The 57671-nt window shown below is 68.9% G+C and carries 47 protein-coding genes, 3 tRNA genes, 1 pseudogene and 1 riboswitch (1 of these 52 cut by a window edge); of the genes and pseudogenes, 36 read left to right on the forward strand and 15 right to left on the reverse strand.

Annotation, left to right across the window (positions count from 1 at the left end; all coding sequences use genetic code 11):
- The first annotated feature begins 168 nt into the window (after positions 1-168).
- Positions 169-654 carry a hypothetical protein gene (locus K5L49_RS15035; RefSeq protein WP_223693959.1) on the forward strand — a complete coding sequence of 162 codons (486 nt, stop codon included), beginning with the start codon at positions 169-171 and terminating at the stop codon, positions 652-654.
- Positions 655-718: 64 nt separating this feature from the next.
- Positions 719-1843 carry a S1C family serine protease gene (locus tag K5L49_RS15040; RefSeq protein ID WP_223693961.1) on the forward strand — a complete coding sequence of 375 codons (1125 nt, stop codon included), beginning with the start codon at positions 719-721 and terminating at the stop codon, positions 1841-1843.
- Between the two features lie 163 nt (positions 1844-2006).
- Here the strand turns inward: K5L49_RS15040 and K5L49_RS15045 are convergent, their stop codons facing one another.
- The gene (locus K5L49_RS15045) at positions 2007-2150 is read right to left on the reverse strand and encodes a hypothetical protein (RefSeq protein WP_223693963.1); all 144 of its coding nucleotides are present in this window, start codon (positions 2148-2150) and stop codon (positions 2007-2009) included.
- A gap of 145 nt (positions 2151-2295) precedes the next feature.
- On the opposite strand from K5L49_RS15045, the gene K5L49_RS15050 reads away from it, so the two are divergent.
- From K5L49_RS15050 to K5L49_RS15075, 6 genes are all read left to right on the forward strand, one after another.
- Entirely contained in the window at positions 2296-2526 is a 231-nt protein-coding gene (locus K5L49_RS15050; protein WP_223693965.1) for a DUF2283 domain-containing protein, read from the forward strand.
- A gap of 132 nt (positions 2527-2658) precedes the next feature.
- Positions 2659-3291, forward strand: a complete 633-nt coding sequence (locus K5L49_RS15055) for a DedA family protein (RefSeq protein WP_223693967.1) — start codon at positions 2659-2661, stop codon at positions 3289-3291.
- The gene (locus tag K5L49_RS15060; RefSeq protein ID WP_223693969.1) at positions 3288-4544 is read left to right on the forward strand and encodes a sensor histidine kinase; all 1257 of its coding nucleotides are present in this window, start codon (positions 3288-3290) and stop codon (positions 4542-4544) included. The genes K5L49_RS15055 and K5L49_RS15060 overlap by 4 nt, the downstream gene beginning before the upstream one ends.
- Positions 4541-5212: a response regulator gene (locus K5L49_RS15065; RefSeq protein ID WP_223693971.1), complete on the forward strand. Its 672-nt coding sequence runs from the start codon at positions 4541-4543 to the stop codon at positions 5210-5212. Before K5L49_RS15060 ends, K5L49_RS15065 begins: the two co-directional genes overlap by 4 nt.
- 111 nt (positions 5213-5323) lie before the next feature.
- Positions 5324-6667: an acyltransferase family protein gene (locus K5L49_RS15070; protein ID WP_223693973.1), complete on the forward strand. Its 1344-nt coding sequence runs from the start codon at positions 5324-5326 to the stop codon at positions 6665-6667.
- Between the two features lie 64 nt (positions 6668-6731).
- Positions 6732-7217 carry a helix-turn-helix domain-containing protein gene (locus K5L49_RS15075; RefSeq protein WP_223693975.1) on the forward strand — a complete coding sequence of 162 codons (486 nt, stop codon included), beginning with the start codon at positions 6732-6734 and terminating at the stop codon, positions 7215-7217.
- Between the two features lie 48 nt (positions 7218-7265).
- Here K5L49_RS15075 and K5L49_RS15080 read toward each other — a convergent pair whose 3' ends face one another.
- Entirely contained in the window at positions 7266-7841 is a 576-nt protein-coding gene (locus K5L49_RS15080; protein WP_223693976.1) for an ATP-dependent Clp protease proteolytic subunit, read from the reverse strand.
- 229 nt (positions 7842-8070) lie between these two features.
- Between K5L49_RS15080 and K5L49_RS15085 the strand changes: the two genes are divergently transcribed.
- From K5L49_RS15085 to K5L49_RS15095, 3 genes are all read left to right on the forward strand, one after another.
- Positions 8071-8155, forward strand: a tRNA-Tyr gene (locus K5L49_RS15085).
- A 189-nt stretch (positions 8156-8344) separates the two neighbouring features.
- Positions 8345-9157: an inositol monophosphatase family protein gene (locus tag K5L49_RS15090; protein WP_223693978.1), complete on the forward strand. Its 813-nt coding sequence runs from the start codon at positions 8345-8347 to the stop codon at positions 9155-9157.
- A gap of 152 nt (positions 9158-9309) precedes the next feature.
- Entirely contained in the window at positions 9310-10284 is a 975-nt protein-coding gene (locus K5L49_RS15095; protein WP_223693979.1) for a M23 family metallopeptidase, read from the forward strand.
- A gap of 70 nt (positions 10285-10354) precedes the next feature.
- On the opposite strand, the gene K5L49_RS15100 is transcribed toward K5L49_RS15095, so the two are convergent.
- On the reverse strand, positions 10355-12061 hold the full coding sequence (locus K5L49_RS15100) for a glycoside hydrolase family 13 protein (RefSeq protein ID WP_223693981.1): 1707 nt from the start codon (positions 12059-12061) through the stop codon (positions 10355-10357).
- Positions 12062-12189: 128 nt separating this feature from the next.
- Here K5L49_RS15100 and K5L49_RS15105 point away from each other — a divergent pair, with 128 nt between their 5' ends.
- Positions 12190-14043 (forward strand): glycoside hydrolase family 13 protein, encoded by a 1854-nt coding sequence (locus K5L49_RS15105; protein WP_223693983.1) that lies wholly within the window; start codon positions 12190-12192, stop codon positions 14041-14043.
- A gap of 66 nt (positions 14044-14109) precedes the next feature.
- On the opposite strand, the gene K5L49_RS15110 is transcribed toward K5L49_RS15105, so the two are convergent.
- Entirely contained in the window at positions 14110-14985 is an 876-nt protein-coding gene (locus K5L49_RS15110; RefSeq protein WP_223693985.1) for a pentapeptide repeat-containing protein, read from the reverse strand.
- Positions 14986-15094: 109 nt separating this feature from the next.
- Between K5L49_RS15110 and K5L49_RS15115 the strand changes: the two genes are divergently transcribed.
- From K5L49_RS15115 to K5L49_RS15125, 3 genes are all read left to right on the forward strand, one after another.
- A complete protein-coding gene (locus K5L49_RS15115) occupies positions 15095-16051 on the forward strand; it encodes an aldo/keto reductase (RefSeq protein WP_223693986.1) in 957 nt (318 codons plus the stop codon).
- A gap of 116 nt (positions 16052-16167) precedes the next feature.
- Positions 16168-16239, forward strand: a tRNA-Thr gene (locus K5L49_RS15120).
- A 35-nt stretch (positions 16240-16274) separates the two neighbouring features.
- Positions 16275-16348 (forward strand) — tRNA-Met (locus K5L49_RS15125).
- Between the two features lie 268 nt (positions 16349-16616).
- Here K5L49_RS15125 and K5L49_RS15130 read toward each other — a convergent pair.
- Positions 16617-17708 (reverse strand): GNAT family N-acetyltransferase, encoded by a 1092-nt coding sequence (locus tag K5L49_RS15130; protein WP_223693988.1) that lies wholly within the window; start codon positions 17706-17708, stop codon positions 16617-16619.
- A 220-nt stretch (positions 17709-17928) separates the two neighbouring features.
- Positions 17929-18906, reverse strand: coding sequence for an aldo/keto reductase (locus K5L49_RS15135; protein WP_223693990.1), 978 nt, complete (start codon positions 18904-18906; stop codon positions 17929-17931).
- Positions 18907-19594: 688 nt separating this feature from the next.
- On the opposite strand from K5L49_RS15135, the gene K5L49_RS15140 reads away from it, so the two are divergent.
- Positions 19595-19744, forward strand: coding sequence for a hypothetical protein (locus K5L49_RS15140; RefSeq protein ID WP_223693992.1), 150 nt, complete (start codon positions 19595-19597; stop codon positions 19742-19744).
- Between the two features lie 25 nt (positions 19745-19769).
- Here K5L49_RS15140 and K5L49_RS15145 read toward each other — a convergent pair whose 3' ends face one another.
- Entirely contained in the window at positions 19770-21041 is a 1272-nt protein-coding gene (locus K5L49_RS15145; protein WP_223693994.1) for an LGFP repeat-containing protein, read from the reverse strand.
- A 76-nt stretch (positions 21042-21117) separates the two neighbouring features.
- Positions 21118-23724 (reverse strand): helix-turn-helix transcriptional regulator, encoded by a 2607-nt coding sequence (locus K5L49_RS15150; RefSeq protein ID WP_223693996.1) that lies wholly within the window; start codon positions 23722-23724, stop codon positions 21118-21120.
- A 130-nt stretch (positions 23725-23854) separates the two neighbouring features.
- Between K5L49_RS15150 and K5L49_RS15155 the strand changes: the two genes are divergently transcribed.
- On the forward strand, positions 23855-27172 hold the full coding sequence (locus K5L49_RS15155) for a lamin tail domain-containing protein (RefSeq protein WP_223693998.1): 3318 nt from the start codon (positions 23855-23857) through the stop codon (positions 27170-27172).
- A 240-nt stretch (positions 27173-27412) separates the two neighbouring features.
- Here the strand turns inward: K5L49_RS15155 and K5L49_RS15160 are convergent, their stop codons facing one another.
- A complete protein-coding gene (locus K5L49_RS15160; protein WP_223693999.1) occupies positions 27413-29656 on the reverse strand; it encodes an MMPL family transporter in 2244 nt (747 codons plus the stop codon).
- A gap of 215 nt (positions 29657-29871) precedes the next feature.
- Here K5L49_RS15160 and K5L49_RS20530 point away from each other — a divergent pair, with 215 nt between their 5' ends.
- Positions 29872-30630, forward strand: a complete 759-nt coding sequence (locus tag K5L49_RS20530) for a MarR family winged helix-turn-helix transcriptional regulator (RefSeq protein ID WP_308116554.1) — start codon at positions 29872-29874, stop codon at positions 30628-30630.
- A 41-nt stretch (positions 30631-30671) separates the two neighbouring features.
- Here K5L49_RS20530 and K5L49_RS20535 read toward each other — a convergent pair.
- A pseudogene (locus tag K5L49_RS20535) lies at positions 30672-30845 on the reverse strand (pyrimidine dimer DNA glycosylase/endonuclease V); the annotation flags it as partial.
- Between the two features lie 406 nt (positions 30846-31251).
- Here K5L49_RS20535 and K5L49_RS15175 point away from each other — a divergent pair.
- The 5 genes from K5L49_RS15175 (at position 31252) to K5L49_RS15195 (ending at position 38161) form a co-directional block, all read left to right on the forward strand.
- Entirely contained in the window at positions 31252-32541 is a 1290-nt protein-coding gene (locus K5L49_RS15175) for an LCP family protein (RefSeq protein ID WP_223694003.1), read from the forward strand.
- Between the two features lie 63 nt (positions 32542-32604).
- Positions 32605-32776, forward strand: a riboswitch (M-box (ykoK) riboswitch).
- A 166-nt stretch (positions 32777-32942) separates the two neighbouring features.
- A complete protein-coding gene (locus K5L49_RS15180) occupies positions 32943-34679 on the forward strand; it encodes an ABC transporter permease (protein WP_223694005.1) in 1737 nt (578 codons plus the stop codon).
- A 14-nt stretch (positions 34680-34693) separates the two neighbouring features.
- On the forward strand, positions 34694-36010 hold the full coding sequence (locus K5L49_RS15185; protein WP_223694007.1) for an ABC transporter ATP-binding protein: 1317 nt from the start codon (positions 34694-34696) through the stop codon (positions 36008-36010).
- Positions 36011-36130: 120 nt separating this feature from the next.
- Positions 36131-36694, forward strand: coding sequence for a YbhB/YbcL family Raf kinase inhibitor-like protein (locus K5L49_RS15190; RefSeq protein WP_223694009.1), 564 nt, complete (start codon positions 36131-36133; stop codon positions 36692-36694).
- A gap of 108 nt (positions 36695-36802) precedes the next feature.
- A complete protein-coding gene (locus K5L49_RS15195) occupies positions 36803-38161 on the forward strand; it encodes a flavin monoamine oxidase family protein (RefSeq protein ID WP_223694011.1) in 1359 nt (452 codons plus the stop codon).
- An 87-nt stretch (positions 38162-38248) separates the two neighbouring features.
- Here K5L49_RS15195 and K5L49_RS15200 read toward each other — a convergent pair whose 3' ends face one another.
- On the reverse strand, positions 38249-38815 hold the full coding sequence (locus K5L49_RS15200) for a TetR/AcrR family transcriptional regulator (protein ID WP_223694012.1): 567 nt from the start codon (positions 38813-38815) through the stop codon (positions 38249-38251).
- Positions 38816-38934: 119 nt separating this feature from the next.
- Here K5L49_RS15200 and K5L49_RS15205 point away from each other — a divergent pair, with 119 nt between their 5' ends.
- Complete coding sequence (locus tag K5L49_RS15205; RefSeq protein WP_223694014.1) at positions 38935-39972, forward strand: aldo/keto reductase; 1038 nt, start codon at positions 38935-38937, stop codon at positions 39970-39972.
- Positions 39973-39975: 3 nt separating this feature from the next.
- Here K5L49_RS15205 and K5L49_RS15210 read toward each other — a convergent pair whose 3' ends face one another.
- Positions 39976-40995 carry an agmatine deiminase family protein gene (locus K5L49_RS15210; protein ID WP_223694015.1) on the reverse strand — a complete coding sequence of 340 codons (1020 nt, stop codon included), beginning with the start codon at positions 40993-40995 and terminating at the stop codon, positions 39976-39978.
- Positions 40992-41957, reverse strand: coding sequence for a nitrilase-related carbon-nitrogen hydrolase (locus tag K5L49_RS15215; RefSeq protein ID WP_223694017.1), 966 nt, complete (start codon positions 41955-41957; stop codon positions 40992-40994). The genes K5L49_RS15210 and K5L49_RS15215 overlap by 4 nt, the downstream gene beginning before the upstream one ends.
- A 75-nt stretch (positions 41958-42032) precedes the next feature.
- Here K5L49_RS15215 and K5L49_RS15220 point away from each other — a divergent pair, with 75 nt between their 5' ends.
- Positions 42033-42647: a TetR/AcrR family transcriptional regulator gene (locus K5L49_RS15220; protein WP_223694018.1), complete on the forward strand. Its 615-nt coding sequence runs from the start codon at positions 42033-42035 to the stop codon at positions 42645-42647.
- Positions 42648-42680: 33 nt separating this feature from the next.
- Here K5L49_RS15220 and K5L49_RS15225 read toward each other — a convergent pair whose 3' ends face one another.
- On the reverse strand, positions 42681-43604 hold the full coding sequence (locus K5L49_RS15225; RefSeq protein WP_223694020.1) for an aldose 1-epimerase family protein: 924 nt from the start codon (positions 43602-43604) through the stop codon (positions 42681-42683).
- Between the two features lie 43 nt (positions 43605-43647).
- Here K5L49_RS15225 and K5L49_RS15230 point away from each other — a divergent pair, with 43 nt between their 5' ends.
- A complete protein-coding gene (locus tag K5L49_RS15230) occupies positions 43648-44310 on the forward strand; it encodes a pyridoxal 5'-phosphate synthase (protein WP_223694022.1) in 663 nt (220 codons plus the stop codon).
- 16 nt (positions 44311-44326) lie between these two features.
- Here K5L49_RS15230 and K5L49_RS15235 read toward each other — a convergent pair whose 3' ends face one another.
- A complete protein-coding gene (locus K5L49_RS15235) occupies positions 44327-45799 on the reverse strand; it encodes a PucR family transcriptional regulator (protein WP_223694024.1) in 1473 nt (490 codons plus the stop codon).
- Positions 45800-45892: 93 nt separating this feature from the next.
- On the opposite strand from K5L49_RS15235, the gene gabT reads away from it, so the two are divergent.
- The 10 genes from gabT to K5L49_RS15285 all read left to right on the forward strand — a co-directional run.
- Positions 45893-47248 carry a 4-aminobutyrate--2-oxoglutarate transaminase gene (gene gabT / locus K5L49_RS15240; protein WP_223694025.1) on the forward strand — a complete coding sequence of 452 codons (1356 nt, stop codon included), beginning with the start codon at positions 45893-45895 and terminating at the stop codon, positions 47246-47248.
- A complete protein-coding gene (locus K5L49_RS15245) occupies positions 47245-48753 on the forward strand; it encodes an NAD-dependent succinate-semialdehyde dehydrogenase (RefSeq protein ID WP_223694027.1) in 1509 nt (502 codons plus the stop codon). The genes gabT and K5L49_RS15245 overlap by 4 nt, the downstream gene beginning before the upstream one ends.
- A gap of 209 nt (positions 48754-48962) precedes the next feature.
- On the forward strand, positions 48963-49109 hold the full coding sequence (locus tag K5L49_RS15250) for a hypothetical protein (protein WP_223694029.1): 147 nt from the start codon (positions 48963-48965) through the stop codon (positions 49107-49109).
- Positions 49106-50032, forward strand: a complete 927-nt coding sequence (locus K5L49_RS15255; RefSeq protein WP_223694030.1) for a Vgb family protein — start codon at positions 49106-49108, stop codon at positions 50030-50032. Before K5L49_RS15250 ends, K5L49_RS15255 begins: the two co-directional genes overlap by 4 nt.
- Before the next feature lie 175 nt (positions 50033-50207).
- Positions 50208-51422 carry an ROK family transcriptional regulator gene (locus K5L49_RS15260; protein WP_223694032.1) on the forward strand — a complete coding sequence of 405 codons (1215 nt, stop codon included), beginning with the start codon at positions 50208-50210 and terminating at the stop codon, positions 51420-51422.
- Positions 51419-52366 (forward strand): carbohydrate ABC transporter permease, encoded by a 948-nt coding sequence (locus tag K5L49_RS15265; RefSeq protein ID WP_223694034.1) that lies wholly within the window; start codon positions 51419-51421, stop codon positions 52364-52366. Before K5L49_RS15260 ends, K5L49_RS15265 begins: the two co-directional genes overlap by 4 nt.
- Positions 52359-53174: a carbohydrate ABC transporter permease gene (locus K5L49_RS15270; protein ID WP_223694035.1), complete on the forward strand. Its 816-nt coding sequence runs from the start codon at positions 52359-52361 to the stop codon at positions 53172-53174. Before K5L49_RS15265 ends, K5L49_RS15270 begins: the two co-directional genes overlap by 8 nt.
- Positions 53175-53241: 67 nt before the next feature.
- Positions 53242-54483 carry an ABC transporter substrate-binding protein gene (locus K5L49_RS15275; RefSeq protein ID WP_223694037.1) on the forward strand — a complete coding sequence of 414 codons (1242 nt, stop codon included), beginning with the start codon at positions 53242-53244 and terminating at the stop codon, positions 54481-54483.
- Positions 54484-54547: 64 nt separating this feature from the next.
- Positions 54548-55762 carry a glycoside hydrolase family 15 protein gene (locus tag K5L49_RS15280; RefSeq protein WP_223694038.1) on the forward strand — a complete coding sequence of 405 codons (1215 nt, stop codon included), beginning with the start codon at positions 54548-54550 and terminating at the stop codon, positions 55760-55762.
- Positions 55759-57671: the 5' portion of a glycoside hydrolase family 31 protein gene (locus K5L49_RS15285; protein WP_223694040.1), read on the forward strand. Its footprint extends 331 nt past the window's final position; the window shows 1913 of its 2244 coding nt (coding positions 1-1913); the start codon lies at positions 55759-55761; the stop codon falls past the right edge of the window. The genes K5L49_RS15280 and K5L49_RS15285 overlap by 4 nt, the downstream gene beginning before the upstream one ends.

Consider the following 57671-nt stretch of genomic DNA (forward strand, 5'->3'; position numbering starts at 1 on the left):
ACAGGATCCGCAGGAGGGCGGTGCCGCCCGCGCTCCTGCGGATCGCTCGTCCGTGCACGAAACGGTGGCGCTGAGACGCCCGACATGACTATCGTGACGGTGGGCGGACGAGTTCCGGTTTCGAACCTCGTGACGTCCGGGTGGGGCGATGCGCAGAGGAGAGATCCGATGAGAGCACGAATCAGGCGGGGCGTCACGAGTCTGGTGATCGGCGGCCTGCTCGTCGTCGGCCTGGCGGGCTGCGAGTATCTCGTTCCGCAGGGAGTGATTCAGGTGAACGACACCGTCGGTGTCGACACGAACATCGGCGGGGTCGACATCCGCGACGTCGTTCTGGTGATGGACAAGGGTGCGTTGAGCGGGGATGCCGCGAATCTCGTTGCCTCCTTCCTCGCCTCCGGCAGTTCAGCCGTCGAACTGCAGGTGACGGTCGGCCACGAGCCGGCGCAGACCGTGACGGTCGAACCGGGATCGGTCGTGACGATCGGCCGGCCGTCAGGCGAGGTTCTGCTCTTCGGTTCTGTCGACACTCGGCCTGGCGGTCTGGCCCAGGTGACGTTCTCCACCGCATCCACCTCGACGACCGTCGACGTTCCGGTGCTCACCGATGACGTCTCCGGCTACGCGGGCCTCGGACCGCGTTCGGTGGGCTGACGGTTGTTGACCTGACGGCCCACCCGGAACAGACTGGGGCCACGCGGGCGGAACGAGGGGGACTATGACGATTTCGGGTGAGCAGCGTCAATCGGGGCGTTCGGGCAGAGGGTGGATCTGGATCGTCGTGGCGATCGCCGTCGTACTCGGGCTGGTCGCCGGTTTCCTGGGCGGCCTTCTCGGCCGGAACGTCGGTGGTTCCGCGCCGGCCTCCTCGAGCACCGCCGTCTCGTCGGGCAACTCGTGCGACGCGACGAAGGTCTCGACCGAGGTACTGCCGGCCGTCGTGACCATCTCGGCGAGCAACGGTTCCGAAGGCGGCGTGGGCACCGGCGAGATCGTTCGCAAAGACGGCTATATCGTCACGAACAACCACGTGATCTCCGTCGCGGCGACGGGTGGCACGATCGAGGTCCTCTACAGCAGCGGCGAGACCGTGCCGGCGACCCTCATCGGACGTGACCCGCGAGCCGACCTCGCCGTTCTGAAGGTGACGAGTTCGACCGACCTTCCCACGATCGGGCTCGGCTCGTCAGCATCGGTCGTGGTGGGGGAGCCGGTCGTGGCACTCGGAGCGCCGCTCGGGCTCTCCGGTTCGGTGACAGCGGGCATCGTCAGCGCCCTGGGGCGCGACGTCACCGTGCCGAGCGACAACGGCCAGACGGCGGTCCTCGCGGGGGCGATCCAGACCGACGCGGCGATCAACCCGGGCAATTCGGGCGGACCACTGGTGGACTGCGCGGGCAAACTCATCGGCATCAACACCGCCATCGCCACCGTGCCCAATGCATCCGGTGAAGCCGGCGGCGGCAGCGTCGGCATCGGCTTCGCTGTTCCGGTGGATCGGGCCATCTCGATCGTCGATCAGATCATCGCCAGCGGCAAGGCCACCTACCCGTACTTCGGCGTCTCCGTCGTCGCCATCCCGGAGAACGTCGCCGCCGACTACGGCGTCGACGCCGGACTCTACATCGCGTCGGTCGTCGCGGGTGGCCCCGCCTCCGCAGCGGGACTGAGGGCGGGCGACATCATCCTCACGGTCGACGGCAAAGCGGCGACCACGCCGGAAGACCTGACCGCCGTGACCCTGACGAAGAAGGCCGGAGACAAGGTGGAGATCGGTTACCTCCGCGACGGCAAGAAGGCGACGACGACCGTGACTCTGAGGGAGGCTCCGCAGACGGGCTGACAGCAGTGGACGCTGCTGCGTCAGGTAACCGGTCGCCAGATCGTGAGCCTCCTGTTTTCAGGAGAAGGCCGCGGCCGCCGACCGGTGAGTCCTGAAAACAGGGCCACGCGGCAGCCTGGGCTCGGAAGCTCCTGAAAACAGGGGGCAGGGGCCGACGAGAACGCTAGGCCGTCTGCTGCAGCTCAGCCAGGTAGGTGATGTGGCAGCCGTCACCGTTGCACTCGACGCAGAGCAGCACCTCGTCGTCGCGCTGGACCGGGTCGGCGCCGGTACCGTCACACCGTTCGCAAATCTCCACTGTCCTCATGGGCACGATTCTGCGCCGCACCCCCGACACCGCCGTCAGGTCGACCGGGGTGTCGCGAAACGGAGGCGCACCCTCGTTCGGCGAGCTGATGCGAGTGGTACGACAGTCCGACGACAGCCGCGAGGACCGTTTCTAGGCTCGAGGCATGCGACTGACATACGACCCCGAGCTCGACGTCGCCTCCCTGAGGCTCGACGACACCGCCGGCATCGCGCTGGCCGATCGCGCATCCACCGCTCACACCCCGAACGGCGGTGCATACATCGACGCCGAATACGACGCCGACGGCTATCTGATCGGGTTCGAGGTGCTCGGCGCCGGGCAGCTGATCCATCCCGAGGTGCTCGCCGCTGCGGAGCGCGTCACCCGCCACTGACGCCGCACCCGGCGATCTCCCCCTGAGGTAGGGGGTGCGCCGGTACCGCCGGGGGACGCGCCGTCGCATCCCCTGTTCCTAGCCTCGGTTATGGGCGCATTCCTGCGTCCCCGACCGAGAGGAGAGCCGTTCGTGGATGCCGTCAACCAGCTCATCGCACACGCAGCCTCATCCCCGTGGATCTACCTCATCGTCATCGGCGTCGTCTTCGTCGACGCCTTCTTCCCGCCGGTGCCGAGCGAGTCCATCGTCATCGCCGCCGCCGCGGCCAGCATCACGCTCGGTCAGCCGAACATCGCGCTGATCGTGGTGTGCGCCGCCGTCGGAGCGATCGTGGGCGACAACCTCACCTTCGCCATCGGTCGGGCCGTCGGGCTCACCCGGTTCCGCTGGATGCGCCGGCCCCGCATGCAGTCGGCGCTCGACCGTGCGCGTCGGGGGCTCGACCGCCGGGCGGCCGTTCTGCTGCTGACCGCGCGCTATATTCCGGTCGGACGTGTGGCCGTGAACCTCGTCGCCGGCGCTTCCGGGTTCTCGCGTCCCCGCTTCTTCGGGCTCTCGATCGTGGCCGGGCTGACCTGGTCGGTGTATTCGGTTACGGTGGGACTGCTCGCGGGCCACTGGCTGCACGGCAACCCGTTCCTCGGGATGCTCGTCGGCGTCGGGATGGGGCTGGCGACCGGGGTCGTCGTCGACGCCGTGATCAGAGCGAGGGCCGGACGCCGTGCGAACGGGCCGGCCCTCGGTGAGGTGGAGGTGCCATGAGTTCGCTCCCGTCCGCGCCCGAACGGGCCGGCCAGCCCCGCCAGCGGCTGGACAGAATGCTCGTGCTCCTCTCCGGGGTCGGCGGAACCGCCGCCGTCGCTGTTCTGGCGCTCACCGCCGCCCTCGGCGCGACGATCTACGGCATCCCGGTGGTGATCGCGTTGACGCTCGGCGTCGCGCAGGCCGGGGCGATCCTCCTCGCCGTCTTCGCACCGCGGTACGGCATGGCGTTGTCCGTCATCGCCGTCGCCGGGTTCGCCGTCGCGTCGACGCCGGACGGGGCGAACCCGTGGCCTGTGCCGGTGACCGCCCTCATCGCGCAGGCCGTCGTCATCCTGTTCGCCACCCTGCGCTCCGATTGGCGCACCGGTCTCGTCGGTTGGGGAGCGGGCGTGGCCGCCGGCATCGTCGTGGCGCTGATCGTGGTGAATCGCTCCGACTCTGGCGTGACGCCCGGCGCGGCGACGGCCGATCTCATCGTGTTCGCCTCCATCACGGGGATCGTGCTCGTGGCCGCCGTGCTGGTCACGCAGTGGCAGGCCGTCCGCCGGCAGCTTCAGCGGGAGCAGCAGGTGTCGGCCTCCGAGCTCGCGCGCCGCGAGATCGCCGAGGAGCGCACCCGCATCGCCCGCGAACTGCACGATGTCGTCGCCCACGGAATGTCGGCCATCCAGGTGCAGGCGTCGTCGGCGCGCTACCGCATCCCGTCGCTCAGCGAGGAGGCGGCCGCCGAGTTCGACGACCTGGCGGCCACGGCCCGCGGCGCGATGGGGGAGATGCGCCGGCTGCTCGGCGTTCTGCGCAGCGAAGACACGGTCGTCGAGACGGCGCCGCAGCCGGGCGTGACGGATGTGCCCGGTCTCGTCGAGCGCGCCAGGCGCGCCGGCGCCGTCGTGACACTCGACGACCGGGTGAGCCCGGCGGAGACCGCGACGCTCGATCCGGCGCTCTCGTTGACCGTCTACCGCATCGTGCAGGAGTCGCTGAGCAACGTTGCCCGGCACGCCACCGGTGCCGGAACGCTGGTGCTGCTCGCCACCGCCGACGGCGCCCTCGACGTCGAGGTGCGCAACGAGGCGTCGACCGGGCGCCCGGCTTCGGCGCCAGCGCCCGACACGGGCGGGCACGGCATCCGCGGGATGCGCGAGCGCACCGCCCTCCTGGGTGGCAGTCTTGATGCGGGGCGCACCGACGACGGCGGATTCGCCGTTCGCGCCTCCTTCCCGCTCCGCCCGCCGAAAGGGGCAGCATGACGATCTCGGTGCTCATCGTCGACGACCAGGCGATGGTGCGCGCCGGCTTCGCCGCGATTCTCGACGCCCAAGACGACATCACCGTCGTGGGCCAAGCCGCCGACGGGGCCGAGGCGGTCGAACAGGCCCGGCGGCTGCGGCCCGACCTCGTGCTCATGGATGTGCGCATGCCGGTCATGAACGGCATCGATGCCACGAGGGAGTTGGTGCATCCGAGTCGGGGCGAACCGTATCGGCCTCTGGTGCTCGTGCTCACCACCTTCGATGCCGACGACTATGTGCACGACGCCCTGAACGCCGGCGCGAGCGGTTTCCTGCTGAAGGACGCGCTGCCGGAAGACCTGGTGCAGGCCGTGCGGATCGTCGCCGCCGGGGATGCGCTCCTCGCCCCGCGCGTGACGAAACGGCTCCTGGAACGGTTCGCCGCCCAGCGTCCGGCGACGAACCTGCATGCCCTCGCGCTCGCCGGCCTCACCGAACGCGAGCACGAGATCCTGGTGCTGATCGGTCGGGGATACTCGAACGGCGAGATCGCCGGCGAACTGTTCATCGCCGAGCAGACCGTGAAGACCCACGTGAGCCGGGTCTTCGCCAAGCTCGGTCTGCGCGATCGGGTGCACGCCGTCATCCTCGCTTTCGACGCTGGACTGGTCGAACCCGCGTCCTGACCCCTACGACGGTATGGCGCCGATTCGCTCCACGGATTGATGCCCCGACCGTCGCCGGCTTGACACGCTCCTCTCGGACGGCCCGCCGTGGGCCGACGGAAGGAGCCCGCCGTGGCCGCAGCGACCGTAACACCGTCTGGAACGGCAGCAGCCTTCGCTGCATCCGCATCCCTGATCTCCGCCCGCCCGACCGGACCCGCCCGTGCACCGCGTGACACGACCGTGGACATCGCCCGGGCCTGGTGCCTCGTGGTGGTGGTCGCACTCCACTCGCTCATGGTGGGGGTGAGCGTCGCCGCCGCCGGGCCGGTGCTCGCCAACGCGCTCGAGGGTTGGTCGTGGTTCCCGGCGGTGAGCTGGTTCGCCCAGATCATGCCGCTCTTCGTGGTGCTCGGCGGCTTCTCCAGTTTCACGCAGTGGAGCAGGATGCGCGCCCGCGGAGTGCGCCCCGCCGACTACATCGCCCAACGGATGCGGCGGCTGCTCCGCCCGGCGGTCGCCGCGATCGCCGCGGTGGTGATCGTGCTGGCCGCCCTCGCGATCGCCGGTGTTCCGGCCGCGATCGTCGCCACGGCAGGGTTCCGGCTGAGTCAGCCGCTCTGGTTCCTCGGGGTGTACATCCTGTGCACGGCGTTCGTTCCGTTGCTCGAGACGGCGCACCGTCGCCGCCCAGTCGTCACAGTCGTCGGGCTGCTCGCCGCCGTGCTGGCCGTCGACATCGTGCGTAACACGACCGGGGTCACGGCCGTCGGGTTCGCCAACCTGCTGTTCGTCTGGCTGCTCATCCAGCAGTTGGGATTCTGGTTGGCCGACGGGCGCATCCCGGGTCTGGGGCGCCGGCGCCTCTCGTTGCTCGCGGCGGCGGCATATGCTGCTCTTTTCGTGCTCGCCGCCTGCGGTGTCTACTCCTTCGACATGCTCGCCAACCTCAACCCGCCCACCGCAGCCCTTGTGGTGCTCGGCGTCGGTCAGGCGTCGCTCTTCGAACTGGCGCGGCCGGCGCTGCGCCGGCTCGAGGGCATCAGGCCGTTCGCGGCCGCGGTCACGGCGATCAACGCCCGCGCGATGACGATCTACCTCTGGCACATGCTCGTGCTCATCGGGCTGGCCGGCGCGCTGCTGCTCACCGGGCAGCGACTGCCGGTGCCGCTGAGCGCCGAGTGGTGGCTCTCCCGGCCGCTGTGGCTGGCAGCGGTGACGATCGGTGTCGCCGCCGTTGTGGCGGCGGCCGGTCGCATCGAGCTGGCGCGCGCTGGCGGGGATGCGGTGCATGGCCGGCCGGGTGCCTTCGCGTATCTGGGTGCGGCGGCCGGTGCGGGAGGTGTGCTGCTCATCCTGGTGACCGGGTTCTCGGCGGCCGGTGGGGTTCTCGGCCTCGCACTGGTGGCCGGCGCGGAGGCGCTGAGCCACCGCGGCGGTGTGTCGGCGATTCTGCCGAGAGCAGAACTCCGGTGAGACCGGGGTCGTTCGGCGCCGCGCGGAATAGGCTGACCGACACGTCGACCGTGAGGAGGGGCCCATGCTGATGCGCCACGCGATCGGTTCCGTGCTCAGGCGTCTGCGGCTCGAGCGGGGCAAGACCCTGCGACAGCTGTCTGAGGCGTCGCGCATCTCGCTGCCGTACCTCTCCGAGGTGGAGCGGGGTCGCAAGGAGGCCTCCTCCGAGATCCTCGCCACCCTGTGCCGCGTGCTCGATGTGACCGAGCGGGAACTGCTGGCGCGGGCGTCGGCGGAGTTCGCGCGCAGCGAGCTGACGCTGGCGACGACGGGCGCGACGGATGTGCGGACGTTGCAAACGCATCCGCTCGCGGGTTCGCCGCTCGCCGATTCGCCTCGTGCCGGCCGCCCGGTCGTCAGGCTTCGCGTCGGTGGGCTCCGCGTCGCCGGGCTGCAACGCGCCGGGCTCCGAGTCGCCGGGGATCAGCTCGACGCCCCAGCCGCGGGCGTCGAAGTCGGTCCCTTCCAGCCAGCGCACGAGCTCAGCCCGATCCGCCTCGTCGCCTGACCCTGGTCATCTCTCGTCTCCTCGCGAGGTTCGGTGCCGCCGACCGGCTCAGGGTCGGGGGAGGGATGCAGTCGAACCGATCACATGGTCGACGAACCCATAGTCGAGCGCCTCGTCGGCGGTGAACCAACGGTCACGGTCGCCGTCTTCGACGATCTGCTCGACCGTCTTGCCGGTCTGGGCGCTCGTCAGCTCCGCCATCCGCCGCTTGAAATGCAGGATCTGTTTGGCCTGGGTCTGGATGTCGGCCGAGGTGCCGCCGAAGCCGCCGTGGGGCTGATGCATCACGACGCTCGCGTTGGGCAGCGAATACCGCTTGCCCGCCGTGCCGGAGGAGAGGAGGAACTGCCCCATCGATGCGGCGAACCCCAGCGCCACCGTCGCCACGTCGGCTTGCACGAACTTCATGGTGTCGTAGATGGCGAAACCGGCTGTGATGGAACCACCCGGCGAATTGATGTAGAGAAAGATGTCTCGCTCGGGTTCGACCGAGTTCAGGAGGAGGAGTTGCGCGCAGATCTCGTTGGCCGAGTCGTCGGTGACCTCGCTGCCCAGAAAGATGATCCGCTCCTCGAGCAGACGTTTGAAGATCGGGTGGTCGGGAGTGCCAGGTGTCGCATCCATGGTGGCCTTTCGGTTCTACGTTCGGGGCGGTGATGGCCCCAGTCTGCGTTCGCCCCGGCGTCGGGCACCCGTGTTTCTGCCCAGCGCGAATCTGCCGACGGCAGACACGCCCTCCCCGCGGTCGCGACTCCCGGCCGGCATCGCACGCCCTGATTTCGCTTAGCGCCGTTCGGTGAGTATTCTTGTCGAGCGCCTTCGGTCAGCAGAAAACTGGTGGTTGGAGCGCCCTGGCGAGTTACCCAAGCGGCCAAAGGGATCTGACTGTAAATCAGACTGCTCAGCATTCGGGGGTTCGAATCCCTCACTCGCCACCATGTGAAGTGTCACGACATCGGTCTCGCACTTTCGGCAAAACCCCTGGTCTTGGGCCAGGGGTTTTCTGGTTGTCGAGCCCGACGGGTCGGGTGGAGCCGAGGGCGTGAGTCGGATCCTCCACATCCCGGGTTCTCCCCAGATCTGGGCGGCGCTGTTCGCGGAGGTGCCCGGTCTGCGAGGCTGAGTGCATGCCAGCCAACGTCGAACTCCTCGGAATCGCCCGCACCATCGCCCTTCGCGCCGGCGACCTCGCCCGCCTGCGTCGTGCCGAAGGCGTTGAGATCGCCGCCTCGAAGTCGTCGCTCAGCGATATCGTGACGCGCGCCGACCAAGAAGTGGAGCACATCATCCGCGGGGCCATCGCGGCGGCGCGGCCGAACGACGGGTTCTACGGGGAGGAGTCGGGAGCAGAGACCGGGAGCAGCGGACTCACCTGGGTCGTCGACCCGATCGATGGCACGGTCAACTACTTCTACGGCATCCCGTCGTACGCCGTGAGCATCGCGGTGGTCGAAGGCGATCCCGATCCGCAGACCTGGCGCGCTCTGGCCGGTGTCGTGGTGAACCCGGCGGCGGGCGAGGTGTTCGCTGCTGCGGCCGGCGGCGGGGCGGCCCTGAACGGGCAGACGCTGCACGTGAACCACGACACCGAGCTGGAACTCGCTCTGGTCGGCACCGGCTTCGGCTACGACGCGACCCGACGCGAACGACAAGGCCGCGTCGTCACCGAGCTGATCGGCAGGGTGCGCGATATCCGTCGCATCGGCGCGGCGTCGCTCGACCTCTGCGGTGTCGCGGCGGGGCGGCTCGATGCATACTACGAACGTGGGCTCAACCCCTGGGATCACGCCGCCGGTGCGCTCATCGCAGCGGAGGCCGGGGCGACCGTGGGTGGACTGAGGGATGCGCGGGCGAGCAGCGACCTCGTCGTCGCAGCCGAGCCGGGGCTGTTCTCACGCCTGAACCCCCTCCTTCAGGAGTTCCACCGCGACGACTGGTGAACGCAGCCAGCCGCCGTAAAAGCATGCATTTACATGGTGTTGATCAGCGGCGTCGGGTAGTGTTTATGAATTCGTTATATTTGCAGGCCGCGTCGAATACGCGGACTCGCCCGAAATCCACCCCCGAGAGAGACTGAAAGCCGACACGACAGTTGACTGCCGAGCCCCAGGAGAACACCGCCCCCACGCGCGCGGCCCTCGGGCAGGCGACCCCGGAAGATCCGGCCGAGCGGACCATCCTGATCGACGGTGCACCGCCGGCGACGCGCCGTGAACGGCGCGAACGCGAGCGGGCGGAAGAGGCGCGAAAGAGGGCCAGCGACGGTCTCCCGAACCGGAGGGAGACGCGGGTTCCCCCGCTGCGCACCCCGGCAACGGGCACGCCCCGAGTGCGCACGCCGCGGGCGCACCGCTCGAGTGCGGCCAAAGGCATCAGCATCCTCGCGATGACATTCGCGGCCACGATCGCGGTCGCCACTTCGGTGCCCGCGATGGCGTTGCTCACCCAAGAGGATGTGCGAACCCTCGCGTTGCATGCTCAGGCGCCGAGCGTCACGACGGGCGAAACCCAAGACTTCGTGGCCGACCCGGGCGCGACCGTCGCCACGATCGAACGCGACGGGGCAGCGGTCACCTCCGCCGAGCAGGTCTCGGCGATCAGCCACATGCGGATCGCCGAAACCTTCACCAACAACCCACTCGGCACGGTGCAGTGGCCCTTCCCTGTCGGGGTGCCGATCTCCGACGGTTACGGACCACGCATTGCGCCGACCGACGGCGCCTCCACGAACCATCTCGGCGTCGACTTCGCCCCCGGCGCCGGAGTGCCGATCCAGATCATCGCCGACGGCGTCGTGCGGGAGGTCGTACTGAGAGACAACGGCGGCTGCGGCGTCAACGTGACGATCGATCACATGATCGGCGGGAAGCTCATCGCCAGCAAGTACTGCCATATGCAGAGCGGGTCTGTGCGGGTCACCGCGGGCCAGCAGGTGAAAGTCGCCGATACCGTCGGGCGGGTCGGCAACACGGGCATCTCAACGGGCGCCCACCTGCACTTCGAGATCCTGCTGAACGGAACAGAGCACACCGACCCCTACGCCTGGCTGAAAGCCAACGCGAGCTGAGCGAAAACGCTCGTGCCGACTGTCGACGGGAACGCGGAAGAAGCCACCACCCGGCACGAACGCGTGAACGTCAGGCGAGCCAGACGGTGACATCCCGCGGGATCGTTCGCCCCACCACGGGAGCACTCGCGAGCACGACCTCGCCCGCCGGAAGCGGGATCGGGGAGACCCCGAGATTCGACACCACCGAAATATTCCCGGAACGGAATGCGATGACATTCTCGTCGGAGGGCAGCCACTCGACGGTTCCGAAAGCGAGGTCGTTGGCGCGGCGGAGCGACAAAGCCTCCTCGTAGAGCGACAGCGTGGAACCGGCGAGACCCTCCTGCACATCCCGGGCGAACGAAGCCCAGGTCGCCGGCTGGGGAAGCCAACTCGCCGAGCCCGGCCCGAAACCGTACGAAGGCGCATCCGACTCCCACGGGATCGGCACGCGGCACCCGTCGCGGCCGTACCGCTCCCCGTGGGTGCGAAACCAGGTGGGATCCTGACGGGCGGAGTCGGGAAGATCGACGACCTCGGGCAGCCCGAGCTCCTCCCCCTGATACAGGTAGGCCGAACCGGGCAGCGCCAGCATCAGGGCGGTGGCGGCGCGGGCACGGTTCAGGCCGAACGCAGGATCGGGCAGACCGGTGGACGTCGGCCCCAAACCGTGCCCCTGCGGGTTCTCACCCTCAAGCGCGAGGCGCGTGGCGTGCCGAACGACGTCGTGGTTCGAGAGCACCCAAGTGCTCGGGGCGCCGACACCGGCGAACGCCGAGATCGACTGGTCGATCACGTGGCGGAGGGCCGCCGCATCCCACGGGGTCTCGAGGTAGCCGAAGTTGAACGTCTGCTGCATCTCGTCGGGGCGCACCCAGCGGGCGAGCTTCTCGAGGGGCTCCACCCAGGCCTCGCCGCACAGCACACGGTCGCCCTCGTACTCGGCCAGCACCCGGTGCCAGTCGCGGTAGATGTCGTGCACGCCCTCCTGCGCCCAATAGGGCGGGGTCGGCGGTTCGGCCGCGTCGCTGCCGATCTCAGGCTCCAGCGCCACACCGCCGCCCATGCTGCCGGCGTGCTCGGGCGGCGTGTAGTCGGGCAGCCCGGCCGCTTTGACCATGCCGTGGGCGACGTCCACACGGAAGCCATCGACGCCGCGGTCGAGCCAGAAGCGCAGGATGCCGCGGAACTGCTCGCGCACCCAAGGGTTCTCCCAGTTCAGGTCTGGTTGCGATGTGTCGAACAGGTGCAGGTACCACTGGCCGGGTGTTCCGTCGGCCTCTGTGACGCGCGTCCATGCGGCACCGCCGAAAACGGACTCCCAGTTGTTGGGCGGCAAGGAGCCGTCGCCTTTGCCGTCGCGGAACATGTAGTGCTCGCGCTCCGGGCTTCCGGGCGCCGCGGTGAGGGCGGCCTGAAACCAGGCGTGGTCGCTGGAGGTGTGGTTCGGCACCAGGTCGATGATCACCCGAAGGCCCAGCGAGTGGGCGGAGCCGAGGAGCTCGTCGAAGTCGGCGAGCGTTCCGAACAGCGGATCGACGTCGCAGTAGTCGGCCACGTCGTACCCGGCGTCGCGCTGCGGTGAGGTCTGGAACGGGGACAGCCAGACTGCGTCGACGCCGAGCGTGCGCAGAGACGGGAGTCGCCGCGTGATGCCGGGGAGGTCGCCGACGCCGTCGCCGTTCGCGTCGGCGAAGGAGCGCGGATACACCTGGTAGATGACGGCGGAACGCCACCACTCGCGGCCGGGTCGGCTCGGCGAGAGCGTGGATGCGGTCTGATCTGAAGCGGGCACAGGATTCCTGACGTCGGTGTGCAGAGGGGAGCGGTCTGAGCGAACGTTGGTCGGGCCGGTCAGTATCGTACAGGCCCGATGCCGGGCGTTCGCTGGCGTCGGCCGGCAGCATGCGCTTGAGTAGGGGAATGCAGCCCCATCACGATGGCTCCCCGCTCTATGTCTCGAACCAGGAACCGGCGCTCGGCGACACAGTGCTCGTGCGCCTGCGCATCCCACGCTCCTGGGGCGGGGTCGAGGCTGTGCGCACGCGATCCAACCCCGACCATGAGCCACGGTTCTCGGATGGCGTGCTCGTCGCCTCCACCGAGGGTGACGCATGGGATTGGTGGGAGGCGCCCGTCGTCGTCGAGAATCCGGTGCACGGCTACCGGTTCCTCGTGTCGCGGACGGATGGCCGCAAGGTGTGGGTGAACGCGACCGGCGTGCACCCGATCGAGACGCTGGACGCCGAGGACTTCAAGCTCGTGACCTACGCCGCCCCGCCGTCGTGGGTGAAGGAGACGGTCCTCTACCAGGTATTCCCCGACAGGTTCGCGCGTTCGGCTGCGGCGGACGGGCGCCCGGCGCCCGAGTGGGCCCTTCCGGCGCAGTGGAGCGACCCCGTCGACGACGTTCCGCCGGGGAGGTCGCAGCAGTTCTACGGCGGCGACCTCGACGGTGTGATCGAGCACCTCGACCACCTCGACGGTCTCGGCGTGACCACCATCTACCTGACACCGGTGTTCCCGGGTCGGTCCAACCACCGGTACGACGCGTCGAGCTTTGCCGAGGTGGACCCGCTTCTGGGCGGTGACGAGGCGCTCATCCGGCTTGTCGTGGCAGCCCACGGGCGCGGGATGCGCGTGATCGGCGACCTCACCTCCAACCACTGCGGCGACGGCCACGAGTGGTTCCGGGCCGCATACGGCAACCCGGATGCGCCGGAGAGTGAGTTCTTCTACTGGCTGAACGACGAGCACACCGAGTACGTCTCGTGGCTGGGCGTGCCGAGCCTGCCGAAGTTCAATTGGAACTCGGCGGAACTGCGGCGCCGCTTCATCGACGGCCCCGACTCGGTGGTGGGGCGCTGGCTCGCGGCACCGTACGGGCTCGACGGCTGGCGGATCGACGTGGCGAACATGACTGGCCGGTACCGCGACCAGGACCTCAACGAAACGGTGCGCCGCACGATCCGCCGCACGATGCTCGCGGTGAACCCGGACACCATCCTGCTCGGAGAGTCGACGAACGACGCATCCAGCGACTTCCAGGGCGATGCCTGGCACGGTGCGATGACGTACACGAACTTCACCCGCCCGGTGTGGGGTTGGCTCTCGGAGGAGAACCGCGAATCCTCCTACTTCGGCCTGCCGTTCGGCACGATCCCGCTTTACACCGGCAAGCAGCTGTTCGAAGCGCACCGCCAGTTCACGGCGGGCTTTCCGTGGCGCACACGTCTCGGCACGATGAACGCCCTCGACACCCACGACACACCCCGGTTCCTGACGAATGCGAGGCCGGGAACCGTTCCGGTGGCGCTCGGTCTGTCGGTGACGCTGCCAGGCATCCCGGTCGTGTTCGCCGGCGACGAGTTCGGGCTCACCGGCGTGGACGGCGAGGCCTCACGCACGCCTCTCCCATGGGGCACCGAGCACACGGATGCGGCCGGTTCCATCGACCTCTACACGCGGCTGCTCGGGCTGCGACGCTCGCACCCGGCCCTGAACGGCGGCGGGATGCGCTGGCTGCACATCGGCGACGACGTGCTCGCTTTCGTGCGCGAGTCGGCCGAGGAGAGCATCCTCGTGCTCGCGGCGCGGGCCGATGCGATGGTGGTTCTCGACCTCAGCGAGGTGGCCGGTGCCCCCTCCGCAGTGCGCCTTGTCGGCGACGCGGTTCTCGACGCCACGCGTGAGGCCGTGCTGCTCACGGCGGTGGGGCCGACATTCGCGGCCTGGTCCCTCCCGGCCGTCGGGGTGCCGAGATTCGACGCGTCCTGAACTCGCGGCTCGGTTCGGCACGCCGTGACCGGATACGACTCGGCTGACCCGGGCCGGGCCGGGCCGTCAGGAGTGCCAGTGGGCTGGGCGCGTCAGGGTGCCGGGAAGCCGGGTTCGCGCGTCACCTTTCCCCGCGTTCACCTGCACCTGGGTGAGGTAGAGCGCGCCGCGCAGGTCGGCGCCGGCGAGATCTGCGTCGCGGAGGTCGGCGCCGATCAGATCGGCTGCGGCGAGGTCGGCGTCGCGCAGATCCGCCGCGATGAGCAGTGCGCCGCGCAGATCCGCTCCACGTAGATCGTGGCCGCGGAGGTCGGCTCCGAGCAGGTCGGCGCCCGGTGCGATCCGTGGAGTCTTGCGACGCTTCCCGGCGCTGGGGGCGGTCGCGGGCTCGACGGCCGACCGCTGGGGGAGGGACGCCCGGGTCAGGCGGCTCGCCTCGCGCAGCAGAGTCGCGATCGGCGCACGCACGCCGTCGAGGTCGGTGGCGAGGATGCGCTCCACCGGAGACAGGGTGAGGGCCTCCACCTGGGCGGCGGCGCGCTCCAACTCGGGGTGCAGGGCGGAGGCTGCGGGCATGCGCCGCGCCTCGTCGAGATACCAGAGAAGCTCCTGCAGCTGTCGCACCAGCGGAAAGACCGCGAACATCGATGCCCGCTGCTCGGGCTCGTCCCGCCAACTCTGACCGCTGTACAGGCGCTGCGAGACTTTCTGGCCAGCGCCGAAACAGTCGAACACCGTGCACCCTTTGAACCCGCGCTCGCGGAGGTGCGGGTGGATCGTGCAGCGAAACCCGTCGTCGAGGTTGTCGCACGGTTCGCCGGCCGCCTTGTCGACGGCGAAGTCGGCGGATTTCGCGAACGCGAGGGCGACGCAGCACAGGCCGGCGCAGTTCGCACAGTCGGCCTGCAGGTCGGGGCGAGCGCCGCGATCGATAGTGTGCATCCCTCCACAGTAGGCAATTCGCGCCATCTTTCGACATGTTCGCCGGTGCCGGAATAGCTCGCAGCCGGTCGCGTTAGCGTGGAGAGACGACACCTTTGAAGGAGAAAACATGACCGCGCCGCGTCGCACCATCGGAAACTCAGACCTCACGGTCTACCCGCTCTCGCTCGGCGGCAATGTGTTCGGCTGGACAGCCGACCGCGACACCTCGTTCGCCGTGCTCGACGGGTACACCGCCGCCGGCGGAAACTTCGTCGACACGGCCGACGGCTACTCGGCGTGGGTCCCCGGCAACACCGGCGGCGACTCCGAGCGCATCCTCGGCGAGTGGTTCGACGCCCGCGGCAACCGCGACGATGTGGTGCTCGCCACCAAAGCCGGCCAACACCCCGACTTCAAGGGTCTCGCCGCCGACACCATCCGGCGCGCGGCCGACGCCTCGCTGCAGCGCCTCGGCGGCGAGTACATCGACCTCTACTACGCACACTTCGACGACGAGACCGTGCCGCTCGAAGAGACCGTGACCGCGCTCTCGGCTCTGGTCGACGCCGGCAAGGTGCGCGCCATCGGCATCTCCAACTACTCGCCGGAGCGGGTGGAGGAATGGTTCCGTATCACCGAGGCGGAGGGGCTGCACCGTGCCGTCGCTCTTCAGCCGCACTACAACCTCGTCGAGCGGGACTTCGAAGATCGCTACCTCGCCGTCGTCGAACGTGAGAACCTCGGGGTCGTGCCGTACTTCGCGCTCGCCGCCGGGTTCCTCACCGGCAAGTACCGCGACGGCGTGCAGGTCGACAGCCCCCGCGCTGCCGGCGCCTCCAGGTATCTGGACGACCGCGGCCGCGCCGTTCTCGCGACGCTCGACGAGGTGGCCGCTGCACACGACGCTTCGATCGCGTCGGTCGCGCTGGCCTGGCTCGCGGCCCAGCCGACGGTCATCGCACCGATCGCCAGCGCCCGAACGCTCGAGCAGCTTCCGGACTTGATCGCCTCCGTGAGCCTGGAGCTCACCCCCGCCGAACTGGCCGAACTATCCGACGCTTCCGTCGCAGAAGAGGCCGCCTGATAGGTGCCTGCGTCGGGCCGCCGCCCCCTCCGCGATGGATGGTAATACGCAGGGTCGCGCAAATGGTATCCTCGTACGGTTGCCAAAAACGTGCGGCTCAGGCCGACGCAGGCTTCGCCCCCTTAGCTCATTGGTAGAGCACTTCCTTGGTAAGGAAGAGGTAGTGGGTCCGATTCCCACAGGGGGCTCCGTCCTCCCGGTGCCGCGCACCGAGGAAGACAGCGGCGGGGTAGCTCAGGTGGTTAGAGCACACGGCTCATAATCGTGGTGTCGCGGGTTCAAGTCCCGCTCCCGCTACTAGCCCCGAGATCTCGCCATCTCGGGGCTTTCTTCATGGGTCGGATCGGTCTGCGATGTCTCAGCGCGTCGGTAAGGAACCTGCCTCAATAGATCGGTAACGCTTCGGGCCACCGTGGTGGTGACACTTCTCCTCGATGTTTGAGGGATGAGTCGCGTTGAGCCTGTTGATCCTCGTGTCCGCCTCGCGATCGCCCAGTGGCCGCCGGATGCGCCGCGGGGAGCGGTGACGACGTTCCGTCTGGAGCACGGGATCGCGGTAGACGTTCTATGCGATGCTCTTGCGCCATCGCGCGGAGAAGCAGGTCGCGGCGAAGCCGATCGAGTCGTTGACGTCGAGCATGGGGCTGTTCTCCTCGGCGTTGACTGTCTCAACGCGTTCGCAGGCGGGGAACCGTGCGGCCAGTTCGCGGAGGTTGGTGAGCTTCAGCAGCATCCCGAGTCGGCGTCCGCGGTGCTCGCGTAGAACCAGGGTGTCCATCTGCTCGGCCGGCCGATCGGACTCGGCCGACACGTCGAGTTCCGTGAACCCGGCAGCTTGTCCTGTCGCCTCGTCGACCGCGATCGACGTCAGTGCGACGCGGGGGCTCTTCGCCCAGAGGTCGTCCACGGAACGGACGCGGTCCGCCGTCCAGACGTCGGTCAGCTGGACGCCGGCGTTGGGAGCGTCGGAGCTCATCCTGGTGCGAAGGAGCGCGATGGCTTCGACCCACTCCTCTGGCGTCCGGCCCTGCCAGGTGACTGTCCGGTAGCCGGCGGCGGCCGTGACCGCCTCGCCCAGTCGGGTGGAGAACGCCTCCGCGTCGACGGGCAGCGGCAGAGCGCTGACGCGCCCCACCTGTTCGAGTGAGAAGCCATGACGCCGCAGGAATCGCGTCGATGGGAGATCGATCGGCACCGACCCGAACCCCGTCGGTGCCGGAACCGCCTCGCCCTCGACGCCTGCCGGATAAGTCGTCTGATTCTGAATGATGGAGCGGCCGGCATCCTGAGCCACCTGCTCCAGGTGGCCGTAGAGCGCCGAGCCGATGCCACGGCCACGGAACTCGGGAAGGACGGAGATCGCGCCCCAGCATTCCCCAGCACCGACCGGCAATGCCAGGTTACCTCGTGCTACGACGCGGCCGCCGACTTTGGCGACGAGTCCAGCCATAGGCCTCGACTCGTCCTTCCAGTCCGGCAACTGTTCGGCCGCGGTCATGACCTCGCCGGTGTAGCCGCGGAGCTCCGCCTCGACGGCGCTCCGAACCGCGGCCATGGCGAGGAAGTCCGCCGCATCCGCTGCGTCGATGCTAACCGGGACGACGAGCGCTTCGATGGTGAAGCCCGAGAGCGTGACGGTGGGATCTGAAGAAGACATGAAACCTCTTTGTTCGCAGGATCGATCGACTCACCCACGGTCGTGGGAGGAAGGGAATCGCTGCTAGAGGATCACGAGGTCCAGCATTCCACAGCAGCGCCCCGGACAACAAGGCCCCGTGATCGCCTTGATGGATGCTGCCGCTCTCAGACCGATCGCGAATCAGACGCGGCAATCGTAGCCGCGCTCGTGCTCCTGTTGCTGTGCTGCTGCCGCCCGGTCAGAAGCCTTCCGGCGCCCGGACGACGTAGGGGGCGGCTAGCCGGTCGAGTTCGTCGACAGTGAGGTTCAGGTCGACCGAGGCGACCGCATCCTGCAGATGTTGCGGCTTCGTCGCGCCGACGATCGGCGAGGTGACCGCCGCCTGTTGACGCACCCAGGCCAGCGCGACTTGCGCCCGGGGCACACCGCGCTCATCCGCCACCGCTTTCACCGCGTCGGCGACGCGGCGGTCGCCCTCCTCCTGCTGCCGGTAGAGCGTTAGCCCGAACCGGTCGGTCTCGGAGCGGGCAGTGCGCGAATCCCAGTCGCGGGTGAGCCGGCCGCGGGCGAGCGGGCTCCACGGGAGCACGCCGATGCCCTGGTCGAGGCAGTACGGAAGCATCTCCCGTTCTTCCTCCCGGTAGATCAGGTTGTACTGGTCCTGCATCGAGACGAATCTGGTCCAGCCGCCGAGGTCGGCGGCGTGCTGAGCCTGCGCGAACTGCCAGGCGAACATCGAGGACGCGCCGATGTAACGGGCCTTGCCGGCCTTGACCACATCGTGGAGCGCCTCCATCGTCTCCTCGATCGGCGTCGCCTGATCCCAACGGTGGATCTGGTAGAGGTCGACGTAGTCGGTGCCGAGCCGCCGGAGGCTGTTGTCGATCTCGGTCAGGATCGCTCCGCGGGAGAGCCCGGCGCCGTTCGGGCCGGGGCGCATCCGGCCGTGCACCTTCGTCGCGATGACGATCTCGTCTCGCGACGCGAAATCGGCGAGCGCGCGTCCGAGGATCTCTTCGCTGCTGCCGGCGGAGTACACATTGGCTGTGTCGAACGTCGTGATCCCTGCCTCGAGCGCCTGCCGGATGAACGGTCGGCTCTCCTCCTCGCCGAGCGACCACTCGTGGGCGCCGCGGGTGGGCGCTCCGAAACTCATGCAGCCGAGCGTGACGGCCGACACTTCGAGGCCGGATGCGCCGAGGCGGGTGTACTCCATGGGGACTCCAGTGTTGCTCGTCGAGAGGAACAGTCAGGATGGGCTGTCCCTCTTGGAACGTACACCGCCGCCGTCCGAGAGGGGGACTGGGGAGTCTTGACCTGTCGCGCATACCCGGATTGTGCGCGACGCGATGTTCGCCCACTGCATCCGGTATGTACTGGCGGCACGGCGCCTCACAGCGCGAAACGGCACAGCACGGCACAGCACAGCAGGGCACGGCACGGCACGGCACAGCACGAAGGCACGACACCGCAACGGACGGGCGTGGACAGGACGGACGTGGAACAGTAAGTCTGACAAGAGCGATTGCGGCGATCGGAGCCTTCTCATCCGAGTTGGCGGGCCGCCTGCTCCTGTCGGCTGCCTGCCCATAGAAGGACGTGATCAAAGCGCTCGTCGGGGCGGTCATGCGCGGCGACCGTGACGGGATTCAGCTCGATATGGAATCGTTGGAGCCCCCGCAGAGTGGGGGATTGTCCGCCTTTGCCGCAGAACTGCGCGCGGCGCGGCCCGCCGGGAAGTCGATCTCGATGGCCGAAGTCTTGCGAGCAGTTCACGCCTTCGAGTGCGCTCGAAGTCCCCGGCGATCGAGAGGGCTTCCCTTGGGGCCGTCGGCGAGCGCCGGGGAGATCAGCGACGGGTGCCCGACCGTCAGCTGCTGGTAGGGTCCGAACAGGAGGTCACCATGGGTTCGCTGTTCTGGTGGAACGTGATCGCTGTCGTCGTGCTCCTTGTCATCGTTGCCGTGATCGCGGTGGCCACGATGTGGGTGCGCGCTCAACTCCGAAAGGGGAGAGACGCCGGCCAAGGCGGGTCGGATCGTCTGCGGTCCTAGACGTATAAACCGGGCCGGTGCCGTCTCAGGCCAGCCACCAGTCGTAGAAGATCACGTACCGCGCGCCCAGCTGTTCGACCGGCAGTTCGCGCTGGTTGGTGAAACCGTTCGGGGTGATCAGATCGTCGGGGCTGTTCACTGTGACCGTCAGCGGTATCGGGGTGAAAACATCGTTTGCGAGGCCCGACCTGACCGCGGCGATGATGGTGTCGTAGGCGGCGCCCGCCAGCGCGCCGACCGCGGCTCCGATGGCCGTACCGACGCCGGGGACGATGCTGCCGATCGCAGCCCCCGCCAGAGCGCCCGCAGCGGTCGACGCCGCCTGGATCGCCGCGTTCTTGACGGTGGAACCGACCTTCGACTCGAGTTCGTTGAAGACCTTCGCGATGTCCTCGTTGTCGACTTCGACGAGGAGCAGGGTCGCCGTGAACGTGCGCGGCCACGCGGCCGGCCCGGTCAGGTCGAAGTCGAGCAGCACGAAGGGATTCGCGAGCGCCTGCTCACGGTGCGCCATGAAGTCGTCCATGCGCGGCCCGGTCAGGGTCGATGGTGCCGGTTTGCCGTCCGGCCCGACCACGACCGCGCTCGAGTCGAGCCCGACCGCGGCGATGGAGAGTTCGTCTGACGCTCCCTGCAGTCCCGAATCGTTGGACTGGTGTTCGTGCATATACCGCAACCGGAATTGGAGTCGGGTCGGCATCGTGGTGACGATCGGTCCCCCCGCGGCCGTCCAACGGATCCGCCCGCGCTCGAACAACGACACCCGACCGTCCCCGTCGGCGAACTCGCCGGAGCGCGGGTAGCCGAGCGGGCCGAGTTCCCAGCCCTGCGCAGACCAGGTCTGCCGAATCGCCCCGTACACCTCGTTGGCGCCGTGGACCGGCGTCCAGTAGATCGATGCCGTCGCCTTCGGCTGGTCGGGCGGGCTGAAGTGGTTGTATCGTCCGATGCCGTCCGGTGTGGTGGTCTCGTCGGTCACGGGGTAGCCGAAGCGTTCGGCTCCGAGCGCCCGGAACTTGTCGCGGATGGCGCCGTGCACCTCATAGGCGTGCGATGCGTTCGGCCGCACGTACGCCGACACGTTCTGGTAGTCCTGCCGAGCCCCGCCGTCGGGCAGGTCGACGATTCCACCGACGGCCGGGCCGGCGCCGGGGTGTGTCTGAGCGAATTGGTCGAAGGCGCGAGCGAGCGTCTCCGGTCGCAGAATCGTTGCCAGCACCGGCGCATCCACCGTGGTTTTGAGGCTCCCGACCTTGGTGAGGTTGGTGAGGTTGGACAGGTTGAGCTTGTCGTTCATGATTCCTCCTTTTCGCCCGAGTGTGCGTGGAGGGCGCCGATGGCACATAGGTAGCCGACTACCTGATCCCCTGTCGTCAGTGCTGCGGCTCGCTCGAGGCTTGCCCGATGCGTTCCGCGATCTCCCGTCGCGAGTGCACCCCCAACTTCGCGGATGCGTTCAGCACGTGACCCTCGACCGTACGCACCGAGACACCGAGCGCGGTCGAGATCTCGCTGTTCGTCATCCCTGCGGCGATCAGGTGGGCGACCTCGGACTCGCGGATGCTGAGCGGAGTGTCGGCGATGCGATCACGAAGAGTCGGCACCGTTTGGTGCGCGTCGGCGCTGACCCGTCGACGCAGCGCCAGGTGGGCGGCCGATCCGAGCAGCGACGGTTCGCGTCGGGCGCGGAGTTCAAACGACTGGGCGAGCAGCTCGGAGGCGAGGAGACGGAGACCGAGCCCGTCGGCTTGGGCGGCACAGGCGTCGAGGTCGTTCGTGTTGGCGCGTGCGCGTGCGCGAAACCATTTCTCGACCAGGGTGCGCCGGGGGCTCGACTCGCCGGCCGGCTCCGAGAGTGTTCGTGGATGCTCCGTGGCGAGGCCCAGCCGGAGCAGGCTCAGGCAGGCGTCGAGAACCTGGGCGTGCGCTCCTCTCGAGCGGGCTGACGCGGACGCCCGTGCGAAGCGATCTGCGGCCTGCGAGGTCGCGCCCCGGCTCGCCTCGGCCCACCCTTCGGCCAGCAGCAGCGCCGGCTCATAGACGGCGACGTTCGAACCGTTGCGCGCGTGAGCCTGCTCCAGGTAGAAGTCGGCGTGCCCGGTGTCGCCGAATTCGGCGGCCGCTCGTGCAGCCCACAGGGCGGAGAGGAACACCCATCCGGTGGGAGCCTGCACAGAGAGCAGGTCGAAAGCGTCGACCGAGTAGCGGGCGGCATCCGCGCCCTCGCCCGCGCTGAGCGCGATCCTCGCGTGGAGCATCGTCGCGATTCCCGAGCTTGTTCGCTCGCCGTAAGACTCTGCGGCGGCAAGCTTGGCGTGTGCCCTCGCAAGCGGCAGGTCGCCGGCCGCCGCGGCCGCCTCGACCAGGTCGTAACGGAACGAGCTGCGCTGGTACCCGCTCTGGCATTCGGAGGCGGCGATGAGCCCGCGCGTCGTGGCCCGCCGCACGTGGGCGAGGTCGCCGCGCTGCGCAGCCTCCATGGACGCGGCGGATGCGGCCCAGAGTGCCGCGGTCGGAGTGATCTCCGGGGCGTTGAGCGCTGCAGCGCTGAGCGATCGTGCTTCAGCGAGTCGCCCACGGAACGCCGCGAACGCTGCCGCCACGGCGGTCGGAAGAGGCCGGGGGTCATCGACCCCGGCCACCGGCCGGCCGACGAGTGACAGCACCTCCTGCGCGCGAACGACGTCTCCCACGCCCCAGAACAGATTGGATGCGCGCGCGGAGACGATCTGCTCGCGAAAGTCAGGCGCGAGAACGCCGGTGTCGATGCTCGCATAGAGCGTTTCGGATTCGTCCGCATCCCCGCGCCAGCTCAGCGCGGCCGCGAGCAGGAAGCGGGCCGCCGCAGACTCGTCGACGTCATTGATGGAGCGGGCTATGTCGATCGCCAGGGTGACCGAACCGATCGCGAGGGCACGATCGGCTGCCTGGAACAGCCGCGGCAGCGGGAGCGTTTCGTCGCTGTCGAGGCTCAGGGAGACCAGTCGCAGCTCGCGCAGGGCATCGTGCTCAGCGCCACCAGCGTTGGTCGTGGCACGTACCAGGTCACCCCGAAGTGCCTGTGCTCGCCACTGATCCGTCTGGGAGAGGATGAGCTCTTCCACCAGTGGATGTGCGAGCGCGGCCCTGCCGTCGGCGACCTCGACGACGCCCACCGCAGTGCATTCACTGATCGCCGACACCAGGTCGATCGCGGTCACTTCGTCGAGCGTCAGGGGGCCGCATGCGGCGATGCTCGTCACAAGATCGAGGGCCGGGGGAGAGAGCCGTTCGACGACGCCGTGGAACAGATTCTTCGCGTACGGCGCGACCGGAAGTCGGGCGTTCCAGCGCCAAACACCGTTGCTGACCTCGAAGTCGCCGTGGTCGCGCCCGATCTCGACGAGCTGTCGAACGACGAGCGGCAGACCCCGGCTGGTCGCCCAGAGCTGTTCGAGAGTGAGACGCTCCACTCGGGTTCCCGCAGCCAGTGTCAGGGTCTGCTCGACTTCGTCTTGCGTGAAACGGGGCACGGTGATCGCGTGGAACAGGTCGCCGTCGACTAAGCCGCTCAACGGCGTGGGCAGGCTTTCGCGATCGCGGGCCACCAAAACGACCCGCATCCCGTTCACGACGAGCTGATGAACGGCGGTGGCGGAGAGCGGGTCGAGCAGGGAGGCGTTGTCGAGGATCAGCCACCCCGATCCGACCCGGGCGGCGAGCTGCCGTTGCGCCTCCCCGAGGGCCTGAAGGGGGTCGGTCACGGCACCCAGGCCGACGATGCCGGCGAGCGCACCGAACGCGATGCTCTGCGTGACGAGCATTCCGTCGATGGCGGTGCGCTCACCGCCGAGCGCATCCATGCTGCGGCGAACGAGGGTGGACTTGCCGACCCCCGCCTCGCCGGTGACAACGACGTTCGGGCGATCAGCGTCGGCGAGCGCCGACCGGAGCTCGTTCTCCAGGTCGATGCGGTTCAGGTACGGCCAGGTGCCTGACATGGCTGGAGCCTACTGGATCGCCGCGGTCGTCATTCGTTCGATGTTCTGACGGCCACACGAGTCTGAGTCGTTCGCCTCTTCGTATGAGAACGTTCATATTCCGTTCTCCCGGTCCCGACACTGTGTGACCATGCATCGAGAACCCTCTGCGCTCAAACGCGCCCTCGCCGCCGCCGCGGTAGCGGCGATCGCCCTCGTCGGTTCGGTCTCCCTCGCCGAACCGGCCACTGCCGCGCCCACTGAAGGCCTGCGCATCACCGAGTTCTCCTACGGCGGCCTGGCTTCGGGCGCCCACGGTGACGGTGAGTACACCGAGCTCACCAACCTGAGCCCCACCCCCATCGACCTCTCAGGCTGGGTCTTCGAGACGGGGACGACGGCGACGGCCGCCGGCGGTCTCCCGCTCGCGCCGCTCGGCACGGTCGCCCCGGGCCAGTCGGTGATCGTCACCGACCTCACGGCCGCCGAATTCCGCACCGAGTGGAGCCTGGGCTCCTCGGTGAAGGTGCTCGACAACAACAAGGCGCACACCCTGAACAAGGGCCCGAACGGCATCCACATCTTCGACCCGAGCGGCGCCGAAGTGGACTCCCTGACCTACAACGGGTTCCTCTCGGCGAAGGGCAAGGCGGCCTGGGTCGATGCGGCCCACGTCGGTGGCAAAGCCGATGTGGCCGCGGGCGGCTGGACGATCGCCACGAGCGGCGACGCCGAGCACAGCTATGCGAGCGCCACCGGCAGCATCGGCTCGCCCGGGATGTCTTCGCTGGCGATTCCCTACGCGGGTGCGCCCCGCGTGAAGATCACCGAGTTCGCCTACGGCGGCAAGATCGCCGCGTCGAAGGGCGACGGCGAGTACACGGAGATCACGAACGTCGGCTTCACCCCGGCAGACCTGACCGGCTGGTCGTACGACACGTCGGCGACGGTCACCGTGCCCGGCGCCCTCTCGCTGTCGACGCTCGGAACGCTCCTGCCGGGCGAGTCAGCCGTGATCACGGATGTGACCCCGGCGGAGTTCCGCACAGACTGGGGGCTCATCGACTCTGTGAAGGTGATTCCGGACAACGGCACGACCCTCAACAAGGGTCCGATGACGATCCGTCTCTACGACGCCGGCAACACCCTCGTCGACTCGGTCAGCTACGCCAGCGGATTCCAGTCGGGCAAGGGTGTCGCGGCGTGGGTCGATGCGGCACACGTCGGGCAGAAGGCGGACACGACCGGCTGGACGATCGCCACGTCGGGCGACGGTGAGTCGAGCTGGACGAGCGCGACCGGGGCGGTCGGCTCGCCGGGCGCTTCCACCCTCGGCTGGCGCACGCCCGCGAGCGTTCGCGGAACCGGCGGCGGGAGCGGACCGGGCACGGATCCGGGCACCGACCCGGGCGCCGGGAACAGCGTTCCCTGGCCCGGCCCGCAGACGGTGACCAACGTCGACAAGGGCGGTGTCTTCGGCCAGAACCTCTCCGGCCTGTTCTACGTTCCGGGCGCGACCCCAGCCGACGACGTCATGTGGGGCGTCGAGAACGGTGGATCCTCCGGCGGCAGCGTGAACACGAACCAGTCGTCGTTCTTCAAGATCGCCCAGAACGGCGACGGCACCTGGGGGCCGGCGAGCGGGTGGGACCGCGGCATCCAACTGCACTACAAGGACGGGACCGGCCAGCCGGATGCGGAGGGCATCACTGCCCTCGGCGGAAAGGTGTTCGTCTCCACCGAGCGCGACAACGCGAACAACAAGGTGTCCCGCGTCTCGATCCTCCAGTACGACCCCGCGGCGATCGACTGGACCAACCGCTCCGCGAACGCCGCCCAGCAGTGGGAGCTCGAGTCCGACCTCGGACCGGGGACCGATGCGAACCTCACCTCCGCCGACGCGAACCTGGGCGCCGAGGCGCTCGCGTTCGTGCCCGACAGCTACCTGGTCGCGAACGGCTTCCGTACCGATGCCGGCGCGCTCTACGTCCCCGCCCAGTACGGCGCACACTTCGGCGGCGTGTTCTTCGCCGGCATCGAGAAGAACGGCAACCTCTACGGCTACGTGCTGGAGGAGGGCACCGGCAAGTTCACCCGAGTGACCTCCTTCTCGAGCGGGCTCAAGAACTCCGCCACGACGTACTCGGTGATGGATGCGGCGTGGGACCCCTCGCAGGAGGCGCTGTGGCTCGACTGCGACGACACCTGCCAGGGTCGCACGTCGATTGCGAAGATCAATACGACGCCGGGCGACCCCGCTCAGGGCCACTTCCAGGTGACGTCGATCTACGACCGTCCCACCGGCGGCCCGAACGTCAACAACGAGGGATTCACCTTCCAGCCCGCGAACCGTTGCGACTCGAACGGCCAGCGCTCGGTGTGGTGGTCGAACGACGGCGGTGACGGCGGCTACGCGATCAGCACGGCAAAGGCCACCTGCCCGGCGCCGGTCGCCGGCCAGATCGGCACCACGGTCACCGTGTCCTACGCCTACCAGGGCACCAGCGTCGAAGCCGTGAAGGACTCCACCGGCGCGTACCCGCTTCCGGTGACGGCGACGTTCACCTGCACCCAGGTGAGCGCGGTGTTCCCCGATTCGTGCCCGGCCCCGGTGAACGTCTCTTCGACACAGGCGGCGACGACGGTGAAGACGCTGGTCGACACCCTCGGCACGGTGACGGCTGTTTCCCTGCCCGCGATCACGATCCGTCAGATCGCGCCGGCCAACCCGATCGACCTGCTGGTCGCAGCCCTCCCCGACCCGGTGCAGTCGCTCGCAGGCGCCGACCAGGTCGCCGAGGTGACGAAGGCCTACCAGGCACTCACGCCGGAGGAGAAGGCGGATGTCTCGGCGGAGGCCCTCACGGCTCTGGCCGCGCGGCAGCAGCAGGCGGGTGTCGTCAACCACCGCGATAACGCCCACTCCGCCACCGCGAGTGGCGCAGCGCTCCCCTGGTATGTGCGGGTGACCGCGGCTCCGCTCGCGAGCACCGACGCCGGCTATGCCGCCTTCACGGCGAAGCTCGGCGGTGCGCGGCTCCTCGCCCTCTACGACATCTCGTTCGCGGACACGCTGGCGGGAGGCGGCTGGGAGCCCGGCCAGGGCGAGACGGTCACGATCTCACTGTCGAACACGGTGGTCGCGGGTCAGTCCGGTGTCGGCATCCACCACCTGAAGTCCGACGGCAGCATGGAGACCATCCAGGCGAAGGTCAGCGGCGGAACGGTCACCTTCACGGGAACGTCGTTCAGCCCGTACGGCATCACCACCGCGGCGAGCACCGGCGGCTCGACGGGTGGCACCAGGACGCCGGGGACGCCGGGCACCGCTGATCCGCAGCTGGCCTCCACCGGCTTCGAGTCCGCTCCGCTGATCGTCAGCGGCCTGGCTCTGCTCCTCCTGGGTGCGATCACTCTGGGGGCACGCCGGATGATGACGCGCCAGAAGGCAGCACGGCAGACGCTCTAACCGCATCGAGCGCAGACGCGCGGGGACAGCCGCCCAAGGGTGGCCGTCCCCGTCGTCATTTTCGGCGTCCTTTCGTCAGGTACGGTCTCGCCCCACTCGAGCTGCACGGGTTGCGTCCCAGAACTCGGTCTCGATCTGACCGTCCCTGCTGCTGAAACTCAGTTCGAGCACTCGGTCGGCACCGGCGATCTCCTGGAGGACCTCCACGGATGAGCCTGGTCGGCAGCACGATCGCGGCGGTCATACAGGTTTCGGATGGTCTGGTTTCGCGTGCCGTCCGGTTCTCGTGTGCTCGTTGTCTGTTGCCGCTCGTGGGCTGGGTGCGCCGTGCTTCCAGAGTTTTGAGGGCCACCAGATGGCCCGGCCGATGTCGTATGAGACGGCCGGTACCAGCAGGGAGCGCACGATGACGGTGTCCAGTAGCACGCCGAATGCGACGATGAAAGCGAGCTGCACGAGGAAGAGGATCGGAATGACCGCCAGCGCGGCGAACGTCGCCGCCAGCACAATGCCGGCGGAGGTGATGACGCTGCCCGTCATTCCCAGGCCGCGCAGAATTCCTGGCCGGGTGCCGAGCTTCATCGATTCTTCGCGCACCCGGGTCATCAAGAAGATGTTGTAGTCGACACCGAGAGCGACGAGGAACACGAATCCGAACAACGGCACTGCCGCATCCGCACCGGGAAATCGGAACACGTGGTTGAACACGACCGCCGACACACCCAGGGATGCCGCGTAGGAGACGGCCACGCTTCCGATCAGCAGCACGGGTGCCAGGATCGAACGCAACAGCAGCATGAGAATGAGCAGGATGACCAGCAGCACGATCGGGATGATCTTGACCAGATCGCTCTGCGCTGTCGTGTTCGTATCCAGTGCGGTGGCGGTCACCCCGCCGACCAGCACACCCGGATCGGTCTTGGGCAGTTGCGCCCGCAATACGCGGACGACCTTCTCGGCCGCATCCGAGTCCGGTTCGGTCGACAGCACCCCGTCGATCAGCACCCTGCCGTCTTTCACCACCGGCTCAGACGTTGTGCCTGGCCGGTTGTTTCCGGTGTAGAAGGTCGCCGAGCTGATGCCCGTCGTTGTCTTGACGGCGGCCAGAGTCGCGTCGGCCTTCGAGCGGTCCGTGACGATGACCACAGGGCTGCCGGAGCCGGACGGGAAGTGCTTTGCCGCGACTTTCTGCCCGTCAACCGCGTTCGAGGCGGTGAGCACGACATCGGTTTGCGGAACCCCGTTGGCCTGCAGTTGCAGCAGGCCCAGCGCACAGGCTCCCAAGACGAGAAGGGAGACGATCCAGGTGACTCGCGGGCGACGGGCGATGAGGCCACCGACTCGCCTCCACAGGCCATGGATGCCCTCAAGGCCGCGAACAGCCTCGACGTGACCGTGTTCGAGGTCGTCGGATTCCTCGGCCGCATATTTCGGCCGGAACGGCCAAAACGCCGCCCGCCCGAAAAGGACCAGCAACACCGGCAACAGGCTCAGTGCCGCGAGCACGGCGAAGGCGATACCGATAGTGCCGATCGGGCCCAGGGATTTGTTCGAGTTCAGGTCCGAGAACAGGAGACATAACAGGGCGATGATCACTGTCGCCCCGGATGCGACGATCGGCTCCAGTGCGGCCCGCCACGCCCGGCCGATCGCCGCCCACTTCGACTCGACGTGCCGCAGTGACTCCCGGTAGCGGGCCACCAATAGCAGCGAATAGTCGGTGGCGGCGCCGATGACCAGGATCGAGAGGATGCCCTGGCTTTGGCCGCTGAGCGTGATCCACCCCCAGCTGGCGAACGCATACACCAGCAAGATCGCTGCCGTCAGGGCGAAGATCGAGGTGAACAGCACCAGGAACGGCAACACGACCGACCGGTAGACCAGCAGCAGGATCAGGAAGACGGCGCCGGCCGCGACCAGCAGCAGAATGCCGTCGATCCCACCGAACGCATTGACCAGGTCGGCTGTCAGCCCGGCCGGACCGGTCACATACGCCGTGATCGATGCTGGAATGGCGTCAGTGACCGCAGTGCGAAGGTTCGCTACGACCGATTTGACGTTGTTGGTGTCGGTGACCGGCACAATGAATTCGACAGCCTTGCCGTCTTTCGACAGAATCGGGCCAGCCACCGATGTCCTGGCCGGCGGTTGTGATTTCTGCACCCCGTCGACGTCTCCGAGTTTTGCGCCGAGTTTCGCATACGACGCCAGGTCACTGTTCGGGATCCTCGACTCGGAGACGAGCACGACGATTGCGGGAATCGCCTTCGAGTCGGTGAACTGCTTCTGCAGCGTGTTCACCTTGGTGGATTCTGCGCTGGCCGGCAGGAAAGCGGCTTGGTCGTTGCTGGAGACCGAGGAGAGCTTGCCGAACGTAGGTCCGCCGAAGCTTGCCGCAGCCAGCCACACGATCAGCAGTACAGCGGGTAGAAGGATGCGCAGCCAGCGCGGGGGCGCCCAGTCGCGGCGGACTCTATTGTTCATAGGAGTGTCGGGGCCTTTCCGGTGCGTATGCGATCAGAAGCATGCTGACAATCACCCACGACAGCGGGCCGCCGACAGCGACTCACAATTCATCATCGGCACCCCGTGACCGCTCAGCTAGCTTAGCTAATAAATAGCTCAGTAAGCATCATCTTTCGGAATACAATACCCGTATGCCTGAGCCTCGCAACACTCCTTCCGGCCTCGCCGATGCGATGCTCGACCCGCGCGTGATCGACCCGCATCAGGAACTCGTCGATTACTCGGCCATGGATGAGGCCGAGATTGCGCAGATCACACGGGTGCTGATCGGCATCCGCCGCTGGCGCGAAACAGAACAAGCCATCAGCTTCCAATCGCGCAACCACATGCGACTCAACGAGACAGACATGAAAGCGCTGCGCTTCCTCGTCGTCTCGAAGAACCAGAACCTCGTCGTCACCCCCGGCGCCCTCGCCGACCACCTGAACATCTCAACCGCATCAACAACGAAACTTCTCGATCGCCTGGCCGCGGCCGGTCACATCCAACGCTCGCCCCACCCGACCGACCGGCGAGCACTGATGATCACCATCACCAAGGACACACACGAACACGTCCGCGACACGGTCGGGCGAACCCACGCCCGCCGATTCGACGTGGCCGCCCGCCTGAGTCCGGATGAGCGCGAAGTCGTCATCCGATTCCTCGGGAGCTCAGCGAAACCGGGGACCCGCCGCGTTCCGATGCTTGAGTGCGATGCCAACCAGCTTCAACGTTTGGGCCGTTCCCATGACGCCAGCGGGCCGTCGATCGCGGTGAACAGAGGGTGCGGTTCGGGTATCCGAACTGCCTCCCACAGTGTGGCGACATCAGGGCTGCGCTGCTCCAGCTTGGCCATCAGATGCAACCACTCGTACTGCAATTGTCCAACGGTGACCGGAATGAGTTCGGCAATGTGGTCGGACGGGCCGATCTTCGCCCGGTCGAAATGATACCCGCGGGACTCTGCCTCGTCGGCGATACCAGACAAGTACGCCGAGACGGCACATGCGGGACGCAGTTGACTGCGGAACCGTTCCAATTGCGGATGGTGACCATATCCGCTCCCCGGTCTGTCGAGCACGGCTTGGGCCAGTAATCCCTCGCGCCAGCAGGCGGTCAATGCCTGCCGATCAAAATAACGCGGATGAACCGACCACAACCTCACAACAAGCAAGGTTAGCGGCGCTCGATGAGCGACGTGCCGTTTCCTATGCTCGGGGTGAGAGCCAGTGAGGCTCGAGCGGCACCTGGTCGGCCGACAATGCGCCCGCTGCGCCGTCCGCGGGGCTCACGACGATATGCGTGCGACCCGCGATACCGCCGGCTCGTTGGGCACGGTGACCGCTCGGCGGTCTCTGCGAATCCTGACAATCGTCGCCCGGAACGGGGCCGACGCGCGTTCCCGGGGTGAGGCCGGGCGCTCGACGGGGTCGGTCTCCCCCGGATGGGGGCGAGATGAGGGGCGCCGCCGCTCGGCCCAGGCGAGTTCTCCCAGCCCCCTTTCCTAGCGTGGGCACGCCGGGAACGTCCCGAGCCGCACGTGCCGCAGCCACCCAGGGAAGAGGTTCGCCATGAGTTCACCGACACCGGACGAGGGACACCCCACGGCCCACCGCCGCGCGAGCGGGCCGAGCCCCCGGGTGCGGCGGCGGCGGCGCATCGTCGCGATCGTCGCCGGTTCGGTAGCCCTGCTGCTCGTGGTGACGGTCGGCTTCGTGATCTACAAATACAACGATCTCTCCAACGGGATCCACCGATCGTCCATCGTTCTGCCGACGGCGTCGGGGAAGCCGGGTGTGCCCCAGAACACAGGGGAGACGAACATCCTGATCATGGGGCTGGACAGCCGACTCGACGAGAACGGGAACCCGTTGCCGGCCACTGTGTACAACGCACTGCACGCCGGCGACGGTTCCGACGGCGGGTACAACACCAATGTGCTGATGCTCGTGCACATCCCGGCCGGGGGCGGCAAAGCCGTCGGCATCTCGATCCCGCGCGACGACTATGCGGCGCTCGCCGGCAGCCCGGACGGCGTCTCGATGTCGAAGATCAAGGAGGCGTACGGTCTGGAGCTCGACGACAAGCTGAAGGCCCTCGTCAACGCCGGCGGCATCAGCCGGGCCGATGCGTACCAGCAGGCTCGCGCCGCGGCCCGCCAGACCGAGATCACCACCGTTTCGAACTTTCTGGGCGGCGTCACGATCAACCATTTCATCGAGGTGACGATGGCCGCGTTCTACCAGATCGCCGTGGCGGTGCAGCCGATCACCGTGTGCCTCAACGAGGCGACCTCAGACATCTACTCGGGAGCCGACTTCCCGGCCGGGGTGCAGCAGCTGAGCGCATCCCAGGCCGTCAGTTTCGTGCGCCAGCGGCGCGACACGAGCGGATCCGGTCTCGACTTCACCGACCTCGACCGTGATCGGCGCCAGCAGGCGTTCATCGTCTCCCTGGCCTACAAGCTCAAACAGGCCGACACCTTCACGAACCTCGGCACACTGCAGACCCTGATCGACACGGCGAAGCAGAACATCGCCCTCGACTCCGGCTTCGACCTGCTCAGCTTCGCGCAGCAGGCGTCCCGTCTCGCCGGCGGGAACATCAGCTTCACCACGCTTCCCATCACGGGGTACGCGACGAGGAACGGTGAGGATGTCAACCTCGTCGACCTCGACCAGATCCACACGATGGTCGCGCAGCTCCTCTCCGACCATCCGACATCGTCGCCGACACCGAAGACGACCGGGGGCGGCGCGTCGTCATCGACGCCGGCCGCGGTGGCCGCGACGCCGGGGCAGAACGTGTACACCGATCCCGCCACGCCGTTGCAATCCGGCAGCATCCCCTGTGTGAAGTGACAGGCGCGACTGTGTCGCTCACAGGCCACCTGGCGTTCACCGACCGGTGCTACGGTGGGCGCAGCAGAACTTCGTTAGGCGAGGCTCCTGCACGAACACAGGCCACTGATCTGACGACGTCGAGAGACGCCCAAGATCAGGACAGGTTTCCCCGGCTTAAGGGGTGACCCCAAGTGGCTTCCCGCCCCGGCGGGACACGTCGTGCAGTGCCGAAGCTCTTACATGGGAGTCGCGGGCGTCTCTTCGAGGCGACCACTGGCCGGCGTGTGTGTCTGCACCGGAGTGGAAGGAGGCCGCCGTGAGCGAAGACCATAGTCCGTCGGGCACAGCCCGCGATCACGTCCCCTGTTCCTCGGTCGACCTGCGACACCTGCGGGTCGGCTCCCTCCGGAGGTTCGACAATGCCACTCCTGCGCACTGTTCCCGGTGCCGGCACGCTCCGGCGTGTGCGACTTCGCTGGGTCGACCTGGCGGTCGCCGTCGCGGTCATCGTTCTGCTCTATCTTGTGCTCGAAGCGGGCGCGGGGGCGACCGCGCCGCTCAGACTCGCTGAGGTCCCCTCCTCGATCTCCACCGATCCCGCCGAACTGCCCTACTACGCGCTGAGGTCGCTGTTCAGGATGTTCGCGGGCCTGGCCGCGTCGATCGTGTTCACGTTCATCGTGGCGACGGCCGCCGCGCGCATACCCCGGGCCGAGAAGATCATCCTTCCCGCCCTGGACATTCTGCAGTCGGTGCCGATCCTCGGCTTCCTCTCGGTCACCGTGACCGGGTTCATCGCGCTGTTCCCCGGTTCGGCACTGGGGCTCGAATCCGCCGCCGTGTTCGCGATCTTCACCTCGCAGGTGTGGAACATGACGTTCTCCTTCTACTCCTCGCTCACCAGCCAGCCCAAAGACCTCGACGAGGCATCGCGCCTGATGCGGCTGACGAAGTGGCAGCGGTTCTGGAAGCTCGATGTGCCGTCGGGGATGATCCCGCTGGTGTGGAACGGGATGATGAGCTTCGGCGGCGCCTGGTTCTTCCTGGCCGCCTCCGAAGCCATCACGGTCAACAATCACAGCTACGCGCTGCCGGGCGTCGGAGCGTATGTGGCCGCCGCCGTGCAGAACGGTCAGCTCGACCGGGTCGGCTACGCGATCATCACGATGGCGGTGATGGTGCTCGGCGTGAACTTCCTGTTCTGGCGGCCGCTCGTGGCCTGGGCGGAGAAGTTCCGTCAGGAGGACACGGCCGCGACCGACCGCCCCACGAGCCTCGTGCTCACCGCTCTCAACCGCTCCCTGCTCCCACGCGCGATCGGCCGCGGTCTGCGGCCGATCGGCCGGGCATTCGACACCATCACCCGGCCGTTCGGGGTCGCCGATCGGCCCCTCTTCGTTCCTGCGTCGCGGCGACGCGTCATGGATGTGCTGGTGACGGTGATCGTCCTCGCCGCGATCCTCTACGGGGCGTACCGCGCCCTGGACTTCGTCGGCGCCACACTCGGATTCGGTGCGTTCGCTGAGGCGTTCGGCCTCGGCGCGGTGACGATGCTGCGGGTCGTGGTCATCCTCATCGTCTCGACGGTGATCTGGGTGCCGGTGGGGGTGTGGATCGGGATGAATCCCCGGATCAGCCGCCTGGCGCAGCCGATCGTGCAACTGCTGGCGAGCTTTCCGGCGAACTTCCTCTTCCCGTTCGCGATCGCGTTCTTCGTCGCATCCGGCATCTCGCTCGACGTGGGCGGGGTGCTGCTGATGGCGCTCGGCTCCCAGTGGTACATCCTCTTCAACGTCATCGCCGGCGCCAGCGCCATCCCCACCGACCTGCGGCAAGCGCTGGACAGTTTCGGTGTCGGCCGGGTGCAGCGCTGGCGTCGGTTGATCCTCCCGGCGATCTTCCCCGCCTACGTCACGGGCGGGATCACCGCCGCCGGCGGCGCCTGGAACGCGTCGATCGTCGCCGAGGTCGTCACATACAACCACCACACGTACACGGCCACCGGCCTCGGGTCCTACATCGCGGCGGCGACCCAGCACGGTGATATGGCGCGCGTCCTCGTGGGCGTCATCGTCATGTCGGTCTTCGTCGTCGGCCTGAACAGGCTGTTCTGGCGGCGGCTCTACCGCGTGGCCGAGAAACGCTTCACCCTGTAAGGAGGCACCGAGAAATGACCGAAGTACTCATCGATGTCAGCGAGGTCGACAAGTCGTTCGCCACCGACGGCGGCGAGAAGGCGGTGCTCTCCGGCATCAGCCTGACCATCCGCGACGGGGAGATCGTCGCCCTTCTCGGCCGCTCCGGGTCGGGCAAGAGCACACTCGTCCGCTGCATCGCCGGACTCATCGCACCCACCTCGGGCAGCGTCACCTTCCGAGGGGTCCCGCTGAACGGCGCGAATCCGGGAACCGCGCTGGTCTTCCAGTCGTTCGCTCTGCTCCCGTGGCTGACCGTGCTCGAGAACGTCGAACTCGGCCTCGAGGCGAAGGGCGTCGCCCCCGCACTCCGCCGCGAGCGCGCGCTCCAGGCGATCGACGTGATCGGCCTCGACGGGTTCGAGTCCGCGTACCCGAAAGAGCTGTCGGGCGGGATGCGGCAGCGCGTCGGCTTCGCCCGCGCGCTCGTCGTCGAACCCGATGTGCTCCTGATGGACGAGCCGTTCTCCGCCCTCGATGTGCTCACCAGCGAGAACCTGCGATCGGAGCTCGTGCGGATGTGGAGCGACGGCTCTATGCCCACCCGAACGGCCCTGATCGTCACGCACAACATCGAAGAGGCGATTCAGCTCGCCGACCGGGTGATCGTCCTGGACTCGAACCCGGGCCGCATCAAAGCCGAGCTCGTGGTCGATCTCGCGCAGCCCCGCGACCGCCGGAGCCCCGAATTCGAGGCCCTCGTCGATCGGGTGTACAGCATCCTCACCGGTCAGAAGGCGGAACCCCGTGCCGGTGGCGCAGCCGCACCGTCGGCCCCCGGCGCCGCCGAGCCCGGCCTCGACGTTCCGCTTCCCGCCGCCAGCACCGGCTCCCTCGGCGGTCTGGTCGACCTTCTCGCCTCCCACGGCGGAAGCGAGAGCCTGGCCGAGATCGCCGACGAACTGCGTTATGAGATCGACGACCTGCTCCCGGTCGTCGATGCGGCCCAATTGCTGAAACTGGCCCGACCGCAGGGTACGGAGCTGCGCATCACGGAGCAGGGCCGCCGCTACGCCGCCGCCGACCCGCTCCGCGCCAAAGAACAGTTCGCCACGCTCGCGACCGAGGCCGCGCCCCTCGTGAGGCGGATCGTGCGCGACCTCCGGCACAGCGCATCCGAGGCGATCCGCGCCGACGACGTGCTCGCCGAGCTCAAGACGTTCTATGGCGACGACGATGCGCAGCGGCAGCTCGACACCGCCATCGACTGGGGGCGGTACGGCGAGCTCTTCGAGTTCGACGCCGACACCGACCGGCTCCTGCTGCCCACCCACCCGGACGCTCAGCAGTAGGGCGCCGGCTCACTGCCCTGGTTGCCGCGGCGGGTCGTAGATAGTTAGTATTACTTATGAGTCGTGCCGACGCCTCCCCGATCCCGATCCCGATCCCGCTTCCGGAAAGGATGCGACCCCATGCCCAACCCTCTCGGCCTTGCGCTCCGCTCCCGCCGCGTCGGCCAGGACGCCCTGCTCTGGGCGCAGGCACCGTTCGCTGCGCCCGAGACATTCACGTTGACGAGCCCGGCCTTCGCGCACGGCGACCCCATTCCGGTCCGCCATCGCGGACACCTGTTCGCCGCCAACATCTCGCCCGCGCTCGTCTGGACGGAACCGCCGTCGACGGCCCGGGAGCTCGTGCTCATCGTGCAAGACCCGGATGTACCGCTCGGGAGGCCGGCCGTGCATGCGCTCGCGGTCGGCATCGACCCGAGCGCGGGCGGTCTGCCCGAGAATGCCCTCGTTCATCCGAGTCCACTGCCCGGCATCCGGCAGGGGAGGGGTGCGCTCGGTAGACGGGGTTGGGCCGGCCCCCTGCCGCTGCGGTCGCACGGCCCCCATTCCTATGTCTTCCAGCTCTTCGCGCTCGACCGGTCCCTCGACCTCCCCGCCACGTTCTCGCTCGACCACGTGGTCACGGCCATGATCGGGCACACCGTCGCCCGGGCGCGCCTCGACGGCACCTACGAGATCCGGTAGCCCTATACGCGCTGTCGAGCAGATGCCTCGGCGTTGTACGGCGCGTATAGTCCGGGTCGGGGCGGGCGGCCATACGATCGCCTGAAGACCTCCGACGAAGGACAGACAATGGGCAGCATCGAACGAGACGTGGTCATCGTGGGCGCGGGCGCCTCGGGCCTGACCGCCGCCACCGAACTCACGAAGGCCGGGCTCACCGTGGCCGTTCTCGAGGCGCGAGACAGGGTCGGCGGCCGACTCTGGACCGATGACATCGAAGGCGCCACGCTGGAGATCGGCGGCCAATGGGTGTCGCCCGACCAGGATGCCCTCATCGACACGCTCGCCGAGCTCGGGCTCGAGACCTATGAGCGCTACCGCGACGGGCTGAACGTCTACATCGGCCCGAGCGGCGAACGGCGCACCTTCGAGGGCGAGATCTTCCCGGTTCCTGCCCGCACCGAGCACGAGATCGTCACACTCATCGAGAAGCTGGATGCGCTGGTGGCCGAGATCGACCCCGATCGTCCGTGGGAGCATCCCCGGGCCAAGGAGCTCGACGAGATCTCGTTCCGTCGCTGGTTGGAGACCCAGACGGACGACCAGGAGGCGCGGCACAACATCGGCATGTTCATCGCGGGCGCCATGCTCACGAAGCCGGCGCACGCGTTCTCGGCGCTGCAGGCGCTGCTCATGGCGGCGTCGGCGGGCAGCTTCTCGCACCTCGTCGACGCCGACTTCATCCTCGACAAGCGGGTTAAGGGCGGTCTCCAGCAGGTTCCGCTGCTGCTGGCCGACCGTCTCGGCGACGACGTCCACCTCAGTGCGCCAGTGCGCACTCTGCGCTGGGACGACAACGGCGTCACGGCGATCGCCGACGGCGTCGAGGTGCGGGCGCGATTCGCCGTTCTCGCGCTGCCGCCCATCCTGATCAGCCGGATCGCCTACGACCCGCCGCTGCCGCGCCGCCAGCAGCAGATGCACCAGCACCTCTCGATGGGCTTCGTGATCAAGGTTCACGCGGTCTATGAGACGCCGTTCTGGCGGGAGGCCGGCTACTCGGGCACTGCTTTCAGCCCGTATGAACTGGTGCACGAGGCCTACGACAACAGCTACGACGGCGACCCGCGCGGCACGCTCGTCGGGTTCGTCTCCGACGAGGCGGCGGATGCGGTGTTCCGGCTCTCGCCCGAGGAGCGCAAGAAGCGCATCCTCGAGTCGCTGTCGCACTACTACGGCGACGGTGCCCTGACCCCGACCGTGTACTACGAGAGCGATTGGGGCAGCGAGGAGTGGACTCGCGGCGCGTACGCGGCGAGCTTCGACATGGGCGGGCTGGCCCGCTATGGCGGCGACCTGCGGGCGCCGGTCGGACCGATCCACTTCTCGTGCAGCGATATGGCGGGCAAGGGGTATCAGCACGTCGACGGCGCGATCCGCGTCGGACGTGAGACCGCGGCCGCCATCATCGCCGACGCGCGCCGCTGAGGCCGCCACCCAAGACCGGGCGCGGCCAGTTCGTGGCTCGCCGCGCCCTCCCCTTTTTGTTGCGGGTTCCGAATGCAGGCCCGGCCGTCAGTGTGAGCGCAGGCCGTCGAGGGTGACCTGCAGGAGCGGTTGCACATGCGCGGCGCCGCCGCGGATCGTCGCGACGGAGTGGATCAGGTCGAGCACCTGCTCGACGGTGAGGTCGTCGCGGATCTCGCCGGACTGCTGTGCGGCGGCGAGGAGCGGGCGGCCGGCGTCGATGACCCGGGCGCGATTGCCGCCGAACACCGGATCGTCGCTGCCGGTGTGCTTGAGCAGCTCGGCGGCGATGTGCCGCTTGCCGGCGAAGAAGCCGAAGAGCTCGCGCAGCCAGACCAGCAGCGCAGCGCCCGGAGTGCGCCCTTCGACCGCGTCGTCGGCGGCCGCGCAGATCACGTCGACCTCCTCGGCGTAGAGGGCCTCGAGGAGTTCACGGCGGCCAGGGAAGTTGCGGTAGAGCGTGGCCATCCCGACGCCGGCGCGCCGCGAGATCTCCGCCATGGAGATCTCTGCCTCGGCGTCGGCGAAGGCGGGGCGGGCGGCGGCGAGGATCTTCTCGCGATTGCGCGTGGCGTCCGTTCGCCGTGGCGTCTGGTGGAGGGGGCTCGAGGTCATGGGGAATCCAAGTGGACAGGCTATCCGGTTAAAGGTACGGTGAAAGCGGACAGGCTATCCGGCTTTCGTCTGCTCCGATCCTACCCACTCACCGTCACTCGGTGAGGAAAGGAACTCTCATGGAATACCGTCCCCTCGGCCGCACGGGTGTCACCGTCAGCCGGCTCGCCCTCGGCGGAATGATGTTCGGCTCGTTCGGCAACTCCGACCACGGCGACGCGATCCGCGTCATCCGCACGGCGCTCGACGCCGGCATCACCCTCATCGACACGGCCGACGGCTACTCGAACGGCGAATCCGAGGAGATCATCGGCGAGGCGCTCGCGGGCGGCCGACGCGACGACATCGTGCTCGCCGTCAAGTTCGGTGTCTCCTTCGGCGGCGACCCGAACCACCGCGGCGGATCGCGACGCTGGATCATGCGCGCGATCGACGGGTCGTTGCGGCGGCTCCAGACCGACTACATCGACCTCTACCAATTGGGCACACCCGACCCGCACACCGACATCGACGAGACACTCGGCGCCCTGACCGACCTCGTGCGCGCAGGGAAGATCCGCTCCTTCGGCGCCTCCAAAGTGCCCGCCTCGCAGCTGGTCGAAGCGCAGTGGGTGTCGGAGCGCCGCGGACACGAACGGTTCCGCACCGAGCAGCCGCCCTACTCGATGCTGACCCGGGCGATCGAATACGACGTGCTCCCCACCGCCGCGCGTCACGGAATGGGTGTCCTGAGTTACAGCCCGCTGGGCGGCGGCTGGCTCTCCGGCAAGTACCGCGCCGGGCGGACGGTCGCCGAACCGGGGTCGGCGGCCAGGAGGGCGATGTTCGCCGCCGACTACGACGCCGCGAGCCCCGTCAACGCCGCGAAGCTCCAGGCGGCGGAAGCGCTCGGCGCACTCGCTGACGAGAGCGGTCTCACGCTCGTGCAGCTGGCGACGGCGTTCGTCCTGCGGCATCCGGCGATCACTGCGGCGATCATCGGACCGCGGACCATGGAGCACCTTCACGGCTACCTGGCCGCCGACGGCGTGACCCTCACCGACGATGTGCTCGACCGCATCGACGAGATCGTGCGACCCGGTGACAGTGTCGACGTCTCCGACAACCGCTGGGCGTTCGGCACGAACGCGCTGGAACCTGCTGCGCGGCGCGGCTGATCGTCAGGCGGGCTGTTGCTGGGTGATGCAGTGGATGCCGCCGCCGCGGGCGAACAGGGGGCGCGCATCCACGGTCACGACCCGCCGGCCGGGGTAGACATCGGCCAGGATGCCCGCCGCCTCGGCGTCGGTCGGATCGCCGAAGCCGCAGGCGATCACGCCGCCGTCGACCAGCAGATGGTTGATGTAGCTGTAATCGGTCCAGCCGTCTTCGTCGCGCAGGGTGGTCGGGGCTGGAACCTCGACGATCTCGAGGGCGCGGCCCGCGGCATCGGTCGCCGCTTCGAGGGTGGCGCGGAGCTCGCGGGAGACGGCGAAGTCGGGATGCGACTCGTCGCGCTGGGTGTGCAGCAGCACCACCCCGGGCCGGGCGAACGCGGCGACGATGTCGACATGGCCGCGGGTGCCGAATCGTTCGGAGTCGCGGGTGAGCCCGCGCGGCAGCCAGATGGTCTTCGTCGCCCCGAGGGTACGCGCGAACTCGGCTTCGATGTCGGCCTTGGTGAGGCTCGGGTTGCGTCCCGGATCCAATTGCACGGTCTCGGTGGCGAGCACGGTGCCGGCGCCGTCGACATGGATGCCGCCACCCTCGTTGACGAGGGCGCTCGGCACGAGCTCGGCCCGCGCCAGGTCGGCGACCCACGCGCCCACCTTGCTGTCGTGCTCCCAGCTCGCCCAGTCTTGCGCGCCCCAGCCGTTGAACACCCAGTCCACGGCGCCGAGAGCACCCGTCTCCGTGGAGCGGACGAAGGTCGGGCCCATGTCGCGCATCCAGGCGTCATCGAGCGGCGCCTCGTGGCATTCGACCGCCGCGGAGAGGTAGCGCGGCGCGAGGTCGCGGTCGCGGGGGTCGACGACGACCGAGACGGGCTCGAACTCGGTGATCGCATTGGCGACGGCTGCCCACGTCGTGCGGGCCTCCTCCGCGTCGGCGGGCGTATCGCCGAGGGTGTACCCGCTGCTCGGCCAGGCGAGCCAGGTGCGCTCGTGCGGGGCGCCCTCGTGGGGCATCAGCCAGCTCATCGGTTCGCCTCCAGAAGGCCGTAAGTGTCGGGGCGGCGTGTCGACAGGAACGGGAACAGGGTGAGCCAGTCTTCGCGCTGCGGCAGATCGAGATCGACGACGAGCACGGCCTGTTCATCGCGCGGGGCTTCGGCCAGGATGCGGCCGTACGGGTCGCTCACGAATGACGAACCGTAGAACGTGTTGCCGGCGGTGCCGTCGGGGCGGGTCTCGGTGCCGGTGCGGTTGGGCACGACCATGAAGGTGCCGTTCGCGACACCGTTGCCGACGATCACCTGGCGCCAGAGCGGCTGGGTGTCGAACGCCGGATGGTCGGGCTCCGAGCCGATCGCCGTCGGGTACACCAGCACGTTCGCGTTCTGCAGGCTGTAGGCCCGGGCGACCTCGGGGAACCACTCGTCCCAGCAGGTGGGCAGCCCCAGCCGCACGCCGGGCAGGCCCGCGAGCTCGTGCACCGGGTAAGGGTGGTCGGCCGGTCCGGCCCGGAAGTACTGGTCTTCGTAGTAGCCGGCGGTCACCGGGATGTGGAGCTTGTGCGTCACGGCGACGATCTCGCCCGCGGGGGAGACGACGATCGCGGTGTTGAGCCCCCGGCCGTCGGTGTCTCCGGTGCGCTGGTAGAGGGAGGCGTGCACGAAGACCCCGGTCGCCGCGGCGGTCTCGGCCGCCCAGCGTCGGGTCGGGCCGGATTCGAGGTCTTCGGCGAGCTCGTCGGCGCGGCCGCTCGGCAGTGTGTCGGCCGGATAGCGGGAGAGGGTCAGTTCGGGCAGGAACACGATGTGGGCGCCCTCGGATGCGGCCGTGGCGACGGCCGCGCCGAGGTCGGCGCGCAGGGTGTCGGCATCGGCCTGCCAGGCGTGCTGCACGAGGCCGATGCGCAGCGGGGCCGCGTCATCGCGGCTGCCGGGAACGCGGGCGGGGGAGGCGGGCGGAGTGGTCGCTCGCACGAGTGTGAAGGTCATTTTTCCATCCGAGTGCTAAAACGAATAGTGTTCGTTTATTATGCACAGAACGGACCGTGAACGGAAGAGGAGCGCATGCCGAGACCGACCTCACCCATCCTGAGCCTCGACGGCATCGCTGACGCGGCGATCGCCCTCGTCGACGCCGGAAAGCCGTTCGGCGTGAACGCGCTCGCCCGGGAACTGGGCGTCACGCCATCGTCGCTCTACAACCATGTCGACGGCAAAGACGCGATCGTCGAGCTGATGCGCGGGCGACTCGCCGAACGGGCGAGGATCGTCGTCCCCGAGGGTCTGGCCTGGGATGCGGTTGTCGAGTACGTGGTGCGCGCGCAGCGGTCGATGTTCGCCGCGCATCCGCTCGTGCTGCCGTTGCTGGTGGGCAAGCCGGTGACCGACGTCACGGTGCTCGGCTACTACGAGGCGCTGGCGGAGGCGCTGCTGGCGGCGGAGTTCCCCGACGACGAGGTGCTCGTGATCGTCGCCGTGCTCGACGCGTTCGCCCTCGGCTCCGGGCTCGACCTGTCGGCGCCACCGGAGGTGTGGCAGGCGCGACCCGACACCGCTCTCGGGAGGCTGGTGGACCGAGGGGAGGCGGGCGACGTGCGAGCCGACCGGGCGTTCGACCTCGGCGTCGAGCTGTTGCTCACTTCCTTGCGGGGGAGGCTCGCCGCCACCGCAAGGAAGTGAGACCAGGCGCCGCCTTCTGCGTGCGGAAGCCGGTCAGAGCGCCCGGATGGTCCAGCCGGCGCTCGACGATGCGCCGGGTTCCAGCACCACGAGGTCGACGTGAGAGTTGAAGGCGTCGGGCGGGCAGGTCATCGGCTCCACGGCGAGGCCGATGCGGTTCGTGGCGTCGTCGTCGGTGTCGGCCGTGTGCACTTGCACCCACGGGCAGGCCGCATCCCAGGCCATCTCCACGCCCGAGCCGTCGGCCGACGTGAGCACCACGGAAGCCGTGCCGGACTCGTCTCGGGTGAGATCGGTGAAAGCGTGGTCGATGAAGGTGTCGCCGATGGCGCGCGGTTCGCGGAAATCGAAGGCCCGGTTCGGGTCGGTGTCGACGGCGAACGCGGCGACCGGGATGAGGCGTTCCGCGGTGACGGTCAGCACGGTCGCGGCCGGGAGGCGCAGCGTCCAGTCGTCGACACGGCCGGGGCCGGCGACGAGATACGGATGCGGACCGGTGCCCCACGGTGCGGCATCCGGGCCCGTATTGGTGGCGGTGACCGTGGTGTGCAGGCCGGACTCGTCGAGGGTGTACTCCACGAAGACGTCGACGCGGTGCGGGTACCCCGCCTGCGCTTCGATCGTGGCGAGCAGCGTGACACTGCTCGCCGACTGGTCGACGGCCTCGAAGTCGAGCCACACGGCCAGGCCATGCAGGGCATGGCCGCGACCGGGTTCGGTGAGCGGGAGCTGCTGCTCCGCCCCGGCGAACGCATACCGCCCGTCGACCACACGGTTGGGCCACGGGGCGAGGGTCGCGCCCCGGTAGGCCGGGCGCACCTCGTCGGCGTCGAACGGCACGACGAGGGGGCGGCCGCGGTGCTCGAGCGTGCGGAGGGAGGCACCGAGCGAGGCGATCGTGGCATGGTAGTCGCCCGCCGTGAGGCCGAAATGGGTTCCGGAGATGGGGGTGGTCATTCAGCCATTCTGCCGAACAATCGGAGTGGGTACAGTCGGGGCTATGACGGACCATGCAACCCCGGACACGCTCAGCGGTGACGAGACGATCGTGCGACCGGAATTCGACGCCCCGCCCGGTGATCCGCTGGCGCTGCTGCGCGAGTGGCTGGAGGGTGCGACCGCGGCCGGTGCGCGGGAGCCGCTCAGCGCTTCCCTCGCCACGGCCGGGCCGACGGTCACGGGCGGACCGTCGCTGCCGTCGACCCGCATCATCCTGGTGAAAAACGTCGATGAGGTCGGGCTCGTGTTCGGCACCTCCGCGTCGAGCCGCAAGGGGCGCGACCTGGCCGGCACGCCCTACGGCGCCCTCGGGTTCTATTGGCGCGAGACGATGCAACAGCTGCGGGTGGAAGGCCCGGTGCGCCGGCTCGACGCGGAGGAGTCGGCCGCCCTGTTCGCCGACCGCCCGCGCGCGGCGCAGGCGACGACGGCGGCGTCACGTCAGGGACTTCCCCTCGACGACGAGGCGGAGCTGGTCGCCGCCGCGATGGCACTCGACGAGTCGGTCGGTGAGATCCCCCGGCCTGACGATTGGGCGGCCTACCGCCTCGAGCCCACCGCGATCGAGTTTTGGCAGGGGCGTGCGAACCGGCTGCACCGCCGCCTCGCCTACCTCCGCACGAACCTCACCTCCCCGTGGACGCACGCCCGCCTTCAACCGTGATCGGGGGATGGGCGGGTCAGATGGTGCGGAGGGCTGCGTAGAGGTCGGCGCGGGCAGCGAAGGTGGAGAGGTCGCGGGTGAGGAGACGTTCGGCCTCGGTGACCCGGGCGCGGAGGGTGTGACGGTGGATGCCCAGCTCTCGGGCGGCCACATCGTAGACGCCGTTGTGGTCCAGCCAGACCCGCAGCGCGGCGGGGAGGGTCGGGTCGGCGGCGAACAGCGGGGCCACGGTCGCGGCGGCGACCGCCCGGGCGTCGCCGGACTGCAGCAGGTCGAGCATTCCGGCCGAGGCCAGATCATCGAACGCCCGCACAGGGGCGTCGCCGGTGGCACGTTCTCGGGCAGCTGACGCCTGCCCGACACCGGTCGGGAGCTCCGGCAGCAGCACGGGGGCGGAGACGCCGCCGCGCAGGTCGAACCGGGCGGCGAGGTCGGCGAGCGGCACTGTGTCGGAAGGGGGCGCATCCACCGGCAGAAGGAAGGCGATGGTGTCGCCGTCGCGAGCGAAGAAGGGGGCCGGGGTCAGCTCCAGCCGCTCCACGGCGGCCTCGACGGCAGAGCCGGTGAGGAGTGCGATGCGCACCGGGCCGCTGGGAAGCGGGCCGAACAGGGGCTCCGCGATGTCGGCGGCGAGCTCTCTGTCGCCGCCGCGAAGGGCGCGCCAGACGGCGGTGCGCAGGCGGGCGCGCGCCGCATCCGTCGCCCGGCTCTGCTCCAGCGCGAGACCGCCGAGCGCGACGACGCCCGTGACCACCTGTTGGGCGGCCTGGTCGAGGTCGTCCACACCGCCGACCGCGAGCACACCGCGCAGGCGCCCAGCGGCGCCGAGGGTCTGCAGAGCGAACGGCCGACCGGAGAGGACGACCGTGCTCCCGGCGCGTCGGCGGGCTCGCAGGAGCGGCTCGGCCGCGGCGGCGAGGTCGTCGCGGGCCGCGCCGTCGAGCGCGTGATCCGGGAAGACCCGATCGACCGCGCCGGAGGTGGCGACCAGGGCGACGGGATGCCCGAGCTGACGGGCGAGTTCGGCGAGAACCGCGCCGAGCGCATCCGGACGCAGCGCGGCCAGGGAGATGGCGCGCGAGGCGCGCAAGGCCCAGGTGCTGCGAGCGTAGGCGTCGGCGGCGGCCCGGTCGGCCACGAACCGGGCGATGGCGATGAACGGGGTGCGGTACGGCACTTCGAACAGCGGCAGCCCGTGGCGTATGCACGCGTCGACGAGAGCATCCGGCGTTCCATCGCGCACCACTTCGGTGCCGAAACCGAGGCCGGCGATCCCGTGGGCCACGAGGCGGGAGACATAGGGGTCGACCTCGTCTGGGGTGCCCGTGATGAGGAGGACTTGGCCGTCGCTGAGGAAAGGGGTCGGGTCGGGCAGCTCGGAGCTGTGCACCCAGGGGATCGCCCGGTCGAGGGCGTCGGCCGTGGTGGGGGTGAGCAGCCGCAGGGCGAGCTCCGGGCGGGCGAGCAACTGCGCGAGGGTGGTGGGCACGCGGACTCCGATCGGACAGTCTGTCGAGTGATGCCACCTCGATTGTACGGTCTGTCGAAGCGCGAGACGGGGCGGGATCCCTACGATTCCCCCATGACCCTCGTCCACACCACCACCGTCACCGGTGGGCCCGCCCTCCCGCAGGAGCGCCGGCTCGTCACCGCCATCCCCGGCCCCGAATCGCGCAAGCGGATGGAACGCAAATCCCAGGCCGTTGCCGCGGGCGTCGGCACCACCATCCCCGTCTTCACGGTCGCGGCCGGCGGCGGTGTGCTCGTCGACGTCGACGGCAACTCGCTCATCGACTTCGGTTCCGGCATCGCCGTGACCGGTGTGGGCAACTCCGCACCGCGCGTCGTCGAAGCCGTGCAGGCCCAGCTCGCCCAGTTCACGCACACATGCTTCACGGTGGCGCCCTACGACTCCTACGTCGAGGTGGCCGAAGCGCTCAACCGACTCACCCCCGGCGACCACGCCAAGCGCAGTGCCCTGTTCAACTCCGGTGCGGAGGCGGTGGAGAACGCCGTGAAGATCGCCCGTCACTACACCGGCAAGCAGGCCGTCGTGGCGTTCGACCACGCCTACCACGGCCGCACCAACCTCACCATGGGGCTCACGGCCAAGAACCAGCCGTACAAGAACGGCTTCGGGCCCTTCGCCCCCGAGATCTACCGGGCGCCCCTCTCGTACCCGCTGCGCGACGGCGGCCTCAGCGGCGCCGACGCAGCGGCCCGCGCCATCCTGCAGATCGAGAAGCAGATCGGCGCCGCCAACCTCGCCGCGATCATCATCGAGCCGATCCTGGGCGAGGGCGGCTTCATCGTCCCCGCCGACGGCTTCCTCCCGGCGCTCGCCGACTGGGCGGCCGCCAACGGCGTCGTCTTCATCGCCGACGAGGTGCAGACCGGCTTCGCCCGCACCGGAACGATGTTCGCTTCCGAGCAGTTCGGCATCGTACCCGACCTGATCGTCACCGCCAAAGGCATCGCGGGCGGGCTGCCGCTCTCGGCGGTCACCGGGCGGGCCGAGATCATGGACGCTCCCCAGATCGGCGGACTCGGCGGAACCTACGGCGGCAACCCGCTCGCCTGCGTCGCCGCCCTCGCCGCGATCGAGACCTACGAGACCGAGAACCTGGCCGAGCGCGCCCGTGCGATCGGCGCCATCCTGTTCGAGAAGCTGGGCGCCATCGTCGCGGCCGACTCCCGCGTCGCCGAAGTGCGTGGCCGGGGCGCGATGGTCGCGATCGAACTCGTCGACCCGGTGACCGGCGAACCGGATGCGGCTCTCACCGGCACGGTCGCCGCCGCCGCCCACGCTGCCGGCGTCGTGCTGCTCACCTGTGGCACCTACGGCAATGTGATCCGCTTCCTGCCGCCGCTGAGCATCCCGGACCACCTGCTCGTCGAAGGCCTCGAGGTCGTGGCGGAAGCGCTGGTGAACGCATGAGCACCACGGAGACCACCGACACCACCGCCACCACCGTTCCCGCGCCGGCCGAGCGTGAGACCGAACTGCTCTCCCGAGTGCCCGACGGCCTGTACATCGGCGGTCGTTGGGAAGCCGGAGTCCGCGACCCCATCGAGGTTCTGGACCCGGCGACCGGCCGCGTGATCAAGCGCATCGCCAACGCGCGCCCGGAGGACGGCATCCGTGCTCTGGACGCGGCCGCCGAGGCAGCGGGGGCGTGGGCGGCGACCCCGCCCCGCACCCGCGCCGAGATCCTGCGCACGGCGTTCGACCTGCTCCAGGAGCGCCGCGACGACTTCGCGCTGCTGATGACCCTGGAGATGGGCAAGCCGCTGGCCGAAGCCAACGGCGAGGTGACCTACGGCGGCGAGTTCCTGCGGTGGTTCAGCGAAGAGGCCGTGCGCATCGCCGGCCGCTACGGCTCGAACCCCGAAGGCACCGGCACCATGGTCGTCTCGCAGCGTCCGGTTGGCCCGAGCTTCTTCATCACGCCGTGGAACTTCCCGCTGGCGATGGCGACCCGCAAGATCGCCCCCGCGCTCGCCGCCGGCTGCACGGTCGTCGTCAAGCCGGCCGAGCTGACCCCGCTCACGACGCTGCTGTTCGCCCAGCTGCTCGCCGACGCCGGCGTGCCGGCCGGCGTGGTCAACGTCATCCCGACGTCGACCTCGGGCGCCGTCTCGGCCCCGATCATCGCCGACCCTCGGCTGCGCAAGCTCTCGTTCACCGGGTCGACGCCGGTCGGCCGGGCACTGCTCGCGCAGGCCGGGCAGAATGTGCTCCGCACGTCGATGGAGTTGGGCGGCAATGCCCCGTTCGTCGTCTTCGACGACGCCGACCTCGACAAGGCGGTCGACGGGGCGATGCTCGCCAAGTTCCGCAATATGGGTCAGGCCTGCACGGCAGCCAACCGCTTCATCGTGCACGAGTCGGTCGCCGAGGAGTTCGCCGCGCGGGTGACCGAACGCGTGAACGCTCTGCGCATCGGTCGCGGCACCGAAGAGGGCGTCACCCTCGGCCCGCTCATCGACGACCGCGCGGTCGCCTCGATGACAGCGCTCGTCGAGGATGCGGTCGCCCGCGGCGCGCGCGTGCTCACCGGCGGCTCCGCCCCCGACGGCGACGGCTTCTTCTTCGAGCCGACGGTCATCGCGGATATCCGACCCGGGAGCACCATCCTGAGCGAAGAGATCTTCGGCCCGATCCTGGCGATCACGACGTTCGCCACCGAGGAGGAGGCCGTCACCCGAGCGAACGAGAGCGAGTACGGGCTCGTCGGCTATGTGTTCACCGCCGACCTCGCACGAGGCCAGCGCATGATCGACCGGATCGACACCGGGATGATGGGGCTCAACACCGGCCTCGTCTCCAACGCGGCCGCTCCGTTCGGCGGGGTCAAGCAGTCCGGCCTCGGCCGGGAGGGCGGCGCCGAAGGGATCCACGAGTACCTCAGCACGAAGTACACGCTGATCCCTGTCGGCTAGGGCACTGCGGCAGCGCCCGCGATCCTCCCCGCCCCTGCTTTCACGCCTCCACGCCGTCCCGCACCTGTTCTCAGGAGGATGGCGTCGCCGGCGACCGCCGGCTCCTGAATTCAGGAGCCGGCGGTCGCGGTTGGTTGGTTTGGCCTGAATTCAGGTGCTGGGGTGGGCAGTCCGCCGTGGTGCAGGGCGGCCCGGAATAGGCTGGGAGCATGGCAGAGACGATCGAGGTGACGGTCGTGCGCGTGCTCGCGGATGAGCGCGGCGAGCGCGGCGAGCACGGCGAGCGCGGCGAGCACGGCGAGCGCGGCGAGCACGGCGAGCGCGATGAGCGCAGCGAGGCGGCGGTGGCGCTGTGAGCGCGCGGACGTTCGTCGAGCATCCCGTCGGCGAGGCGGGCGAGGGGCCGTACGCGGTGGCCGTCACCCGAGACGGGGCGCTGTGGTTCACCCTCGTGCACGGTGGCCGGGTCGGCCGGCGTGGCCCGGACGGCTCGCTCGCCTATCTCTCGCTGGGGGAGGGGTCGCAACCGTCGCTGCTGGCGGCCGCGACCGACAGCACCGTGTGGGTGACCGACACGACCGGCAACCGGCTCGTGCACCTCGGTGTGGAGCGGGGTGGGGTCGTGCTCGTGGGCGCCGTCGCGGTGCCGACGCCGGGCGCGCAGCCGTTCGGCGTGGTCTCGCTCGACGATGGCACGGCCTGGTTCACCGAACTGGGAGCGGATGCGCTCGGCCGCATCGACATCCTGGGTCGCGTCGAGGAGTTCCCCGTCGGCCGCGACGGCGCGGTCGTGTCGATGATCGCGGCGTCGGGCGACAGCCTGTGGTTCACGATGAACGGGGGCAATGCCGTCGGCCATGTGCGGGGAGGGGATGCGGCGATCGCGTTCACCGAGCTGCCGCGCATCCCGTCCGGTCCGGTCGGTATCGCCGTGGCCGAGAACGGCGCCGTCTGGGTGGCGGAGATTCTGGCGGATACGCTCGGCCGCATTGCCCGGAACGGCACCCTCACCGAGTTCCCCCTGCCCGCGGGGGCGAAGCCGCACGCCGTGGCGGCAGACCCGCGCGGTGGTGTCTGGGTCTCGCTCTGGGGCACGGGTCAGCTCGCGCACACGACCGACGACGGCGAGCTCTCGTTCTTCGACTTGCCGACGGCCGAGAGCGAACCGCACGGACTCGTCGTCGGCGACGACGGCGCCGTCTGGACCGCCCTCGAGTCCGGCGCCCTGGCCGCCCTCCTCCCCGAACCCTCGCCGGAGTCGGTCGGCATTCGGGCCTGAGGAACACCGATCCGATCGAAGACGTGCCCATCGGTGGCGCGGGCTTCCGCCTCGGAAGTTCTTCATCTGCTCCTTACCCCGTCTGCCCCACACTCCGTTGAGGGGGCGGGGATGTGGGCTTGACGTGTTCAGGGTTATCTTTTATGGTTTATTTAGTTCTGAACAAAGGGATGCAATGGCGCTCACGTCAACCTCACGCACCGATGTCAATCGCACCGCGATTCTGGCGCACCTCGGTGGCCAAGGCCCGGCCTCACGAGCCGATCTGGCACGGATGCTCGGCGTCTCGCCGGCCCTTGTCACCCAGCTGACCCGCGACCTCCTCGCCGAGGGCCTCATCGAAGAGCTGGAGCACTCCACCACCCAGAGCGGTGGCCGCCCGGCCCGGATGCTCGGCGTGGTCTCACGCACCGCCCGCGCCATCGGCGTCAAGGTCGTGGCCGACCACGTGGCCTTCGTGGAGGTGGGCATCGACGGGGAGGTGCTCCGTTCCGCCACTGAACCGTTCGACGCACTGTCGCCGCTCGCGACGTCGGCGCTCATCGAGCTGGCCCGGGGGTTCATCGAGGCGGGCGACGGCGCCCGTCTGCTCGGCATCGGCGTCGGCATCCCCGGAACCGTCGATGAGCAGGGGATCGGCGTGGTCGACTCGACGCAACTGCGGTGGAACCAGGTGCCGCTCGGCGCCTCGCTGCGTCGGGCGCTCGACCTGCCCGTCGTCGTCGAGAACAACGTGAACGCTCTGAGCGTGGCCGAACGCCTCTTCGGGCAGGGCCGCAGCTGCACCGACTTCCTCGTCGTCACCATCGGAACCGGCGTCGGGGCCGGCATCGTGTCGGGCGGCTCCATCCTGCGAGGCCGTGCGGGGGGTGCCGGCGATGTCGGGCACATCCCTGTCGGCGAAGACGGACCGCTGTGCCAGTGCGGAAACCACGGATGCCTCGAGGCCTACGTGGGAGAGAGTGCCCTGATCGCGTCAGCGGTCGACCGGGGAGTCGTCGCGCCAGGGTCCGGAATCGGCGATGTGCGAGCGGCCGCGAGCGCCGGCGACGAGAGGGCGAAGATCATCTTCGCCGAGGCGGGGCGACTGCTCGGCCGAACGCTGGCCGGCGTCGTCAATGTGCTCGACCCCGAACTCGTGGTCGTGCTCGGGGAAGGCGTCGAAGCCTGGGAGCACTGGTCGCCGTCGTTCGAGCCCGCGCTGCGCGCCGCCCTCGTTCCCGGCAAGCGCGGCGTCGAGGTGGCCGTGGAGACCTGGCAGGACGACCGCTGGGCGCAGGGTGCGGCAGCGCTCGTACTCGCCACCCCGTTCGACTCCGACGGCGTGGCCGGGGAGCAGGGACGCCTGATGCGGGAGCGTCTCGTGTCGAGCGCGGGGGTGCGGTCGTGACGATCTCCGGCGCGCGGCCGGCGGCCACCACGGTCGGCGCTTCCGCCCGCCCCGCGCGGCGCAAGTCGCGCAGGCAGCGACTCGGCTACCTCCTCATCGTGGCGGTCTTCCTGCTGCCGAGCCTCATCCCGTTGCTCGCGTTCACGATCGGGCCGATGATCGCGGCGGCCTGGACGAGCTTCCACTCCTGGAATCTCATCGGCCCGATGAAATGGGTCGGGTTCGACAACTATGCGAACCTGCTGACCGATCCGGGAACGCAGCAGGCGTTCCTGCACACGCTCTACTACATCGTCGGCTATCTTCCGCTCGTCTACTTCGGGGGCCTGGCGCTGGCGCTCGCGCTGAACAGCAGGATCAAAGGGCGCGCGTTCCTGCGCGGGGTGTACTTCCTCCCCGTCGTCACCAGCTGGGTCGTCGTCGCGCTGGTCTGGCGCTGGCTGCTGAACCCGAGCGTCGGAATCGTCAATTGGGCGTTGTCGCTCGTCGGGATCACCGGCCCCGGCTGGTGGACCGACCCGGCCTGGTCGATGCCCTCGATCATCCTCGCCTCGGCCTGGAAAGACCTCGGCTTCGTCATGGTGATCCTGCTCGCGGGCCTGCAGACGATCAACCCCGACCTCTATGAGGCGGCCGAGATCGATGGCGCCGGGTGGTGGCGCCGGCTTCGCAGCATCACCCTCCCGATGCTCTCTCCCTCCACATTCTTCGTGATCGTCCTCTCGCTGATCAACGGGTTCCAGGTGTTCGACCAGGTCTACGTGATGACGGCGGGAGGCCCGAACAACTCGAGCAGAGTTGTGGTGCAGGAGGTCTACGACCTGACCTTCCGCTACGGGCAGGCGGGCATGGCCTCGGCTCTCTCCTGGCTGCTGTTCCTCGTGATCCTCCTCGTGACTCTCATCCAGTTCCTCGGGCAGAAGAAGTGGGTGAACTATGCGTAACCCGGTCGCGAAGGTCTCGCTCTACGTCGCCGTGATCCTCGGCGCGCTCATCATGGTGTTCCCGTTCGTCTGGACGATCGTCACCTCGATCAGCCCCGGCGCCAGCCTCACCAGCACGCCCAAGCTCATTCCGGACAACCCGTCGTTCGCGCCATACATCGAACTGTTCGAGCGGGTGCCGTTCGGGCAGGTCATCCTCAACAGCCTGCTGATCGCGGTGGTGAGCACCCTGTTCCAGCTGGTCACGAGTTCGATGGCGGCGTACGTGTTCGCCCGCATGCCGTTCCGCGGTCGCGGCGCCATCTTCGTGCTCTACCTGGCCACGATGATGATCCCGTTCCAGGTGCTGATCGTCCCGCTGTTCGTGGAGATGAAGTCGCTCGGGCTGATCAACACCTACGCCGGCGCCATCCTGCCGACCGTCGCCTCCGCCTTCGGCGTGTTCCTGCTGCGGCAGGCGATCAGCACCGTGCCCTACGAACTCGACCAGGCGGCCACGCTCGACGGCGCCGGGCACTTCCGGGTGTTCTTTCAGATCGTGCTTCCGCTCGTGCGTCCTGCGCTCGCCACGCTCGCCGTGTTCGGCTTCCTGAACACCTGGAACAGCTTCCTCTGGCCCCTGATCATCCTGCGGGATCCGCTGATGCAGACCCTGCCGGTGGCCCTCTCCAGTCTGCAAGGGCAGTACTCCACCCAATGGGACGTGCTCATGGCCGGTTCGGTCGTCAGCATCATCCCGATGTTCGCGCTCTACGTCTTCGCCCAGAAATACATCGTTCAGGGCGTCGCCGGCACCGGGCTCAAATAGCCCGGCCCTCCCCACAGCACCACACCGCACCGAAGGCCAATGACGGCCATCAGAAAGAGAGAAGTCCATGAAGAAAGCACTCGTCGCGACGCTTGCGGTCGCGAGCCTCGCGGCCGTCGGGCTCACCGGATGCAGTGCATCCGGTGGCTCGGACGGCGGCAAGACCACCATCACCTATTCGAACTTCATCTCGAACGGGGGGAACGAGAAGAACCTCACCACTATCGTCGACGCGTTCCAGAAGGCCAACCCCGACATCACGGTCAAGGTGTCGACGACCGACTACGCCAACTACTTCACCAAGCTGCAGACCGACCTCTCGGCCGGAACGCAGTCCGACGTCTTCGATGTCGATCTCGGCAGCTACGGCAACCTGCAGGCTGACGGCGTGCTGGCACCGCTCGACGGCGTCGACGCTCAGGCGTACCGCACGTCGGTGCTCGACACGTACAAGACCGACGGCAAGCAGTACGGTCTGCCGACCTCGTTCTCGAACGTCGTGCTCTTCTACAACAAGGCGCTCTTCGACAAGGCCGGCGTCTCCTACCCGACAGACTCCTGGACCTGGGCCGATGAGGAGGCCGCGGCGAAGAAGCTGACCGACAAGGGCGCCGGTGTCTGGGGCGACTACCAGCCGATCACCTACAACGAGTACTACAAGACGGTGCAGCAGGCCGGCGGCTCGTTCCTGACGGAGGACGGCAAGAAGACCGCCTTCGACTCCACGGCGGGCACGACGGCCGCCGATTGGCTGGCGGGCAAGAGCGGAGTGACCATGCCGTCGGCCGCCGACGGTGCGGGCACCCCCGATTTCGACGCGAACCTGTTCAAGGCGGGCAAGCTCGCGATGTGGCACACCGGCATCTGGATGTTCAGCACCCTTGGAACACTGCCGTTCGGCTGGGATGTGGCGGTCGAGCCGGGTGACACGCAGAAGGCGAGCGCCACGTTCTCCAACGCGGTCGCCGTTTCCAACGACTCCAAGCACAAGGAGGCCGCGCAGAAGTTCGCGACCTACCTGTCCAGCTCGAAGACGATGGTGGATGTGCGCCTCAAGGCCGGCTGGGAGCTCCCCGCGATCTCGGACGAGTCGCTGCTGAAGCCGTACCTCACCGCCGGAACCCCCGACAACCGCAAGGCCGTGTTCGACTCCCTCGAGCACATCGCGACCGCGCCGAACCTCGGGACCAACTCGCAGAAGATCCAGGACGACGTGACGAACGCGCTCGGTGAGATCGCGGCCGGCCGCGCCAAGACGGCCGACACGATCCCCGCGACCGCCAAGCAGGTCGACGCCCTGCTCAAGTAGCCGGGCGACCGTCTCTGTGGCCCGGCCCGACGGCCGGGCCACGGACCCATCAAGAAAGGCCGCTGTGCCCTCCACCCTCCACCCCGCTGCGCCGGCCGCCCCGGCGACCCTCGCCGGCATCCCCCGACTCGTCGGGGCCGGCTACTCGCTCATCGTGGCGCAGCAGACCTCGGAAGGCGCCTACCCCGCCAGCCCCGACTTCTCCGCCTATGCCGGCTACTGCTGGTTCCGCGACGGATCGTTCATCGCCGATGCCGTCTCGGCCTACGGCGACGAACGGTCGGCGTCGGCGTTCTTCGACTGGTGCGCACGCGTGCTGACCGACCGTGCCGAGCACATCCGGTGGATCGTCGCGGAGACCCGCGCCGGTCGGCCGCCCTCGGGCGAGCGGATGCTGCCGGCGCGGTTCACCTTCGCCGGCGAGGACGGCACGGACGAGTGGTGGGACTTCCAGCTCGACGGCTACGGCACCTGGCTCTGGGCGCTCGGAGAGCACCGGGACCGTCACGGCGTGGACAGCGAGCGCTGGCGCGACGCCGTCGAGCTGACGGTCGACTACCTCATCGCCTCGTGGAGCCGCCCCTGCTACGACTGGTGGGAGGAGCACAGCGAGGCCGTGCACGTCTCCACGCTCGCCTGCATCGCCGCCGGACTCGATGCGGCGACCCGCGGCGGGTTCGTCACGGGTGCACGGGCGGATGCGGCGGCCGCGGCATCCGTTGCGATCGCCGATGTCATCGCCGACCGGGGTGTGCGCGAGGGGCACCTCGCCAAGTGGCTCGACGTCGGCACGGTCGACGGCAGTCTCGCTTCGGCGATCGCGCCGCTCGGTGTGGTCGACCCGCTCTCGCCGTTGGCCGCCGGAACGCTCGACGCGCTGGAGCGTCAACTCACCGTCGACGGCGGCGTGCACCGCTACCTCGGCGACACCTTCTTCGGCGGTGGACAGTGGCCGCTGCTCAGCTGCTTCCTCGGTCTGGCGAACGCGGCCGCCGGGGAGACCTCCCGCGCGGGCGAACTGCTCGCCTGGGCCGCATCGACGGCCACCGACCGGCTCGACCTGCCCGAGCAGGTGGGCCGGCACCTGATCGCTCCGGGGATGCGCGAGGAGTGGGTGGAGCGCTGGGGCCCGGTGGCGACACCGCTGCTCTGGAGCCATGCCATGCTCATCCGCCTCGCCGTCGAGCTCGGCGTCGTCGAGCCGCTCGTGCCGTGCGCACCGACCGCATCCCGACCCCCACTGCTTCCCCGACCCACCCTGGAAGGACCCACCCGATGATCCGACACCGGCCCTCCGGCTCCGGCCACCCGTACTCCGTCGACACCGAGCAGCGCTGGCCGGTGCTCCCCGAGGCCGCTTCGACAGCTCAGCTGGGCGTGCGGGCGAGCGGAACCGTGACCGCGGTCGTCTGCGAGTTCGTCTGGCAGGCCGACGACGGCGCCGAACAGACCGAGAGCCTCGCGCTGGAGCGCGTCGCCACCTCCTCGCGCGGACGCACCGAAGACGGCGGGCACCTCGCCTCGGCCCAGGCACGCCTCGCACGCGCGGTCGGCGGGTGGCAGGTGGCCACTCCGGAGCTCCGGTTCGGCGGTCGCTACCGTTACCGCTTCACTGCGGCGCACGAGGGCGGTCGCACCGAACGCACGCGCTGGTTCGAGTTCCGTGCCGCCGAATGGCGGGCGGGGGATGCGGCGCTCGCCACGGCGGGCGCCTCCCGGGTGCTTCCGGGTTCGGTGTCGGTGCTGCACGACGGGGTGCGAGCGCTGCGCATCCGGTTCGCGTTGCCCCTGCGCGACGGCGAGCATGTGACCGGATTCGGCGAACGGTTCGACGCGCTCGACCACCGGGGCGCCGAACTCGACTCTGTGGTGTTCGAGCAGTACAAGAACCAGGGAGCCGAACGCAAGACGTACCTGCCGATGCCGTTCGCCCATGTCGTCGGCGGCGACGGCTGGGGATTCCACGTGCGGACCTCGCGGCGGGTGTGGTTCGACGTCGGGGCGACCGACAGTGGCACCCTCGCCGTGGAGGCCGAACTCGACGGCGAGGCCACAGAGCCCGAGGCGCTCGCGGTCGCCTTCTATGACGGGGAGCCGACCGCCGTGCTGCGGAGCTTCCTCGCCGAGACGGCCGAGCCGACCGAACTGCCCGACTGGGTGTTCCGGCTCTGGGCGAGCGGCAACGAGTGGAACACGCAGGCCGAGGTGCTGCGGCAGGCGGAGCTGCACCGGGAGCACGACATACCGGTCGGATCGGTCGTGATCGAGGCCTGGAGCGACGAGAGCACGTTCACCGCCTTCCGCGACGCGCGGGCCGCGGTCACCGCCGATGGCGGGCCTCACCGGCTGGCCGACTTCGAGTTCCCCGAGCAGGGGGCCTGGCCGGACCCGCGTGGGATGGTCGACGAGCTGCACGCCCGCGACATCCGCGTGCACCTGTGGCAGATCCCGCTCATCAAGATGCGGCCGCATCCGCGCGACCAGGTTGCGGCGGATGCCGAGGCGGCCATCCGCGAGAACGTGCTGATCCGCGAGATCGCGCCGGAAGGGAGCCTGCGGCCGTACCGCAACCGCGGCTGGTGGTTCCCGCTCGGGTTGATGCCCGACCTCACCGACGTGCGAGCCGCCCGCTGGTGGACCGACAAACGCCGCTACCTCGTGGAGGAGGTCGGCATCGACGGCTTCAAGACCGACGGCGGCGAACACGCCTGGGGCGGCGACCTCGTGTACCTCGACGGCCGGCGGGGCGACGAGAAGAACAACACATTCCCCGTGGCGTATGCGGCCGCGTACGGAGAGCTGCTCCGCTCGGCGGGCAAGGCTCCCGTGACCTTCAGCCGTGCCGGATTCACCGGTTCGCAGGCCCAGGGTGCGTTCTGGGCCGGCGACGAGAACTCGACCTGGGAGGCCTTCCGCTGGTCGATGCTCGCCGGGCTCTCGGCGGCCGCGAGCGGCATCGTCTACTGGGGTTGGGATCTCGCCGGCTTCTCGGGCGATGTCCCCACCGCCGAGCTGTACCTGCGTTCGGCCGCGGCCGCCACATTCGTGCCGATCATGCAGTACCACTCGGAGTTCAACCACCACCGCACCCCCTCACACGATCGCACGCCGTGGAACATCGCCGAACGGTCGGGCGACGAGACGGTGATCCCGATCTTCCGCCGGTTCGCTCAGCTGCGGGAGAAGCT

Source organism: Leifsonia poae, from assembly GCF_020009625.1.
Classification (GTDB): domain Bacteria; phylum Actinomycetota; class Actinomycetes; order Actinomycetales; family Microbacteriaceae; genus Leifsonia; species Leifsonia poae_A.

Bases quoted from the DNA above. Each gene is read 5' to 3' on its own strand.
- K5L49_RS15035 (WP_223693959.1), top strand. From the start codon at position 169: ATGAGAGCACGAATCAGGCGGGGCGTCACGAGTCTGGTGATCGGCGGC.
- K5L49_RS15040 (WP_223693961.1), top strand. From the start codon at position 719: ATGACGATTTCGGGTGAGCAGCGTCAATCGGGGCGTTCGGGCAGAGGG.
- K5L49_RS15045 (WP_223693963.1), bottom strand. From the start codon at position 2,150: ATGAGGACAGTGGAGATTTGCGAACGGTGTGACGGTACCGGCGCCGAC.
- K5L49_RS15050 (WP_223693965.1), top strand. From the start codon at position 2,296: ATGCGACTGACATACGACCCCGAGCTCGACGTCGCCTCCCTGAGGCTC.
- K5L49_RS15060 (WP_223693969.1), top strand. From the start codon at position 3,288: ATGAGTTCGCTCCCGTCCGCGCCCGAACGGGCCGGCCAGCCCCGCCAG.
- K5L49_RS15065 (WP_223693971.1), top strand. From the start codon at position 4,541: ATGACGATCTCGGTGCTCATCGTCGACGACCAGGCGATGGTGCGCGCC.
- K5L49_RS15075 (WP_223693975.1), top strand. From the start codon at position 6,732: ATGCTGATGCGCCACGCGATCGGTTCCGTGCTCAGGCGTCTGCGGCTC.
- K5L49_RS15080 (WP_223693976.1), bottom strand. From the start codon at position 7,841: ATGGATGCGACACCTGGCACTCCCGACCACCCGATCTTCAAACGTCTG.
- K5L49_RS15090 (WP_223693978.1), top strand. From the start codon at position 8,345: ATGCCAGCCAACGTCGAACTCCTCGGAATCGCCCGCACCATCGCCCTT.
- K5L49_RS15105 (WP_223693983.1), top strand. From the start codon at position 12,190: ATGCAGCCCCATCACGATGGCTCCCCGCTCTATGTCTCGAACCAGGAA.
- K5L49_RS15110 (WP_223693985.1), bottom strand. From the start codon at position 14,985: ATGCACACTATCGATCGCGGCGCTCGCCCCGACCTGCAGGCCGACTGT.
- K5L49_RS15115 (WP_223693986.1), top strand. From the start codon at position 15,095: ATGACCGCGCCGCGTCGCACCATCGGAAACTCAGACCTCACGGTCTAC.
- K5L49_RS15130 (WP_223693988.1), bottom strand. From the start codon at position 17,708: ATGTCTTCTTCAGATCCCACCGTCACGCTCTCGGGCTTCACCATCGAA.
- K5L49_RS15135 (WP_223693990.1), bottom strand. From the start codon at position 18,906: ATGGAGTACACCCGCCTCGGCGCATCCGGCCTCGAAGTGTCGGCCGTC.
- K5L49_RS15140 (WP_223693992.1), top strand. From the start codon at position 19,595: ATGGGTTCGCTGTTCTGGTGGAACGTGATCGCTGTCGTCGTGCTCCTT.
- K5L49_RS15145 (WP_223693994.1), bottom strand. From the start codon at position 21,041: ATGAACGACAAGCTCAACCTGTCCAACCTCACCAACCTCACCAAGGTC.
- K5L49_RS15150 (WP_223693996.1), bottom strand. From the start codon at position 23,724: ATGTCAGGCACCTGGCCGTACCTGAACCGCATCGACCTGGAGAACGAG.
- K5L49_RS15155 (WP_223693998.1), top strand. From the start codon at position 23,855: ATGCATCGAGAACCCTCTGCGCTCAAACGCGCCCTCGCCGCCGCCGCG.
- K5L49_RS15160 (WP_223693999.1), bottom strand. From the start codon at position 29,656: ATGAACAATAGAGTCCGCCGCGACTGGGCGCCCCCGCGCTGGCTGCGC.
- K5L49_RS20530 (WP_308116554.1), top strand. From the start codon at position 29,872: ATGCTCGACCCGCGCGTGATCGACCCGCATCAGGAACTCGTCGATTAC.
- K5L49_RS15175 (WP_223694003.1), top strand. From the start codon at position 31,252: ATGAGTTCACCGACACCGGACGAGGGACACCCCACGGCCCACCGCCGC.
- K5L49_RS15180 (WP_223694005.1), top strand. From the start codon at position 32,943: ATGCCACTCCTGCGCACTGTTCCCGGTGCCGGCACGCTCCGGCGTGTG.
- K5L49_RS15185 (WP_223694007.1), top strand. From the start codon at position 34,694: ATGACCGAAGTACTCATCGATGTCAGCGAGGTCGACAAGTCGTTCGCC.
- K5L49_RS15190 (WP_223694009.1), top strand. From the start codon at position 36,131: ATGCCCAACCCTCTCGGCCTTGCGCTCCGCTCCCGCCGCGTCGGCCAG.
- K5L49_RS15195 (WP_223694011.1), top strand. From the start codon at position 36,803: ATGGGCAGCATCGAACGAGACGTGGTCATCGTGGGCGCGGGCGCCTCG.
- K5L49_RS15200 (WP_223694012.1), bottom strand. From the start codon at position 38,815: ATGACCTCGAGCCCCCTCCACCAGACGCCACGGCGAACGGACGCCACG.
- K5L49_RS15205 (WP_223694014.1), top strand. From the start codon at position 38,935: ATGGAATACCGTCCCCTCGGCCGCACGGGTGTCACCGTCAGCCGGCTC.
- K5L49_RS15210 (WP_223694015.1), bottom strand. From the start codon at position 40,995: ATGAGCTGGCTGATGCCCCACGAGGGCGCCCCGCACGAGCGCACCTGG.
- K5L49_RS15215 (WP_223694017.1), bottom strand. From the start codon at position 41,957: ATGACCTTCACACTCGTGCGAGCGACCACTCCGCCCGCCTCCCCCGCC.
- K5L49_RS15220 (WP_223694018.1), top strand. From the start codon at position 42,033: ATGCCGAGACCGACCTCACCCATCCTGAGCCTCGACGGCATCGCTGAC.
- K5L49_RS15225 (WP_223694020.1), bottom strand. From the start codon at position 43,604: ATGACCACCCCCATCTCCGGAACCCATTTCGGCCTCACGGCGGGCGAC.
- K5L49_RS15230 (WP_223694022.1), top strand. From the start codon at position 43,648: ATGACGGACCATGCAACCCCGGACACGCTCAGCGGTGACGAGACGATC.
- gabT (WP_223694025.1), top strand. From the start codon at position 45,893: ATGACCCTCGTCCACACCACCACCGTCACCGGTGGGCCCGCCCTCCCG.
- K5L49_RS15245 (WP_223694027.1), top strand. From the start codon at position 47,245: ATGAGCACCACGGAGACCACCGACACCACCGCCACCACCGTTCCCGCG.
- K5L49_RS15250 (WP_223694029.1), top strand. From the start codon at position 48,963: ATGGCAGAGACGATCGAGGTGACGGTCGTGCGCGTGCTCGCGGATGAG.
- K5L49_RS15260 (WP_223694032.1), top strand. From the start codon at position 50,208: ATGGCGCTCACGTCAACCTCACGCACCGATGTCAATCGCACCGCGATT.
- K5L49_RS15270 (WP_223694035.1), top strand. From the start codon at position 52,359: ATGCGTAACCCGGTCGCGAAGGTCTCGCTCTACGTCGCCGTGATCCTC.
- K5L49_RS15275 (WP_223694037.1), top strand. From the start codon at position 53,242: ATGAAGAAAGCACTCGTCGCGACGCTTGCGGTCGCGAGCCTCGCGGCC.